Raw genomic sequence first — 57,671 nt, forward strand, 5'->3', positions numbered from 1 at the left:
ATTGTCGAAGGGCAAAAAATGATGCTAGAAGCCAATGACTTTGTACTGACACCGAATGGGACATGGCATGAACACGGTGTTGCGGAGGATGGCTTACCCTGTATCTGGCAAGATGGGTTAGATATCCCCTTAGTCAATGCCATGGAAGCTGGGTTTTATAAAGTGCATCCTGACTTGCATCAAGTGCAAACACGACCTATCGACTATCCAGTTGGCATGTGGGGTGGAACCGCATTACGCCCTCACGATATTGGCTGGGATAAACCTTATTCACCGTTATTTAAATACCAATGGGGGCCAACCTACGAGGCATTATGCCGTGCGGCGAAAGCAGCGGATGGCTCAGTATTTGATGACATTTTAATGCACTACACCAACCCACTAACTGGCGGACCTGTGATGCCAACTATTGGGGCAAGCATGCAATTACTGCGTCCGGGATTTGTAGGTAAGGCTCATCGCCATACGGGGAGTTTTATTTATCAAGTGGCGAAAGGGCAAGGGTACTCCGTGATTAATGGACAACGTTTTGATTGGCAAGAGCGTGATATTTTCTGCGTGCCATCGTGGATGTTCCATGAACATGTGAATACCTCACAAACCGAAGATGCATGCCTGTTTTGCTTTAATGACTTACCCGTAATGCACTCTTTGGGGCTCTACTATGAAGAAGCTCTAGTCGAAAATGAGGGGCACCAGAAAGTCGTTACCTAGGTGAATGTCATGTTTCTTATTGATTAATTTAATTATTTTACTATTCCAATTTACGTGAAGAAGTGAGTGAGGCAACCACCTCATTCAAGGAGAAAGAGAATGCGCTTAATAACTTATCGTTCTGATGTGACCGCGGCAGCTCGTTTAGGAGCAATTGTTAACCATCAAGTAGTTGATTTAGCTCTTCTTGCTCAAGAGCAAGGGTTGTACTTGCCTGACAACATGTTGGATTTTATCGATTTAGGTCCACAAGGTGTGCGTGTTGGTACAGAACTTCTAAATACATATCAAGGGCAATTCCCCGCAGGGACTGCGTGGCCGGTACAAAATGTGAAAATCTTGGCACCGATCCCCCGTCCACGTAAAAATATTTTTGGTATTGGCTTGAACTATGTTGAACACGTGGCGGAGTCCAGCCGCACACTAGACACTTCAAAAGAGCTTCCAAAACAACCCGTTATTTTTTCTAAACCACCAACCACAGTGATTGGACCGGGAGATGCTATTGAACATAATGCCAAAATTACCCAACAATTAGACTGGGAAGTCGAGTTGGCAGTGATTATCGGCACGCGTGCGAAAAGTGTCGCGGCAAAAGATGCGCTTAATTATGTGTTTGGCTACAGCTTGATGATTGATATGAGTGCGCGTGATTGCCGCCGTGCAGGACAGTGGATTTACTCAAAAGGGCAAGATACCTATGCGCCATTTGGGCCTTGCATTGTGACTGCTGATGAGATCCCAGATCCTCACACCTTAGAGCTAAGCTTGAAGGTGAATGGTGTAACCAAACAATCCTCAAATACACGCCATATGCTATTTAATGTGAATACATTGATTGAAGATATTAGCCAAGGGATCACATTAGAACCCGGTGACATTATTGCCACAGGTACCCCTGAAGGGGTCGGCGCGGGGAGAACGCCACAAGAATGGGTATGGCCAGGCGATGTGATTGAAGCATATGTTGAGAATATTGGTGAATTGCGCCATCCAGTTGTCGCCGTTTAAGGGGGAAGCATGCTTAATTTGCAGACATTTAAAGCCGCTGCAGTACAAGCTGCTCCGGTGTTTCTTGATACCAATGCGACGGTAGATAAAGTTTGCCATTTAATTGAAGAGGCGGCTGATAACGGAGCAAAATTGGTGGCATTTCCAGAGGTTTTTATTTCTGGTTACCCTTATTGGAGTTGGGTGATGAACCCGATAGATGGCAGCCCATGGTTTGAAAAACTGTGCAAATCTGCCATTGAAGTCCCAGGGCCTGAAATACAAAAAATTGCTCAAGCTGCCGCACGCCATCACATCAATGTTGTGATTGGTGTGAATGAGCGAAATCCTAATGGCATTGCTACGTTATATAATACATTAGTGACAATTTCTGATGAAGGAAGAATTCTGGGACGTCATCGTAAATTAGTCCCAACATGGGCAGAAAAATTGACGTGGGCAAATGGAGATGCCTCTTCACTAAAAGTTCACCAAACCAGTATTGGGCCACTTGGGGCGTTGGCGTGTGGGGAAAATACCAATACATTGGCCCGCTTTGCCTTATTGGCGCAAGGCGAGTTAGTCCATATTGCGAGCTATATCGCCTTACCCGTTGCACCAAAAGATTATGACATGGCCGAGGCGATCCGTTTACGTGCTTCAGCCCACTGTTTTGAAGGCAAAGTCTTTACGGTTGTTTCGTGTTCGACAGTGTCAGAAGAAATTATTGATGCAATGTCTGCAACTCATCCAGAAGCACGTGAGTTACTGGCTCGACCAAACAGTGCTTTCTCAGGGATCATCGGTCCTGATGGGCGGGTTGTAGGCCAACCTTTGATTGACAAAGAAGGGATTGTTTACGGTGAAATTGATTTGAACCGCTGTATTCAGCCACGACAAATGCATGATATTACAGGGCATTATAACCGTTTTGATATCTTTGATTTACAAGTAAACCGCCGACCATTAACGGCAGCACGTTTTCACGGTAATGGGCAAGAAAGTGAAGCTTTAAACACATTTCCAGAATCAAGTGAGTCATTTGGGGAGAACGAGATATGAGTTTAGCACGTACATATCGTATCGGGCAGATTGTCCCGTCATCAAATACCACGATGGAAACAGAAATTCCGGCTATATTACGGGCAAGAGAAGTGCTGTTTGCGGAGCGCTTTACCTTTCATTCAAGCCGTATGCGTATGCAAAAAGTTACCAAAGAGGAGTTGGCAAAAATGGACTCCGATAGTGACCGCTGCGCTATTGAATTGTCAGATGCTGCAGTTGATGTTCTGGGATATGCCTGTTTAGTTGCGATTATGAGCATGGGGAAAGGTTACCATCGCATTTCAGAAAAACGTTTATTTCAACGTACGGTAGATAACGGCCATCCAGCACCTGTAGTGACGAGTGCAGGGGCATTAGTTGATGGCCTACATGCGATAGGGGCTAAAAAAGTGTCTATTTTAACGCCGTATATGAAGCCATTGACGCAATTAGTGATTGATTATATTGAAAGCGAAGGCATTGAAGTGGTAGATAGTATTTCATTGGAAATTCCAGATAATTTAGACGTGGGGCGGCAAAACCCATTAGCACCAGTGGAAATTACGAAAAAACTCAACACCCAAGTAGATGCAATTGTGGCTTCTGCATGTGTACAAATGCCTTCGCTACCCTCAATACAATTAATTGAAGACCGAGTTGGTTTACCAGTACTGTCTTCTTCGGTGGCAACTACTTATATGATGCTAAAAAAGCTGGGTTTAGAAACTCGTGTTGATGGGTTTGGTTCCTTGTTGAGTGGAAAGTTTTAGCTGAATTATCGCCGACTTCTGCTACTCTTGAGCGGTTGTAATCAAATGCAATAATTCAAGAGTTTATCAAGGGGAGCGAATGGCAAACTCAAAGGTTTTTGTTGATAATTACTTGCCTGCCCTGTTGGGGCAGGCTTGGATGTTAGTTTCATCGGAATTTCATGCCATTGTTGAAAAAAAAGGGTTGTCAGTCTTAGAGTGGCGAGTGCTATCCACACTAGCAGGCAATGGCTCGATGGGGATCACTGAGCTGTCACAAAAAACGGTCAGCAAACAACCGACAATTACTCGCGTACTGCAACGGTTAGAGCAGCAGGGACACGTGGTTCGCCACAGTAACCATAATGGAAGTGATAAGCGCATAACACTTGTTAGTGTGACATCAAGTGGAATGTCACTGGTCGATGGCTTACTTGTTGCGGCTCAGCAACACGAAGAAGCCGTTTTAGCCCCTTTGGGGTTGCGTAAAAGTAAGCTCCTTAAGCAAGTACTACAAGAACTTGTTGAGCGGCACAGTATAGAAAACACCAATACAGCTGATAAAAGTACTTCGGATAAAAATAATGCAAAAATGGTAAAAAGGAAAAAATCAGGCAGTCAAAATTTATCCAAAGAAACAACAAAGTAGTCGATTAATGATGGTTTAGTCCTATTTTTGATGGCAATACACAGCTTATTATTGATATTGCGTTTAACTATCTATTTATCAAATAGATAAATAAGTTTTTTATGGGTATTTAAGTCAGTGATGATTTTTCGCAACCTGATGATAGATAGGCTATTTCTTAATTTTATTATTTTTGTATCGATTGATTAATTGCCACTTTACATTGATTCAATTTATCTATTTACTTCATAACTGATAATTAATGATTAGCTAAACATGGAGCAATCAATGTCAGTAGTGACACTTGTACTCGTTTTTTTATTAGCCGTTGTTGTGAGCGTTTTTGTTTCACGACTGCTCAAAGATATTATTCCATTACCCTTGATCCAGATAGCACTAGGGGCTGGCTTGTCTTTATACGGTTTTACAGTTGAATTTGAACCTCATCTATTTCTGTTTTTATTTATTCCCCCTTTATTGTTTCTTGATGGCTGGCGTATTCCTAAAGAAGCCTTATTTCAAGAAATTAAGCCGATCATGTCGTTAGCTATTGGTCTAGTGGTAGTAACGGTTATTGGTATGGGCTTTTTTATACATTGGTTAATTCCAGCTATTTCTTTGGCCGTCGCTTTTGCGTTGGCAGCTATTTTGTCGCCTACAGACCCAGTTTCCGTGTCTGCCATGACGGTCAATTCCCCATTGCCATCGCGAATGGCGCATATCCTAGAGGGGGAGTCATTGCTGAATGATGCAACGGGTTTGGTGTGTTTCAGTTTTGCGGTAGTTGCTGCATTAACTGGCACATTTTCTCTTGCTTCAGCGGCTGGGCAATTTGTATTCGTGGCGTTTGGCGGAATTTTAATTGGTTTGCTAGTGGCTTGGGCAATTGGTTGGTTAAACCAATTATTGGTTAAGCGTACAGGGGAAGAACCTGCTATTCAGATAATGATCAGCTTATTGATGCCATTTACGGCTTACTTGTTAGCTGAACATTTACATGTTTCTGGTATTTTAGCGGCAGTGGTTGCCGGTATTGCCATGCACTATGAAAAAATCGCAGGGCGTATGCAAGCCGCCACTCGTATGCAAAGTAAAGCGGTGTGGGATACGGTACAAACCGCGTTGAACGGGATGATTTTCATCTTGTTAGGCGAACAGTTACCGGGTATGTGGACAAATATGCCTGCTGTAGCAGAGGCCGCGGGTGCGAGCTATCCTTGGATGCTATTTGTTTATGTGGCAATTATTACCGTGGCATTGGCCGTTTTACGCTTTAGCTGGGTGTGGATCTCGATGACTTTAACCGTCTTCCATAAGCGCCGTCGCGGTAAAGAAGCGGATGTTATGCATATTCGCATGATGGCGGTGATGGCGACAGCGGGTGTGCGTGGAGCGATTACATTAGCGGGTATTCTCACGTTACCTTTATTGATGCCTGATGGTTCATTATTTCCGAATCGTGACGTGGCTATTTTCTTAGCGATGGGGGTGATTTTATGTTCACTACTGATTGCCAGTATTGCACTGCCTATTTTAACGAAAGGGTTGGTACAAGACTTACCTTATGATAATGACGAAATTCGAGCGCGCTTGGCCTTAAATGAAGCTGCAATGGCACATTTACGTGACCTGATGAATCACCCATCGGATGATATGGATGAAATTGCCATGCGTACTGAGGTTGGGGCTCAATTATTAGAAATTTATGGTAGACGACTCGATAATTCAGATGAAACTGAATCAGATGTCTATGATTTACACAAAATGATTGATATGGAACGTGAGATGTCCAAATCAGCGTTAAAAGCGAAACGGGACGCGTTATACCAAATGCGTAAAAGCAAAAATATCAATGAAAGGGTATATCACCGTTTACGTGATGAACTTGATTTAAAAGAAGAAACGCTTAATCACCATAAAAATGGTAAACATTAGTTAGAGAAAAATGACCTGAATTTATTCAGGTCATTTTTTTATGAATGTCATTCAAGTAGGTTTGACGGTTTGTATAGATTGCTGATAAGTTAGTAATAATTCTATTTAGGAAATTTATATGTTACAAGGCACTGTTAGCTTAAGCATTATTATTACCATCACATAGTGGTGGGGATAAGCTACATCCTAAACCCGCCAGATAAGGCGGGTTTTTTGTCCTTATCTGGTTAATTCTTCAGTAAGGAGCTATTTATGAATTTAACAGAAGCCTCACCATCATTAAAAAAACCGCCTCGTTTGCATTTTCTTTGTGGCAAAATTGCTTCAGGGAAATCGACATTAGCAAAACAACTGGCTAACGCCCCCCGTACTATTTTGCTCTGTGAAGATGAATGGCTTGCCGCCCTTTATCCTAATGAAATCACTGAACTGGCTCACTATGTTGAAAAAAGTACCCTAGTGAAGCAAGTATTAGAAGGCCATATTGAGCAATTGATACAGGCTGGGAATAATATTGTGATGGATTTTCCTGCGAATACACCGATGCAGCGGCAATGGTTAACGTCATTGGCACAGGCATCTGATGTCCCTTATGTATTTCATGTATTACAGGTAAGTAATGACGAGTGTAAAGCAAGACTTGCAGCGCGGAATTTAGCAGGGGAAAACCCATTTCAAACATCTGAAACGCAGTTTGATTTAATTACGGCACATTTCTCTTATCCAAAAAGTAGCGAGCAGCTAATCTGCAAATTTTACCCATAGAAATAACAGGTCTGAGTAATAAACCTCTGGAGGATACTTATTACTCAGATTTATAGTCATTTAGGGCGATACATTTTTAAATTTTGCTGTTGTTCTATCCAATAATAATCGGCGGGTCCTCCTGCACGCAATAGTGGCTTCTGGCCAGCACAGTCATATAATCCATCATTCAATGCGGACTCATCAATATGCACCATGACAACCTCTCCCATCACCATCCAAGTATCCAATAACTGGCCATCAGCACGTTTCAGTTGTTGGTATTGTGTGACAACACATTCCATTGAAACGGGTGTTTGAGCGATGCGAGGGGGTGAAACTAATGTTGAAGGGAGAGTGGATAGCCCCGTTAATGCAAATTCGCTTTCACCATGTGCCAATGTAGCACTACTCATATTTACCTTTTCGCCAAGTGCAAGAGTTGCGAGGTTATACACAAACTCCCCTGTTTCGATGGCATTAGTTACTGAATCTTTTTTACCAACACTCGAAAAGGCCAATATAGGTGGTGAATAATTGAAAATATTGAAAAAACTATAAGGAGCTAGATTGGCTCTACCTTTACTATCACAGGTTGATATCCAACCAATAGGCCTAGGGCCAATGAGTGATGGGATAGGATCATGGGGGAGCCCGTGACCCCGCAGTGGTTGGTAGCTATAGAATTTTTCTATCATTTTGGAGTCCTTTTTAACTTTACTTTAACGGATATTTGAACAAGGTGTTAGGTGTTTAAATAAAAAATGCGATTAATGCATAAATAATGCAGTAAGTGGATATTCTATTTTTAATTTTGCTTATATTAACGCTTGAGGATATAACTCAATATAACAATAATAAATTAAATAGTAATTGATGATTATCTTTATTTTATTTATGAGTTTTAGCATTGACTTCATTGTTTAACTCTATTTTTGTGTAAATCTAGTGGGTTTATTCGTTTTAATTGGTAGCGTTGCTTTATTCTTTTTATTTTATTTTGTCCGGTACGTTAATATTTTAAATTTAATTTATTTATTTTGCTATTATTTTATCTGCAATGTTGTTTAATTTGTTGTTTTTTTTGTTTATTTTTGCAGTTTTATAAAATATATAATAGGTGTTATATAATTTAATAGGAAATAACTATCAAATTATATATGTTCGATCGATACAAACGTATTTACAGGCTTAATTAATAAACCTATATTTAAAATTAATTGTTTCTATCTGTGTTTGGATATATCCACTTTTTCACATGAAAATAATCTGTCTTTTAATTAAGGTTGGCTAATTAAATTTTTTATATGGGAGTGTTTTTTGTTGGAATTAATATGATAAAAACGGATGCATTATTACGTCGAGATGTTGGGTTATTTTTAAGGCAAGCAAGAATTGATAAATCATTAACAGGATACCAATTAGCGAAAATATTAAAAATAAGTCAACAGCAGATTTCTCGTTATGAAAGAGGAGAAACTGGTATTAATATTGAAACGTTAAATATTTTTTTGAACGTATTAGAAAAAAATTGGTTAGAGTTCTTTTTTAAAGTATTAGTGAACCATTCAAGTGAAATTGCAGATATAAGAACACAAGATGAAATTTTTTATCTCATCGAAAGAACATTTTTCTACTATTATGGAAAACTAAAAACCAGATGATTTTCAATGGATTTTTTATTGAGATAGTAATTTACATATATTGTAGTTCTTAGTTTTTGTGTCCTCTTTAATTGGATTAAATATGGAAATTAGACTTACGCTATTAAATTTTTAATGGTGTATTTGTTGTAGTTTAATTTTTTAATTGAAAGGAAAAATATATGCGATTAACCAAATTAAATATTGCCCCCAAATTATCAAAATCATCTCGGTTATTTATTTTTACTGCATTGATGACGGTTTTTTTGTCAGCAAATTCTGCGGCAGACAATACCGGTACAGTTGATTTCGAAGGTGTCGTTGTGAGCACGCCTTGTAATATAGCTCAATCATCACTAAAGCAACTTATTGATTTTGGACAGTTATCTCGCAGAGCATTGGAAAATGGTCGCGTAGCTGAAGTGAAATTTAATATTGAATTTACGGGATGCGATTTCGCTGATTTTGATACTGATGCAGCCGGAAAACCCATTGCTGTTAAATCAATGGAATTAGTGTTTACAGGCCAAAGTTATGCGGATGCAACAAATACTTTGCTTTCTACTTCTGCGGGTAATACCAACAATGTGGGAATTGGCATTGATGGATTTGAATTTGGAAAAGCAAAAGATGTGTTCTCACGCATTATCAATAAAAAGGGAGATAACGTGCTGTCTTTCAAAGCGTTAGCAAAGGCTGTTGATACGACGAAAAGTGTATCGGAAGGTAGGTTCAGTGCGGTAACAAACTTTCGTATTACCTATCAATAACTAAATTATTTAACCGCCAGCATTGGCTGGTGGTTAAATGAGAGCCAGTAGAAGAGGTGTCGTGGTGAGCTATCAAAGGGCTATGGATATAACAGTGCTGTTGGTAATGCTTATTTTTAGTATTCATTCATATGCAGACATCAAAAGCGTTAAACCCCACAGCGTCAGTGCAATAACATTACTCAGGGGTAGCGTCATTGATGCACCGTGCTCAATAACATTGCAAAATCGCTATCAAACTATTGATTTTTCTTCTTTGGCTCTCGCTTTGTTGTCAAATAGCTTGCAAAGAGAAATGCATGATCAGCCTTTTATTATCGAGTTACAAGATTGCGGCAGTGTCTATTCAACCGTTGATCTAAAAACATGGAAGATACGCTTTGTTGGCCAAAATACACAATATATTGATGCTTTTATACTACAAGGTGCTTCCGAAGGGGTGGGTATTTCGGTATTAGATAATTCAAAAAGACGATTACAGCCTAATAAGGATTATTCATTATCTGACAATGTGTTGTATCAAGATAAATCAGGTTACAGCCTTTTCCTTCGTTATTTCTTACGTCTGGAATTAACCGGACAACCGATCCAAGCAGGTCGTTATTACGGACTGCTCCGCTTTTTCATCGATTACCAATAACACGCACGAAGAATACGTTTCTATGAGCTTCATTTTGAAGATGCACTCTTATTGCATTTAATCTGGTATAGCGAGGATGGTATAGAGCATGGTGTTCAAAATTAACGCGAAATTGAAGCTGGTTTGGCGCATTGCTTTTCTGTTATCGGGTCTTATGGGATGCAAAGTATTTGCCTCTGAATTTAATACAGATGTTTTAGATGCGGATGATATTCAGAATATTGATATGAGCCAGTTTTCAGTAGTTGGGTATACGCTACCAGGAAATTATGTTTTTACTCTCTTTGTTAATGGACAACGCTTAGGGGCACCCCGTGATATCTCCGTTTATGAAAATAAGCCAATCGCCGGAGAATCAACCCAAGTCACACAAACCATCTGTATTCCTCCAGATGTTCTTGAATTAATTGGTTTAAAGCGTTCGGCGATGGAGAAAGTAACACTTACCCATAATGGGAAATGTCTCGACTTTTCTGCGTTAACAGGGGTTCAAACAGCCATCGAGCTCAGTACATTGTCGTTGAAAATGACGGTTCCACAAATATGGATGGAATACCGCGACCCTTACTGGGTACCCGCTAATTTATGGGAAGAGGGGATCGGTGGTGTATTTATTGATTACAACGCGAATATTTCAGCAACCAAAGAAACGGATAATCATCGGCAAGTTTATTTATCGAGTAATGGGATCACCGGGGTGAATTGGGGGGCTTGGCGCTTACGTGGCGATTACAGTACATCTTACCAAAAACAACGGGGTGATTATCCGCAGGAAAAACACAACTTTGATTTTACTCGTCTTTATGCATTTACCTCATTGAAAGATAGTGCCTCAACCTTTACGTTGGGAGAAAATTATTTCTATTCGGATATTTTTGAATCTTGGCAATATACCGGTTTTTCTTTAGAAAGTGATGACCGCATGCTGCCGCCTAAATTAGTGGGGTATGCACCTGAAATTATTGGTGTTGCAAATACGAATGCAATTGTGATTGTTCGCAGCCAAGAACGCATTATCTCTGAAACGGCAGTTCCTCCCGGCCCATTTCGTATTCAAACACTTGATAGCGGCATTCGTGGTGTATTAGATGTGACCGTCCGCGAAGAAAATGGGGAAGAGAGTAAGTTTAGTATCAGTACGGCCTCGTTGCCTTATTTAACACGTCCCGGGCGCGTCATTTATAAGGTTGCTATGGGAAAGACGCGTTATGACAATCGGCATTTGACAGGGGAGCCTGTTGTAAGTGGTGAATTATCATATGGTGTTTCAAATGCATGGTCCTTATATGGAGGCACTCAGCTTAATGGTTATTACCAAAGTGCAGCGTTAGGAATAGGGCGAGATCTTTTTTCAATAGGTGCGGTTTCTTTTGATATCACACAATCTTTTGCCGATTTTTCAGATAAAAGACGCCAAGGACGCTCTTATCGCGTTAATTATGCAAAATCTTTCGATGAGCTACGTACAGATATTACCTTTGCGGGCTACCGTTTTGCTGACAAAGAATACCGAACACTCACGCAATTTATGGATGAGGAGAGAATAGGTTATGGTACTCAGGCAGCAAAAGAAAATTATCAATTATATTTAAATAAATATTTCGATGATTTTAATATTTCTCTTAATTATCAATATAGTACTTATTGGCAGCATGACTCACAAACACAATACGGTTTATACGTTAATGCGCCTTTAAATTTCCCTCTTCTGTCCCAAAATGCGGCAAATTTATCATTATCAGCGAGCCGTACAGAGCGAGACAATGGTAATGAAGATGATGCCATTAATCTGTATCTCACTGTACCGCTATTTCGTGGACATAGTGTCACATTCTCTGAGCTCTACTCACGCTCAGCGGGAAATAACCAATTTAATCATCAGGTTGGATATAGTGGCTATGGAGAGCAGGATAATTTCAATATCAATGTTGGTTATAACCATGGGCAACATATTGATAATCAAGTCAGTTTGAGTGGCTTCTATTCACGAGATATCTCTCAAGCAAGTACATCTATAAATGCAAGCTATGTACCAGATCAGTACCACAGTATTGGTGGGTCAATCAATGGTGGGCTCACATTAACCTCTAAAGGGGCAGCATTGCACCGCTCAGCGCATGGTGATACACGACTTATGATTGAAACACCGGAGGTGAGCGGTGTTCCTCTCGAAAATGGTGTAACTAAAACTAATGCATTTGGATTGGCCGTTATTCCCAATGTGAATAGTTATCGAAAATCTACTGCTTCAATCAATACCAGCCAGTTACCCGATGATATAGAAAGCCTCGATCCCTCAACGGATATTACGTTAACCAAAGGTGCCATCGGTTATCGCAGCTTATCGGTGATGAAAGGCGAAAAGTTATTTGCTGTTTTTGCTTTGTTAGATGGAAAACACCCACCTTTTGGTGCCAGTGTACGTAATAAAAATAACCAAGAATTGGGGCTCGTGGGTGAAGGCGGTGTGACGTGGCTAGTGGGGGTATCACCTCAAGAAAAGTTGTCGTTGTATTGGAATAACCAGCTGCAGTGCGAGTTATCCCTACCTGAAAAATTAAATGAGCTTACTGATTTGTTATTGCTGCCATGCTCTTCAGTCAAAGCGGTCCGTTCAGTTGATTCATCATCAAGTAAATGATTGTGAGGCTAATTATGTGGAAATTAGATATCTGTTATCAATGGGTTGTGAGGGTGCTGTTTGTTATATCAATATTATCATTTAATACTCATGCAGCAGTGACCTTGGATCGAACTCGGATCATTTTCCCTGGGGATGTGAAATCGATCAATATCAAGATAGCCAATGATAACCCAGAAGAGGCGTATCTCGCGCAAAGTTGGATTGAAGACCCGCAAGGTAACAAGTTAATAAAAGGAGCGTTATTAGCCACGCCTCCTCTACAGCGTGTCGAGCCGAATAGCCAAAGCTTAGTTCGTTTGAGTCTGACGCCTTTATTTAGTCAGTTACCGCAAGATAGGGAATCCGTATTTTATTTTAATTTACGAGAAGTCCCGCCTAAATCTCATGATGCGAATACCTTACAAATTGCTTTGCAATCGCGGGTGAAGCTTTTTTATCGGCCCTCGTCCATTTTAGCTGAGTCAGAAACAAACTGGGCACATAAGGTCACACTAATGAAGACCAATAAAGGGTATCAACTCAATAATTCAACACCTTTTAATTTGACGGTTATTGGCTTGGGTAATAACCAAAAACAGTCTGAACAAAGTCAATTCGAGGTGGTGATGGTACCACCGAAATCCACCCAAGAATTTGTTTCCCAGCCGCTGACAAAGCCACATTTAACCTATATCAACGACTATGGCGGAAAACCGACTTTGGCTTTTCGTTGCCAGCAAGAGGTTTGCACTGTGGTTGATGAACGTTAGTTAAGTTAGGAAATATGCCTAGCATTAATAATAGAAGGAGTAATGCATTGATAAAATATATGCTTATCGGCTTATTTTTCATCAGTAGCATGGTCATCAGTGGCGTGATAGGCGGGATGGCTTCGGCTAGCGAGTTTTTAAATCATACTGCAGTGAATGAATCGCATTATGAAGATTCAAATAGTGGATGGTTAGAAGTCAGCGCTCAATTATTCAATTCACCTTGTCACTTAAAAATATCAACCTCAGCGGTGATGCTGACTCAATGTGGCGCAGGCGATGCCTTTTCTGCCAACAAAATGCAAACAACGCCCGCACAAATACGTTTTTATGATGTGCAAAATGGGAATGTTACGGCTATAGAGAAAATGAATCTATTAAATGGCAATAATCTCATTTATCCCCCTGTTTCAATGCACAAATCGAATTTATTACGGCTGGAGGTGGTTTATGAGTAAGACTATTTTACTTTTAAGCCTTGGATTCCCTATTTTTGCTTGGAGTATGGACAGCTTAGATGTGGAGTTTAGTGGTATTTTAGTCAATAAAACCTGTCAGTTAGCGGCTGATTCTATCAATAAGCGGGTAACAATTGAAAATATACGTTTGAAGTCGATTAATGACAATATTCCTAGTGATATCACCCCCTTTTTTATCACGATTGAAAAATGTAGCCAAGCCGACCTGAATAAGATGATTAAGATTACCTGGAAAAGCCCAAAACAGGTCGCTGTAGAGGGTGATAATTACCTTGGAACGGATGGAAATAGTGGTGTACTGCTCGGTGTAGTTGATAAGCAAAGAGTACTTGTTACTTGGGATAAGTCGATTGAGGTCACACCGGTTACGGTTACGGATGGGACTCAACAATTGGAATTTGGTGTGTTTGTTCGTAAAAATCCGCTGAATGAAGCAAAAAAAGGTTTTTTTTCAAGCTCAGCGACTTTTTCATTGGAGTATGAGTAATGAATACAATCAATTGGTTATCTAAATTTGTTTTGTGTTTTTTATTTCTCCCATTTATATCTAAGTCGGATGTCTTAATCGATGTGAGTGCGACGTTAGTCGACCCAGCCTGCCACCTGCGTAGTGAAGATAACAGTACCCCGTTAAAAATCAATTTTGGGGTGATTAATATACCGCATAATTCTGATGATATTTCCCAATCCCATACATTTCCTTTGTATTTAACTGGCTGTAATTGGAATAAATCACTCGGTATTATGATTAACCCCAAAAATAGTAACACTATGGTTTATCAAGGAAAAAGTATTTTATCCACCAGTACTGATGGCCTTGGCATTAATATCAATAATATAACTGGAGGTGTGGCTCATCCACTTGAAGTTAATCAAATTCAGCAAATATTCCCAGAACAAATAGATGCCACTTTGCAGCGAATTATTTTACAAGCTGATCTCGTTAGTACCCTACCAGCGAGCCAACTCCGTGCTGGAAAATTTAGTGCTATTGCCATGATTTCGGTCACTTACTATTAAGGCGGTAATATCGGTTATGTCTAATTTTCAAATCCTATTTCAGGCGGTTTCTTGCTTTATGGTGAAAATACCATTTCCCTTATTTTTGAGGAGAGAATTCTTTAAACAACCATCTGGCTTATCAATGTATTTTCTGGTGGCTATTCTTAGTTTGTATGGAATAAATGCTCATGCAGACTATGCACCTCGAATACAAAATTCCAATTCAGGTTATTCAATTCGGATCGATAGTAATAGTGTTATTGAACCCGTTTCACGGGTTGGCTCTGATGGCAAAAATTATTATCGTGTAGGAAACCCTATTGTTATTGACGGTAATAGTGCTCAAGTGAGCGTGTCTGGCTTGGTTGATTGTGTTGGTAGACGATGGGGAAGTAGCAATACAAGAATTCATTCATCACAGGCATTTCATCGTTTGTTTATGTATGTGGCTTCTGCGGGAGTCACGATTGATGGAAAAACGGCCTACCGGATCAATAACAATTTAGTGATGACGGTGGAAACTCCGATAATGAATTGGATAAATATTGATGCAGGAATGTGCTCATATGCTTATGTGGGGCTTGTTAGGTCAGCTCAAGAGTTTACCAGTCAATTTCCGGTTACTATTACATTTTTTATTAATGAGCAAATTATTGATGGAAAACTGGTTATTCCTGCAATGGATTTAGCGGGCTATGTTCGCGCTTTTACTGAACCTAAAACAGCGCCTCCCTTTGACAGCTGGCCTTTATCTGAATCAACAGTGCCAATGCGTCTTGCAGCTTCTCAGTTAAATGTGAAAGCAATGTGCTCCACGCAAACGAGCTCTGGGCAGGCTAGCACAGTCAATTTGCGACACGGCCAATTAAGTAGTATTCATTACGATAGTTTGGTGACGGAAAGCATCAGATACACGTGTAAATTTGCGGCCTTAACGAAGGTAAGGTTACGGTTAGACTATGTGACAGATGGTGACCCGCAAAAGCGTTTACCGATGAAAGATGCTTCAAATAGAACGATTTACAGTAAGTTAGACATTGTGGATGAACAAACAGGGGCGACGGGGACAGATATTCGTGTAGGAATTCATTCAAATCGCACGATCCATATACGTAGTCGTATTCAAGGAAATAATGCAGACGCAGGAAGTTATCAAGGGTCTGCATGGTTAATTGCCACATTTGATTAAATTTAATTTTTGAATGGTTAGGTGTTATCCACTAATTCTCTGAATAAAACTGGATGGACTTTGCCCTAACCATTTTTTAAACATGGTCGAAAAAGACCCAACGCTGCTGTAGCCTAAATCGAATGCGACCTCGGTAATGGATTTACCCGCAGAAATGTGGGTAATCGCACTTAATAAACAAGCTTGCTGCCGCCAGTCAGAGAAAGATAACCCCGTTTGAGCACCAAAAAAACGGCTAAATGAGCGCTCACTTTTATGTAATTTTGCCGCCCACTCCTGTGGTAATGAGGTGATTTGTGGGGCTTTTAGGAATTCCCGGCACAACTGGGCTAAATGTTCATCCCGTGGAATTGGGGCATAGAAAGGCAGGGGCTCTGCCTGCGCAATTTCATGCAAAATCAATTGGTACATCACACCATCACGGCCATTTAAATCATATTCAATTGCGGTATCAACCGCTTCAAGCAATAGCTGACGAAGTAAGGGCGAAACCCTGAGCACTTCACATTTGTTTCCCCTACGTGGAGCGGCTTTGGGCTCAATGTATAAGCTACGCGTACTGACATTCAACATGCGTGTTTCATGAGGCGTATTACAGGGGATCCAAACACCACTATCAGGTGGTATGACCCATTCGCCATCTGCTGTACTCACTTCAATCAAGCCTGTCGCACCATATAGAAACTGGGCGCGGCGGTGAACGTGAGAATCAAGCAGCACGTTTGGTAGGTAATCAGTGCCGATAGCTAAAACATCACGCGGAGTTGCATCGACCGTTTTTAGAGGAATATTTCGCATAGTAATTTTCTTGGCTGATATTCAAAAGTTATCATCTATTTTCTGAATATAGGCAATTTTTATTGATATAACCACATGTTTTTCATGGTTGGCTGAAATTCCAATGTGTTTGGCGGTTTTTCGAAAGTTGGCAGGCAGGGAAATGATTACTCTAGCGCGGCAACCTAATGTATGCCAGAGGTAGAGTTATCATGGAAAATTATCACGATCAGGCGGATAGCAAGAGTTTGATTGACCCCATAACCCGTCGTCGGTTTATTCAAGGCAGCTCTGCACTCATGGCTGTCCCATTTATTGCCACAAACACAGTCGCATCGACACCAGAAAACCCGAATATCATCCCAACCACAACGCTGGAAAATAACGGTGAGCGAGTGGTCTCGACCTGCAGTAGTTTTGACTGCGGTGGCAAGTGTGATATTCGAGCACATGTTAAAGAAGGTGTGGTGACACGAATTAGTACCCGTCCAGATGCCGATTTAGACGAAGAGATGCCAATCATGCGTGCTTGCGTGCGCGGCCGCAGCTATCGAAAATTTGTTTATCACCCAAATCGCCTGAAATACCCAATGAAGCGCGTGGGAAAACGTGGCGAAGGGCGCTTTGAGCGCATTAGTTGGGAAGAAGTGACAACATTGATTGCTGACAACATGCAGCGTATCAACGCCCAATATGGCCCTGCATCACGCTTTGTGAGCCTCAGTACCGGGGTGACAGGGGGGATTTTCTCAGGTGCGAATATGTTGCGTCGGCTATTCAATATCACCGGGGGGTTTCTGGAAAATTACCATTCAGTAAGTAATGGCAACACCATGGCGGTCACGCCTTATACCTATGGCACGTCAGCCAGTGGTAGCACGCTAGACACACTCGAAGATACGCCATTGGTGATCTTGTGGGGACATAACCCGAACGAAACCATTTTTGGCCATACTAATCATTATTTCCAAAAAATGAAAAAAAATGGCACCAAATTCATTGTGGTTGACCCACGCTATTCGGATACCGCATCGTCATTAGCCGACCAGTGGATCCCCATTTTGCCGACCACAGACAACGCGATGATGGATGCCATGATGTATGTGATCATCAGCGAAGGTCTTCATGATCAGGCCTTTATTGATAAATACACCTTGGGGTTTGATGAGCACCAAATGCCTGAAGGCATCCCTGAAAATGAGTCATTAATGGCTTATTTAATGGGAAAAAAAGATGGTGTGGTGAAAACCCCAGAGTGGGCGGAACCCATCACGAAAGTCCCCGCCGATACCATTCGTCAACTGGCTCGCGAATATGCCAATACAAAACCAGCGGCCTTAATGCAAGGTTGGGGCCCCCAGCGCCATATCTGTGGTGAACGCTCTGCAAGAGGTGCCACGCTATTAGCCACCATCACCGGAAATGTAGGCGTGAAAGGGGGTTGGGCTGCGGGCTATGGTATGGCAGTCACCCCTGACTTACGTAAAACGTTAGCGGGGCCGAGCTTATTTGAAAACCCAGTCAAAGCAAAAATCAATATCACCAATTGGGTACAAGCTTGTGAGAACAAAGACCTTGTGACGCCAAATAATGGTTTAAAAAACGCAGAAAAACTCGATACGGAAATCAAAATGATTTTTTCGTTGGCGGGTAACTATATGACTAACCAGAACCCCGACATTTTGCATGCGGCTAACGTTCTGGAAGATGAAAGTAAAGTTGAGTTTATTGTTTACAGTGACTTATACATGACACCTAGCGCCAAGTATGCCGATGTTTTACTGCCTGAAACCAGCTTCTTAGAACGTTGGAATGTGGGGGGGACATGGGGAACGGGTAACTACATTATTTTGTCCGAGAAAGTGATTGAGCCTGAATTTGAGCGCCGTAGTGACTATGAATGGTTACGTGACGTAGCTGAAAAACTTGGGGTTGGTGAGAAATTCAGTGAAGGGCGCACAGAAAAAGAGTGGATTGAACATTTAGTCAATGACGCTCATCAGAAGCGCCCAGAAGACGGCATTCCAACGTTTGATGAGTTGCTAATTAAACGTCGCCATCTCTTAAAACATAAACCCCATACTGGCCATGTCGCCTTTGAGAAAAATATTAATGATATCGATAATAACCCGTTTGAAACGCCATCTGGAAAAATTGAAATTTTTTCTCAGCGTCTTTATGAACGTCATGATGTGGAGATCCCTGCATTATCTCATTACGTACCTGCCATTGAAGGGCCAGAAGACGAGCTAATTTCACGTTATCCATTGCAATTAATTACTTGGAAAGGCCGTAATCGTGCCAATTCAACGCAATTTGCGAACCCGTGGCTACAAGAAGTGCAGCGCCAAGAGTTGTGGATCAACCCCATTGATGCCAAAAAACGAAATATTACGGATGGAGAGCGCGTCAAAGTGAATAACGACCGCGGTATCACTATGGTGCCCGTCAAAATCACCCAGCGGATTATGCCCGGAGTGGTGGCTTTACAAGCAGGAGCATGGTGGCAACCTGATGAAAATGGCGTTGACCAAGGCGGTTGCGCTAACGTTTTAACATCAGCCCGTAGCACCGCAATGGCACATGGAAATGCCCATCAAACCTTATTGGTGGAGGTAAGCAAAGCATGAGTAAATTTCACGTTTATCCCGCGATAAGCAGCAAACAGCTTGGTTTTTATATCGACTCTGCACGCTGCTCAGGTTGTAAAGCCTGCCAAGTCGCGTGCAAAGATAAAAATAACCTTGATGTCGGGCGCAAATATCGTCGCGTATATGAAATCGCTGGCGGTGAGTTTATTGAAAATGGCTCTGGGGGATTGGTGAATAACGTCTTTGCTTATACGTTATCCATTTCATGCAACCACTGCGCCGACCCAATGTGTGTGAAAAACTGCCCGACAACGGCAATGCACAAACGTGAAGGGGACGGTATCGTGATGGTCAACACAGATAAATGTGTGGGTTGTGGAACTTGTGCGTGGTCTTGCCCCTATGGCGCACCGCAAATGAACCCGGAAACCAAGCAAATGTCGAAATGTGATTTTTGTATCGACTTACAACTAAAAGGGGAGCAACCCGTCTGCGTCGCCACGTGTCCATTAGGGGCAATTCAGTTTGGCCCGATAGATGAATTAAGACAACGTTATGGCGAGCTGGCGGATGTTCGTGGGCTACCGGACTCATCGATTACGCATCCAAATTTAGTGATCCACCCGCACCAAGGGGCTGGCCGTACTCAAAACTCTCAAGGAGAAGCCAAATGAATGAATGGCCACTATTGTTATTCACATTTTTGATGCAAACATCCATTGGGTTGAGTGTGATGTTAGCGCTTTTCGCAAAAAAATTATCAGCGGCGTTGGGCCGTAAAGTTAATGCACAATTTTTGTTGTGGTATGTGTTTGTCGCCTGTGTCTTCGCGGGTATTGGTTTGTTGTCTTCAATTACCCACTTAGGGGTTCCTTTGAATGCGCCTAATTCATTGTTGAATATTTTTTCATCATGGTTAAGCCGTGAAGTGGTGTTCACTGCCACCTATTTTGCTTTTCTTGGGCTGACCTTTCTATGGCTCTGGTTCAAAAAGGAGCTGTCATATCTGTTACTTGGTTTAGCGATTATCGCTGGGCTGTGTGATGTATATGCCATGGCTTCAATTTATCGTTATACATCAATGTTAACGTGGATGAATGATAATACCTATTTGATGTTCTACGGCACGATGTTAACTGCGGGAGCTGCTGGGTATTATTTATTAATCAATTTGTTATTGCGTTTTCATGCAGGATCGCCAGCGGCGCAAGTTTCAACTCGCGGGTTATGGATACTGTGGGCAGTGATTGGCATTAGCTTGTTAGTCCGTTTAGCTTATCAACCTACCTATGAAAGTTACTTAGTTAGCACGAGCTATAATAATGAATCTATTACATTTCCTATCGACTCTATTCACGCCTATCAAGGGATTTGGTCGCTGCGTATTACAAGCTGGGTTGTTGGAATATTGTCGGTGATTGTATTGGGGTATGGGTTATTTCGCCATATGCGACAGACTGCGAGTGGGGTTATGTCTTCGAGCAGCAAAGGGTATTTAGTGGTGGGTTGTGCGGCTGCCATGATTGCTGAATTTATGCTGCGCTACTGTTTTTACACTATTCATTGATAAATAACGGCATATTGCTTAGGAAATTATCTTTTTCATGATCCATTTTTCACACTACGCAGCTGCGTTTAATATCTTAGGCACGTGCTATTTATTTTCACCAAATGACGATGCAAGCCGTTATGCGATAAGCTTTTTCAAGTTAAATGACTTTGCATCTCAATGGCCTTGTAAGATCAGTGCTCAGCTTAGTGAACGTATCTCGGCATCACTAAACATCGAAGCTGCGGTACTCCACACTCAATGGACAGATTTATTTATTGGTCCCGAAGCATTACCGGCCCCACCATGGGGCTCGGTATATCTCGACCCTGAAGGGGTATTGCAAGGATCCTCCACGGTGACATTAAGTGAATTTTTAAAACGCGAACGCTTGAAAATACAAACTCACTATCCAGAACCTTCGGATCATGTTGGTTTAATGTTATTTCAAGCGGCAGTGTTGGCTTCACAGGTCAGGGAGACAGCATTAAAAGAATTGTTGAATAACCATTTGGCTAATTGGTTACCTCAATTTCACCAGCAATTAAATCGAACAACATGTAGCCCATTTTATAACGCATTAACGGAATTAACACTGGTTACTGTAAGGTCATGTTTATAATATTATTCAGTATATTTGACTGTTTAATGGTTAATTAAACGTAATATTTGAATGGGTGAAAAGTTAACAAAATTTAATCAAATGAAAATTGATTTAGTTATAAGAAATGCAAATTAAAATGATTCTTACTTTAGCTTTCTAAGCCATAATACATTTTTAAGCCATACTACTTAATGATGTTTTTGGATATCCATAGGGGGTATAAAGTGGTCAATTTATTAAATCGTTTGTTGTCCCATGAAGATGCAGGCAGGTTGTTATTGCGCCTTGCTGTGGGTGGGCTCATGTTGTTTCATGGCATGAGCAAATTAATGACAGGAGCGAGTGGTATTAAAGCGCTGCTGGCTTCTTATGGGTTACCTGAATTTATCGCTTATGGAACCATTTTAGGTGAAGTTGTTGCCCCTATTTTCATTATTTTAGGGATTTTAACTCGGCCATCTGCATTATTAGTCGCCTTCACTATGGTGGTTGCATGGCTGATGATTGGGCTAGATAAAACATTCTTGCTCGATAAAACAGGTGCATGGGCGATTGAAAGTATTGTGTATTTCTTCTTGAGTGGTATTGCGTTGGCATTTTTAGGTGCGGGTAAATATTCCATTATCAAAAACCCGAACTGGCGATAAATTAGTTTTTCTTTCGTGTTTGACATTGCCTTTGAAAAAAGACCATCAAAATTTTTCTGATGGTCTATTTTTTTGAAAAAATATTAGTTAATTATTTTCTAACGCAGTTTTACGAAAAAAGTCATCTAATAATCGGCTGTCACGACAAGCAGGATCTGGAAATTGCATACGCTCTGCATTGGCGATAACTTCCAGAACGAGCTTATCAATAGCTGTTCGCCTCGTGCCATAATCGCTTTCAACCGCTTGGTGCTTAATAACGAGTAGTTCATCTATCTCTGCGAGTACCTTGGTATCCGTGACTGTGGCCGCGACTAATTCAGAAAATGCCATTGGTGGCATACTCTTGCTTGCTTCTATCCAACGTAAAGCTAATACCGCCCGTAATAAATAAAGATATTTTTTTAATTTAACGCGCTCACCTTTAAAATCAGTATGTAAATTGCGCTTACTTATTGATAAATAGTGATAACGTGATTTTAATGGCGAATAAAATTGTGCCGCCAGTTGCTCCAGTTGAGCAAAAAATACCTCATCTTTAGAATATACAATAGGTGAGTGTAGCCACTCGATTAATGCAGGGTTAGAGTTACGCATTAATTTCAATGCTTTAGATAGCTCCCAACCCGATACATCCAGCTCATCATCAATTGGCTTTTCTATCACATCGCGTTTTTTATCTAATGTTAGGTACCAATCGAGTTTGTGAACATAGATAAATCGAACATCATAGTCGCTGTCGCGGGAGGCAAAGCCCCAACCGCGACTGCCTGATTCACACGCAAACAGTATTTTAACGTGATGAGTTTCTTCTATTTCTTTGAGTGTTTTTCCTATCCGTTCTCTCATTAGCACGGATACACTTTCATGGTCAGTTTCCATGCTTTCTCCTGTTACTTTTTATATTTACCCCTTCACACACACCACTTGGCGTAGGGTATGAACAATTTCTACTAATGATGATTGAGCTGCCATAACTGCGTCGATGTCTTTGTACGCCATCGGTATTTCGTCAATCACGTCACTGTCTTTTCGGCATTCCACATGGGCGGTAGCCATTTTTTGGTCGCTGACTGAGAAACGTTTTTTCGCCTCTGTTCGGCTCATTACGCGTCCTGCACCGTGGCTACAGGAACAAAAGCTTTCTTCATCACCTAAACCGCGCACGATAAAACTTTTTGCTCCCATAGATCCTGGTATGATCCCCATTTGGCCTTTTCGCGCTGACACCGCGCCTTTTCGGGTTACCAGTACTTCTTCACCAAAGTGCTGCTCTTTTTGCACATAATTATGGTGACAATTTACGGCCTCTTGTTGGGTCGTAAATGGTTTTGGAATTTCACGCGATAGCGCTTCCAATACGCGGTGCATCATCACTTCACGGTTATGGCGAGCAAAGTCCTGCGCCCAACCTACCGCTTCCATATAGTCATTAAAGTGCACGCTACCTTCTTCAAAATAAGCGAGATCTCTATCCGGCAAATTAGCGATATGCTGTTGCATATCTTTTTGCGCCAACGTGATAAACAAGTTACCAATCGCGTTTCCCACACCTCGCGACCCGCTATGTAACATTACCCATACACGGTCTTGTTCATCCAAACACAGCTCAATAAAGTGATTTCCCGTTCCCAATGTTCCTAAGTGGTTGTAATGGTTCGTCTGACGCAGTTTTGGGTATTTATCACAGATACGTTTGAACTCTTCATCCAAATGCGCCCAGTGGCTATCAACAATATCTGGTGTACGATGCCAAGCCCCCTTATCACGTCCATGTCGATGCGTGGTTCGACCGTGCGGTACTGCAGCTTCGATAGCAAAACGGATATTTTGCAAGCTATCAGGTAAATCAGATGCCGTTAAAGACGTTCGCACGGCAATCATTCCACAACCAATATCCACCCCCACTGCCGCAGGGATAATCGCGCCTTTGGTTGGAATCACGCTCCCAATGGTTGAACCTTTCCCGACATGCACATCAGGCATTACGGCTAGGTGCTTAAAAATAAACGGCATTTTTGCGGTGTTTTGTAGTTGTGTTACCGCTTTAGGATCAACGGGTACACCGTTGGTCCACATTTTTACAGGCACGCCATTTTCTTGAATTAATTCGTTGAATTTATTATTTATCATTATTTATTCCTTAATTTTTACTAATCCGTTTAATACTTGGTCTAGACCGCCGTAAACAGAAATTTGGTCGATCCGATGTGCGATACTTTCTAAGGTCTCAAGCTCTTTTAAACGCAGTGCAACGGGGTTGTTTTCCATCACTTTTGCAGTATTTAACAGTGAGCGCGTCGCGGCAGTTTCTTCGCGGCGGCGGATCACGTTCGCTTGTGCCGATTTTTCGGCTTCTACCACTTGGGATAAAATTGTTCTCATATCCCCTGGTAAAATGATGTCTTTTACACCGATGCTATCAATTTCTAGGCCAAACTCAGCCACACACTGCACTACTTGAGTTAGCATCAATTCATCAACTAACTGCTTGTTTTCTAACAATTCATCTAAGGTTCGAGTACCAACGATTTCCCTTAATGAAAACTGTAATTCACGGTATAAATGCTCTACAGGCTGACTCAATTTTGAGAATGCCAATAAAATATCGTGATAACGCCAGTTAGCACACAGATTGATCCGCAGTGTGACTTTGTCTTTGGTTAAAATCTCTTGCCCGCTGACTTCTAATGACTGTAAACGGGTATCAATCACCTCAACTTCGGGTGTGTGTTCGATACGCCAGTAGCCATAAGTACCCGGTTCAAGCAAGTTTTCGACTTCACCATCAATTTTCAGCACGCCCATATGCCATGCAGGTACTTGAGCGACTAAACATAGCTCATGACCTTTAATACGCTTTTTGCCACTTAAACGTTGTATCAAGGTTTCTGATAACACGATTTCACCGACCTTCTGTTTCTCAACCTTCAAGCTATCACCGACTTTCCAGTACAAACGTCGAGTCGCTGGGGATAAAATTTCAACCAAATTATGGTGTGAATATAAAAAGCCAACTTCATCATCCGATAAATCAATATCGACCCCGTGGGATGCTATCCAATCTGGGTGATATTGGCGAATTTGTTCCGCTAATACGTAATCGACTGGTTTATCAATAGATTGCGAGCAAACATCAATGACCTGTATTTCTGGTTTTTGCTTGATATTCCAATATCCATAAGTTCCAGTTTCTAATAAACTTTTTATCTCACCATCAACTTTAAATAAGCCAAGTTTCCCTGCGGGAATTTGCGTGATCAGGCACAGTTCACGGCCTTTAATGTCTTTTTTGTGCACTAACGCGGCGGTTAATTCGTTGGACATTTTAAAGTCAGCGATACTTTGCTTCTCAACCCGTAATGTATTGGTCATTTTCCAATATAAACGGCGCGTTTGTGGCGCAATGACCTCAATTAAACGATCATGCAAATATAAAAATGCGACTTCATCATCGGATAAATTGATATCAATGCAATAGTCGACAACCCACTGCTGATGATATTGGCGCAAATGCTCTGCCAGCTTATGTTCAATTGGTTCGTCATTTAATGGATACATGGTGACTGTTAATTTGTTAAACCAATCATTCACTTTGTGCTCACCAGCCAATAATAGGTGCTGAAAATCGCCATTTTTTTCAGTTAATGCGATAAGTCCTTGAGCTACATTTATTTTTTTCATTATTTTTCCTTTTTTATATTTATCCGCTACTGAAGAAAAAAGCGAAGTAGTGAGGGAAAAAGTAGAGCGCCAAAACTGGCTGTCTAAATTTTTGCTCATCACTCAGCGTGGCTCCCGAGTAGCGGCTTTAAGCTTAACTTCAGCTCGTTGTTTTACGTTTTGGAGACGTTAGTTTCAGGAGTCGAACCTGATAGCTTTGCTATTACCAAAAGGTATCTTACCGACGGCGGTATACAGACCATGCAGTGACTAAGTCACCATGTCTGCACCGGTTGAACGCGAAGTTCAGACAATTTCCGGCAGTGGATGAATAGAGTATTGCCAGAAGCATGCCAACTTTTTAAAAAATGGGATAAAAATTTTTATCAAATTGAAATATAAGTAAAAAATAATTTTAAGATAAAAGTGGGTAACATTGGCGTGGTAAATGGATTATGCTATTTATTATCTTTTTATATCGTAATTTATAAATTTATATAAATACTATGAGTGAAAAACGTAAGGTTGTTATTGGGGTATTGGGTACCGTACTAGACAGGCGAGGCAAAAAAGCCAACCGCTGGACAAAATGGCGGCCAACGGTTGGCCTTTGCCAACAGCCTGATTTGGATGTTGGTCGTTTTGAATTACTTCATCAGGTGAATGACTATAGCATGGCACACCGGGTGAAAGAGGATATTGAGCAAGCCTCTCCCAATACAGAAGTGGTGCTGCATGAGGTGGATATTGCTGACCCGTGGGATTTCGAAGAGGTGTATACCTCATTACTGGATTTTTCTTCGCATTATCAATTTGATACTGATAATGAAGAATATCTGGTACACATCACGACGGGTACCCATGTGGTACAAATTTGTTGGTTTTTATTAACGGAAGCTCACTATTTACCTGCCAAATTAATTCAAACGTCACCGAGCCAAAAAGGGCGAGAAAAAGACCCTATCGGTATTCATACCGTGATTGACCTTGACTTAAGCCGTTATACCCATATCACCAGCCGTTTCCAAACAGAGCAGCAACAGCAGGTTTCGTTTTTAAAATCGGGTATTGCCACCCGCAACGCGGCATTTAATACCATGATTGAGCAAATCGAACGTGTCGCGCTGCGTTCTAAAGCCCCGATTTTACTCAATGGGCCAACGGGGGCGGGGAGGTCTTTCTTAGCTAGGCGAATTTATCAACTGCGTGAAAGCCGCCACCAAGTTAAAGGGCGTTTTGTGGAAGTAAACTGTGCCACCTTACGTGGTGATAACGCCATGTCGACGCTGTTTGGTCATGTGAAAGGGGCATTCACAGGGGCAATCAACCCAAGGCGTGGGTTACTGAAAGAAGCGGATGGCGGCATTTTATTTCTTGATGAAATTGCGGAGCTAGGCCTTGATGAGCAAGCAATGCTACTGAAAGCCATCGAAGAAAAAAGCTTTTTCCCTTATGGTTCAGATGAAGAAATTCACAGTGATTTTCAATTAATTGCGGGGACTCACCGTAATTTGGCGCAGCAAGTGGAGGAGGGCAAATTTCGTGAAGACCTATTTGCCCGTATCAATATGTGGACGTTTGTGTTACCGGGCTTGCGTGACCGCCGTGAAGACATCGAGCCAAATGTGGATTATGAATTAGCTAAGTTTTGCCAAGACCAGCAAAGTCACATTCGTTTTGATAGTGAAGCTCGTAATGTGTATGTGAAGTTTGCCTGTTCCCCTCAGGCCCTGTGGCGTGGCAATTTCCGTGAGTTGGGGGCATCCATTAGCCGGATGGCCACTTTTGCCGAACGCGGGCGCATTACCAAAGCGGTGGCCGAAGAGGAAATTAGCCGCTTGCAAGCCCAATGGCAAACAAAATCAACCAATACATTACCCAAGCAAATTGGTGAGATTGATTTATTCGACCAACCACAGTTGGCAATGGTGCTTGAAGTTTGCCGCCGTTCATCTTCCTTGTCAGAGGCGGGGCGTGAGCTGTTTGCCGTTTCGCGGCAACACAAAAAACAGCCCAATGACGCGGACAGGCTGCGAAAGTATCTCGCTAAATTTGGGTTGGATTGGAATGGGGTGAAGGGTAGGTAAAGGGAATTGATAATAAAAAGCCCCCGTGAGGGGGCTGATGAGATATAAATAACAATAAGTTAAAGTTAATTACAATTAATACTCTTTAACACACACAACTCCATACTTACCAGCAGTTTGTTTGTTTCCTAGGGGCTGATGCGATGGTAGATGGTATATGGTTATATGATTCTGGTTCATTATCCAAATCCAGTCTTGTACTGCTATTTGGTCTAGTTTTATGTTGTCGTTAATGGTTTTCTCTGGCCACTGGGTGAATAGTGAGATATGACTATTTTTTAGATCTTCTGGTGTGGCCATTCTTTGAGAATTAGTACAATATTTCATTACATTATGAAAATCCAATTGCACCCCTGTGCTAAACCACTTATTCATGTTAAAGGTATATACCATATTCTTGCTATTAGTCGTTTTAGGTCTTCCTGTGATGGTGACTTTTGCAGTGTTGCGACCTTCCGGGTGTTTATTCAGTGTCACAACACCTTTGCTATCAATAGATAACCAATTTTGGTCAACCTCCCAGTTATAGTTAGATGCGGTACCTAGTGAAGGGTTGATGGCAAATTGTGCTCCAGTAAATCCGGTAGAAGGGAATTGCTTATCAACCGCATAGGTTTCCTTAGTACCTAACGGTGTAATTGATATTTTGTCGTAATTGACAATTTGAATAGATTGGTAATTACCCGTATAACCAACTGAACTATTGAGTAATTTGATGTTAGCAATTTCTGAATCTGAATTGTTTTTGTACTCAACAGTGTATACTCCTGCCGAGTTTTCTATCATATCCTTTGATATCTGCCCATACATTATGTTTGATGTGATTTCTATTTTTGGCTTTTTCCCTGTAATCAAATGACCATTATCATCTTTAAGCGTTAGCTGTATCGTGGTAGGTTTGATATCAGTTGTGCTTGTTTCATAGGTACTCGCAGTGAGTGAGCTTTTCCCTGGGGCAAATACAGGTGCGCCAGCTTCAATAGTAACCACTTCAGGTTTACTATGTGCATTGCCTGCACCTGCTGAAATTATATACTCTCCAGGTTTTGTAAAACTGAGCGTTCCTTTATATTGGCGAGTGAAAGTGTCACTTGTTATATCCCACTTCTCTTGAATAGCTGATGATTTTTGATTTTTATTATGTATTGCAATATCGCTGTCATTAATAAATACATCATTACCGTATTTATCCTTGATTTTTAACTCAACATTATATGTTTTACCCATATTGGTATTAGTTTTATCAAGTTTTAATTCAACGGTTGCAATGTAACTGGTGTCTCTGAATGGGGTCACCATTATCTGTGCAGTATCCGAAACAGTATTCACTTTTGCTGTCAGCTTGTGTTGGGCTGTTTGAGTCAGTGATACAGTGGCATTGTATTCACCTTTCTTCAGTGTATTTTCTTGCCATGCCGTTATTAGCACTGAACTTGGTTTTTGAGTATCAGTTAAGTTGATATCGGTTTCTTTTAATCCAGTGACGCCATTGTAATATTGGTCAGTTAATGTGAATGTTAACTTGAACTCTTGCCCTGGCAGGGTAGTTAATTTCCCTGAACTATCAGCGGTTATTGAAGACTTCATACTGATCTTGGCCACATGTTTAACACCTTTTGGGCTTTCAACACTGATAGTGGCATTTGAAGAGTGTCCATTAACCTTGGCTGTTAGTGGATGTGCTTTGGCTTCAGTTAGCGCTACGCTGGATGTGTACTTACCCTCATTGCCTTCAATCCAAGCTATTGGTATTAATGTATTTAAATGTTCCAGTGTGATATCAGAAATATTAACCGCGACAACACCATTACCGAATTTATCTTTTAGGCTGAGTTGAAGCTCAACGTCAGCATTAATTGCTACTGTTTTTGGTGCATTTAACTCAACTTTCGCGACATTTTTGGCACCTTCTTGCGGTTTTACATCAATTTCGATATTTTTTACCTGTTTATTTACCTCAACCGATAATGTGTGTTTTTTAACTTTCTCTAGCGTGACCTGAGCCGTATAGACACTACCGTGTGAAGATGCTTTCACCCACGCTGCTTTAGTGTTAATCGTGCTGTCGGTATTTTTGAACATAATATCTTTCGATGTGATATCTGCCACTTCATTACCATAGTTATCGAGCATGGTGAGGATTAATGAGGTGCTTTCCCCTGCATTGACTGAAGTTGCCACCGTGGTTAATTTGATCTCCTTAACATTGCTAGCCCCTTTCAACGCTTTCACCGTGACTTCCTTGGTATTGGCATCTTGTTTATTCACCGTCGCGGTTAATGTGTGTTTACCCACTTTGGTTAATGGTAAAGTGGCTTTATACACGCCCACCGATTCCATTTTCCAAGCAATATTGCTGCTATCAATAGTTTCTCCTGTATGACTATCAGTTAAAGCAATATCAGCCCCAATGACGCCAGTAACCAAATTGCCATATTGGTCTTTTAGTTCTAACGTTAAGTCAACCTTTTTACCTGCATCAAACGTATTTGCGTTTGTGGTCATTTTTGCGGATTTCACCACATCTTTTCCACTTGGATAGGTTGCTTCCACGGTTTGGATACGGCTTGAGCGGTTATTTACGGTGGCTTTAAACTGATAATTACCAACAGTGCTTAACTGCTGCTTGGTGGTATACACGCCATCTTGTGGATTAGCCCATGTAACGTTGGCTAGTTTTCCATTATTGGTGAGCTGAATAGCCCCTGTATCGATATCAATAACACCGTTATCAACGCTATCCGTTAAGGCTAATGTTAATTGCACTTCTTTACCTGCCTCAATAGTACCCTCATCGGTTTCAAGAGTGGTTTTATGCACCTTATTTACCCCTTTGGCAGGAGCAACGGTTAGCTCAAGCTTATCGCTGAGTAGTTTATCTACTACGACTTGAATAGACTGCTTATGTAGCTTATTCATGGTGAGTTCTTGAGTATATAGCCCGCCGCGGAGTTCTCTCCATGTTGAGGCTGAATGTAAGTTAGTTAATAATTTTAATGAGTTTGCCGCACCAGTCAGTTTGTTATCGAACTTATCTTTTAGTCCGACAGTTAAGGTCACTTTATCGCCTGAGTTGGCACTGTTAGTGGGGGTATTACTGGTGATAGAAATAGTCTCTAGCGAGCCTCGTAAACGGTCTTTATCATAAGAAGTGATTGGGATTTCTATCGGCGGATTGACGAGCCATTCGGCAGTTTCTGACTGGCCGTTGACTTCCACTGCTATTTTATAGCGGCTAGCTTTAGCGGCGGGAAGTTGGGCGATATATTTATTTAACACATTTTTTTCCATAAAGAGGATGTCTTGTTTTTGCCCATTAATGGTCACAGTAATATCGCTACTGGAGACATTTTTAACCGGGTTGCCATATGCATCAGTTAAATCAATAGATAGCGGTGATGATTGTCCTGCATCACTGTTGGCTATTGGTGAAATGGCGATGGTCTTCACTGCATCTTTACCTGTTGGTGAATTGACCGTGATAGTTGCTGTATCTGTAAATTGATCAATACCAGCCATCAGAGTATGCGTCTTAACGTCACTGAGCATGATGCGAGTTGTGTAGATCCCTAATCCATGGTTATCTTCATTCCAGATCACGTTAACTGGCTTCTTGTTATCAGTCAGTGTGATTGTATTATTGTTGATATGAATAACCGGGTTGTTATCCATATCAGTTGCTTTCAAGGACAAAGAGACTTCATCACCCGCAGTGATCATATTTGATGTCGCTGATAGCGTTATATTGCGAACTCGGTTTGAGTCAGTGGAAGGCTTCGCTTCAATTAATATATTTTTACTATGTTGTAAATTAACTTTAGCTCTCAGTGAATGAATACCTGCCATTGATAGGGTAATGGGGGCGGTATAGACCCCGTTACCTTTTGAAACCCAAACTAAGCCTGCAAGATCTTTCTTAGTATGCGCATCATTTATGGTGATATCTTTAGCGGCGATCCCTTCAACGCCATTATCCCATTGGTCTGCTAATATCAGTGTCAACTCTGTTTTACTGCCTACAGTCAGTTGGTTTGTATTGGCCTTGAGCTCAACCGTTTTTACCTGTGTTGGGTCTGTTAGTGCGCTGACATCAATCGTCAGTGGGGCGTTGGTTTGGTGATTAACTCGGCTTACAAAGGTGTTTTTCCCTTGTTTATGCAGAGGGAGTGTCGTTGTGTAAATACCTGCGCCTTTCTCTAACCAGGCCAACTTAGGAACAAGCGTATGATTATGCTCTAATTGAATGTCGTTGGTTTGTACCTTTTCAACACCATTGCCATGGCTATCAGCCAATGTCAGTTGTAATTCGACGGTGTCACCTACCTTAAACGTCCGGTTGGTCGCCTTTAATGCCACATTGCTCACGGCAGGTTTACCCTGTGGCGCTTCAACATCGATAACCTGTGATTGGCTAATACCATTAGCTGTGACTTTTAAGGTGTCAGTGCCTAGCTTGCTTAATAATAAGTCAGCGGTATAAGTACCATCCGCATTGTCTTTCCATATGACAGAGCCTGATTGTTGGTGAGTGATAGCGAGACTGTTGACACCCGTTAGCGAATTACCAAAGCTATCTTCTAACATTACAGTTAATGCTAGCAAGGTACCGGCTGGTTGGGTGCCAGACGGTGCGGTATTAAATTGCACTTTAGCAATAACCCCGCGTTGGCCCTTAATTCCATTTCCTTGATGGTTAGTGGCAACGATGGTGCTTGGAACCGCCACCTTCAATGTTTTAGCAACTGAATTGATATTATTAGCTGTAACAATAATGTCATAGGAGCCACTTTGTTCCGCAGGTAGTGTGAGAATGTAGTTGCCATTATCGAGTGGTGCTACAGCAATCGTCGATGAGTGTTTATTATCGACTTTAACGGTGACCTCTTTGATACCTGTGACGGAGTGATTATTTATATCTGTCAGTGCAACAATTAATGTGCTGTCCATTCCTGCGATTTGTGTAGGAAGAGATAAGATATCAACATTCTTGACTGTATTGACCTCGTCACTCTTTATTACTTCAATATCGACAGCTTGGCTGCTAATTCCATTAACGGTGGAACGTAATGCGTCTTTGCCCAGTGTTTTTAAGGTTAAATCAGTGGTATAGGTGCCATTATGGTGATCAACCCAAGTCACTTTACCGATTTGGTTATGTGCTAATATGATGTTTTTAACATCAATACCGCTAAGCGCATTATCAAACGCATCTTTTAAGGTTAGTGTGAGTTTTACTGTCTCACCGGATTTAAAGTTTGGTGCGTTTGTCGCAGCGAGCGCAACGGTATTCACTACACCGGCTTGGCCTTGAACACCTGAACCATCGGTTTTTGTTGTTTGAATCGTTTTGGCGGCAGTAACTTGCCAAGTTTGTTGAGTTTCCTGTTTATTGGCCGTCACTTTAACCAGATAATTTCCTGTTTTTTGTGCAGGTAAAGTGGCGATATAAGTGCCTTTATCCGTTTTCGATTCAACAAATGTTAAGTTAAGTGGCTTATCATTGAGCGTAATTTTAATGTCATCCGCAATGTGTGTCACACCATGACGATTGCCATCAACCGCTTGTACGCTAATGGTTTGCTCTGAGCCGGTTGCCGATGGGGCGATAGCGGCAATAACCAGTTGATTAACTTGCTTGATATCGGTGGAATTTGTCACGGTGATGTTTGCTGGTGAACTATCGATGCCGTTAACGGTGGCGACTAATGCATCATTTCCCAATACCTTTAATGGCAGGGTCGCGGTGTATTGGCCATTGTTATGGTCAGTCCAAACGACATGACCTGCCTGCTTGTGCTTCAGCGCAATGTGGTTGCTGGAGACGCCTTTTAATGGGTTATTAAAGCCATCTTTTAGCTCGACAGTGAGCTGTAAATGATCACCAGATACTGAACTTGTTGATGCGGTTTTCAGTTCAACATGGCTAACGACGCCGCGCTGGTCTTTTTTGCCACTTCCATTTGAGGTCGCAGCGACTGTATCAGGTTCTGTCACTGTGAGTGTTTTTGCCGTGGATGGTTTATTATTGGCAGTGATAACGACACTATAAACCCCACTTTGTTGTCCCGGTAATTTCCCTGTATAGGTGCCATCTGTTTGTTGAGTGACGGCAATATTTAGTGGTTGTTGTTTCGCAATATTCACAGTGACCTCAGTGATCCCCATGACTGTGAGGCTGTTTATATCGGTCAAGGATACTGCAAAGTGGCTTTCGGCACCGGCTTGCGGACTGGCGATATTAACAATATCAACCTGATGGGTGCGGTTGCTTCCAATTGCATTTTCAACGTTGATGTCAACTGGCGTACTTTTTATCTGGTTAACCATCGCCACTAAGTTCTCTTTTCCCAGTGTCTTTAACGGTAAATCAGCGGTGTAGGTGCCATTATGGTGATCAACCCAAGTCACTTTACCGGTTTGGTTATGCGCTAATGTGATGTTTTTGACATCAATGTCGCTAAGCGCATTATCAAACGCATCTTTTAAGGTTAGCGTGAGTTTTACGGTATCACCGGATTTAAAGTTTGGTGCGTTTGTCGCAGCGAGCGCAACGGTATTCACCACACCGGCTTGGCCTTGAACACCTGAGCCATCAGTTTTTGTTGCTTGAATCGTTTTGGTGGCAGTAACCTGCCAAGTTTGTTGCGTTTCCTTCTTATTGGCACTGGCCTTGACGGTATAGTTACCGGTTTTTTGGGCTGGTAGGGTTGCAATGTAAGTGCCCTTAATGGTTTTCGATTCAACAAATGTTAAATTAAGTGGCTTGTCATTGAGGGTAACGTTGATGTTATTCTCAATTTGAGTCACACCATGGTTATTGGCATCAACGGCTTGTACGGTGATTTGCTGTTCTGTTCCCGCTGCAGATGGTGCAATCGTCGCGACGATTAGCTTACTCACCTGTTTAATATCAGCAGTATTTTCCACGGTAATATTTGCTACCGAACTATTGATACCGTTAACGGTGGCGGTTAATACATCGCTTCCCAGTACCTTTAATGGCAAGGTCGCGGTGTATTGGCCGTTGTTATGGTCGGTCCAAACCACATGACTTGCTTGCTTGTGCGTTAGTGCAATGTGGTTGCTGGAGACGCCTTTTAATGGGTTATTAAAGCTATCTTTTAGCTCGACAGTTAACTGTAAATGATGGCCAGATACCGAACTTACTGATGCGCTTTTCAGTTCAACATGGCTAACGACGCCACGCTGGTCTTTTTTGCCACTTCCATTTGAGGTCGCAGTGACTGTATCAGGTTTTGTCACGGCGAATGTTTTTTTAGCCGAATTTTGTTGATTGGCGCTAATAACCACGTCATAAGAGCCACTTTGTTGCCCAGATAATTTCCCTATGTAGCGGCCATCTGCTTGTTGAGTGACATTAATGCTTTCTGGTTTTTGCTTACCGATGGTGACCTCAACACTTTGGACACCGTCGATTAAGTTACCTTGAGCATCGGCCAGTACCACCGTGAAGGTGCTTTCTGCACCAGCGGCTGCGTTGGTAATATCATTAATATCGATTTTATGAATCGCGTTATTGCCTAACTGTGGTTTGACATCAATAACAATGGTTGGGCTTTGTATGTTATTTACGGTGATAAATAAGTGATCTTGTCCTAATTGCGTTAAAACTAAGTTAGCCGTATAGCTTCCATCTTTTTGTGCTATCCAAGTGGCTTTACCCGCTTGTTTATGGGTGAGTGATTGCGCTAAATCAACGCCAGTTAATGGGTTACCAAAGGCATCTTCTAATATCGCGGTTAGCTTTAACGCACCGCCAGATTTTAGGTTATTATTTGGGGAAATGGCGAGTGTTGCACGGTTAACGACACCGCGATAATGTGGTTTACCACCATGATTGATAGCAATGGGGGAAGGAGCGCTAACGGTTAAGGTTGATTCTGTGGATTTAACACCACCAACAGTGGCAATAATTTTATGAACGCCTGATTTTTGGCCAGAAAGCGTGCCAGTATAGGTTCCTTTGCTATTGGTTGTTTCCGTGATTTTAAACAATTCTTCAGTGCCATCAATAGAGATGACTGCGTTACTATCTATCCCTGTAATGGGTTGGTCATTGGTATCAGTGATTGATAGTGTGATGGAACTCGTTTCACCTGCAGCGGGTTTAGCGATATCTTTGATTTTAACTTGCTTGATTTGCGAGGTCCCAATAGCACTTCCCACGTTAATATTCAGTGGGGAAGTGGTTATTTTGTTCACTTTCACGGTTAAAGTATCTTGGCCAATTTTGGTGAGAGGCAAAAGAGCCGTGTAGTCGCCGTTGCGGAGGTCTATCCAAGTCACAGAGCGATTGCTAGGTTGTCGATGATTTAACTGAATACTCGCGCCACTGAGCCCTTCAAGGGGGTTACTAAATGCATCTTTAAGTGTCACGGTTAATTGTAATGACTGCCCTGATTTTAGGTCGTTAACCGCTGATGAAGCCAATGTAACGGTTTTAATGACGCCACGCTGATTTCCTATACCACTTCCATTGTTGTCTTTCACGGCTATGGTTGCAGGGGTTTTAACTGTCCAAATTTTTGATGCAGTTTTATTATTCGCCGTCACTTTAACGGTATATTTACCCGTATTTTGTACAGGTAACGTTCCTGTATAAATACCTGCTTGAGTGAGTGACTCTGTTAAAACAATCGATGTTGACTGGCCGTCGATATTTGCCGTTATCATGCTGCTAATCATGGTGACGGGGTGCTGATATTTATCAGTGACTTTTACGGTGATAATTTGGTTTTCACCTGCATCACTCGGGATGATTGTTTCAAGTTCGACGTTAGCAACTCGATTGATATCCGTCGTATTACTCACTGTAATAGGGAATTGTTGTGATTTATGACCATTAATAGATGCCGCGATATTATTGGAGCCAGTTTGTGTTAACAGCAACGAAGTCGTGTAAGCGCCATTACCTTTATCTAACCATTTCAGCGAGCTTGCCTTGTATCCATCCAAAATGATATTACTGGTGTCGAGAGCCGTTAACGGATTATTAAATGCATCGAAGATGGTGACAGTGATATCCAGTTTGTCACCTGATTGCAGACGTGAGATATCACCTGTTGTCATGGTTAGGTTATTGATAACGCCTCGTTCACCATGAGCACCTGTTCCGCTTGAGTTTTTCGCGCTAATTGGGGTTGGTTTTTTCACCGCTAAAGTATCTTTAACTGAGCTTTGGCCATTTACCGTGGCTATAATGTTATGATCACCTGCTTGCTGTGCGGGTAGCGTGACCTCATAAATGCCCGGTTTCCCTTCCTTTGCTGGCAAGGTGTGTGGGGTGCCATCAATCTCAATAACCATTTCCTGTTCACCGACCACTGGATTGCCATTTTTATCGGTTAATTGAACAGTTAGAGTGCCATTTGAACCTGCATCTGCTTTTTCTATTTTGGTGATTTCAACTTTACTGACGTTATTTTGACCCGACGCGTGACTAACTTGGAGCGGTGTTACAGCGGTTTTATGATTGCAGATAGAAGCAATTAAGTTTTTATCGCCAACTTCAGTCAGTGTGAGAGTCGCCGTATAAGAGCCATCGCCATTATCCGTCCAGACTGGCTTGCCGTTAAATCCGTCAAGGGTAATTGTATTTAGCTCAATTAAACCGTTATTAAAAGCGTCGGTGATGGTCACGGTGATTTCAAGTTGATCGCCAGACTGTAAGTTACTGGTATTGCCTGTCGTCATAGCAATACTATTGACCACGCCTTTTTCTCCCGGTTTACCATTGCTATTTGGTTTAATTGGAGTTGGTTTTGCGACCACTAAGGTTGTGTCAGTTGAGTGTTGGGCATTCACACTCGCGCTAATGTTGTGATTGCCCGCTTGCAGTGCGGGTAGGCTAACCTCATAAATCCCGGGTTTACCTTCTTTTGCAGGACGTTTATAGGCTTGTCCATCAATATGAATGGTAATTTCTTTTTCACCGACAACCGAGTTGCCATATTTATCGGTTAACTCGATAGTTACAATACTATTTGTACCAGCCGCCGGTTTTTCTGTTTTGGTGATTTTTACCTTATCGACATGGGAAGCGCCTATGGCATGATTGACCTGAACTTCTGTATGTGGGCTATGGGCACCATTGACGGAGGCAGTTAAATTATTGCTACCAACGTCGGTTAAGGTCAAGGTAGTGGTATAAGAGCCATCACCATTATCTACCCAGCTTAAGGTATTTCCTTTGTGTTTACCGATATCGATGTTATCAGTATTTAAGCCAGCTAAGCCGTTACCAAAGGCATCAGTTACCGCAACCGTGATTTCAAGAGGATTACCGGATTCAAAACGGTGAGTGTGATCAAGTGTGATTGCGACTTTGTCGATAACGCCTTTCTCACCTTGTTGGCCTGTACCATTCGAATTATTCGGGCTAATTGGGGTCGGTTTTTGCACTTCTAAAGTATCTTTAGGGGAGCTTTGGCCATTTATCACGGCAGTAATTTGATGATTACCTGCTTGCAGTGCTGGCAGCGTGACCTCATAGATACCGGGTTTCCCTTCTTTCGCGGGGAGAGTATGTGGTTTGCCATCAATATTCACGGTCATTTCAGTTTCACCGACTACTGAGTTACCGTTGTTATCGGTTAATTGAACGGTTAGTGTGCTGGTTGAACCTGCGGCGGGTTTTTCTGTTTGAATAATTTCAACTTTACTGACTTTGTCTTTTCCTTTGGCATTGCTAACTTGGACTTGTTTTTGCGGGCTCTTAGTACCATTGATGGAAACGGTAAGGTCATTATTGCCGATGTCGGTTAGTGGCAAGGTGGTGGTGTAAGAGCCATCACCGTTATCAGCCCATACCAATGTATCGCCTTTGTGTTTACCAACATTGATATTATTGGTGTCTAAGCCTGACAAGCCGTTGTTAAATGCATCAGTAATGGAAACGACGACCTCAAGTTTATCGCCAGATTGCAGATGGCTAGTATCGCCTGTCGTGATAACGATATTATCGATAACACCTAGTTCGCCTTTTTGCCCTGCACCGCTTGGGTCTTTAGGTTTAACAGGCCGTGATTTATCAACAATAAGCGGCTCTTTTGGTGATTCTTCTCCATTAACGATAACAGAAACAATGTGGTTGCCTGCGAGTTGACCCTGAATAATGACGTCATAAATACCTGGAGATGTTTCTGTCACTGGCAAAGTATGTGCTTGGCCATCAATATTGACAGTCACTTCTGTTTCACCAACAACGGGGTTGCTATGTTTATCGGTTAACTCGAGGGTTATAGTGCTATCTACACCTGCTGCTGGTTTTTCTACTTTAATGATTTTGACTTTATCAACATGAATAGTCCCAGTGGCATTAGCGACCTGAATATCAGTTTTCAAGCTAGTGGTGCCATTAATAGAAGCGGTTAAATCATTGGTTCCGATCTCCGTTAATGGCAAAGTGGTGGTGTAAGACCCGTCGCCATTATCCGTCCATATCAGCGTATCGCCTTTATGTTGACCTATATCGATGTCATTGGTGTTTAAACCCGTAAGTCCATTATTAAATCCATCAGTAATGGTTACAGTGACGTCAAGAGTATCTCCCGATTGTAAACCGTGGGTTCGGTTTGGAGTGACGGCGATATTTTCAATAACGCCTTTTTCCCCTTTTTGGCCTGTGCCGCTTGAGTTGTTTGGGGAGATTGGTTTTGGCTGCTCAACAATTAACGTTTCTGGAGAGGAGGTTTGCCCATCAATGGTGACGGTGATACTTGGCGTACCAGTATGTTGTCCCGGTAATTTTCCGGTGTAGATACCACTACCAGGACGGTTTTCCGTGATAGTAATTGGTGTTGGTTTGCCATCGATGTTCACGATGACAGAACCATCAGCGCCAGAAATAGGGTTGTTGTTTGTATCAGTCAGTGAAATGGTAATCGTGCTGTCTGTGCCAGCAGCGGCTTGCGCAAGGTCGACAATCGTGACATGGGCTAATTGGCCAAATACAAAATGGGTTTCTACCGTGACGCTTTGTTCATTCAGTGTTGCCGTTATTTTGGCAGGCCCTGCGACTTGGCTTTTTACCTCGACTTCAGTGTTACCCTGTTCATCGGTTGGGCTTAGCTGCTTGGCTGTGGCATTTCTTGCCTCAAGTTGCAGTACAGCGTCTTTAATGGGGTGTGCATTATCATCAGTAACATGGAATTGAATTTTGTTATTGGATGTCCCATCGGCAATCGCATTATCATTGAGGATATTAAAATGCTTAATATGCGCTTGATGCGTATCGGCAATAAAGAAAAAGGTGGTTTCAATGGGAACGCCGCCATTTGGCACTACCTGAATTCGGTGTTCACCCGTAGTCAAAGTGGTGAATTGAATCGAAGCTTCCCCTTTGATATTGGTGGCAATTTTATATTTTTGTTTATCAGTTGATTTTGCCGCCTGCATTTTTTTGAATAAATTGCTAAACGCCATTCTTGAAGAGGTGGCTTTTTGTGTGACGAATTTAAGTCCTGCAGGGAGAATAAATGTCACTGTTGAGTCTGGCGCGATATTATTTAAACTATCTCTGGCCGTAATCGTTAATTTATTAATATCTTGGCCGTTAGCAACCGCATTTCCTTGCTTGATAACCTCATTTGGGTTAATTGATAATACGCCGGAGTTTGTAACTTCAACCAAAGTTGTGGCCTGTGGTGAAATATTTCCTTTGCTGTCAGAGGCTGTTACCGTGAATCGGTAAAGGTTGATTTTCTTCCTTTCTTGTTCGGTCATTGCCAATTTATAAGACGGCAATTTGACTCTTGTAGACGCTCCGTCGAGGATTATTTCGCCCCCAGAGGCTAAAAATTCAGGTGCTTGTACGGCTAATTGATCTAACGGATATTTGGTATTGAGGGTATTAATTAAAGGTAATAATTCCCCTGTCTTCCCTTGGATTATTGAGGGTAATGATAGGGTTATCAGGGTGTTCTTTTGGTATTCTAGTACGATATTGTTATTACGATTCACAAAATCATAGCGACTGCCCATTAAACGACGAGCATCACCCACTTTACTTGGGTCAAGCTGTTCTGCGAGGCTCTTACCCAGTGCCCAAGTGAACTGGACTTTGGCATTAGTTTCACTTAATCCCCCACTGATTTTTTGTTCTGCGCTTAAAGTTACCAGTGAGAATGGAGTCCAGTTTATACCAACCGTTGTGGCAAGAGGGTCTTTCTGGCGCTTATCTTTGCCAAATAGGGCGACATCGTCGCCAAAATACTGCTCAAATTTAAGGCTTCCGCCAATATTTGGGTAAGAAGGCAACCAGCCCTCAGCGTGTAAATCCCATCCATTAGCCGGGCGGGCATTGTAGTCATTCTTTAATTCAGGAGCGCTACGCCATGCTGATGTACGTAAATAGGTATTGGCACTCAGTTTTAAGAAATCTTGAGCGTACTCTGCCCCGAAACCTAGGCGAGAGTGGTAGCGAGATAAGTCATGATCAAAAAAGGCATTGACGCCCATCATACTCTCTGGGGTAAAGCGACGAACCCCAATACCATTATTGGTTTGTAATCGGCCATCAGTACGGTGAATGTTATGTTGGGTAAACAATAATAAATCTGTACTGTCATACCAAGGAATTAACCAATCTAATTGGGTATTTTTAATGGTTAATTTTTTATCTACGTCAACACTGAATTTGGCATTACCGGTTTTGGATAACCAACGATTTATCTCATCTGTTGCCGCATTTGTGGCTTTACTGCGAGCGAAGTCTTGTGCCATATCAGCAAGATCTGCCGCTTTTTTCTTACCAGAGATAAAACGCGCAGCACTTTGGCTATATTCAGCAACCAGCTTCTCTGTTTTATCATCATCGGTTAGAACGGGGTCACTTTCCAGAGTAGGTAGGTCATCAGGTGTGAGCATTTTTGCATAGCTTGGTATAACCGGCATGATGGCCGAAGACCATATTGCAGTAAAGAGCACAAAACCATTTGAGATTTTATGTCTCATGGTTGGCTTTGTGGTTGACGTAGCGGGGTTCATTCAATTTATTCCTAGTTTCAATATTAACTGGGTTATTGTTGAATGCTTATATAGGTAAGAGCTTGTGAATTAGTTTGACTTAAACAGAAGCGGAATTTACAAGGTGGAATAACACGGAATGGGCAGCTTTTATTAATAATGCTAAAAAATAGTCTCTTCGCCTATATTAAAGTATTTTTATCAATTGGGAATAAACCTTACTTGAATGAAAACAAGCTACTAGCTTATGAAACATGCGATATTGGATTGGTAAGGAGAGCAAATTTAGTCGCGATTCAATAAAGTCATAAGCTAGGTTAGTTGAATTTAAAAAGCCCCATCAGGGGCAATTTTGATACTGAAAAAACAACTAAATTAAGTCTATTTTACAGCGAACAGCATTATCCCATTTTTTGAAATAGCTGCCTTAGCAAACCTAACGGTGTGCGTGGATGGCTGCTTTGTTCATTTACTGGCGATTTGAAAAGAGTTCCTGTGCTTGGCTGAATATTTATCCCAGATGCATTCCTTAGAAAATTAACTTGTATTGTTCGGCTATCGCCATTTAAGTTAGCAATGATATCCATGGAGCCTTCGGCTAAACTGCTGATTTCTAATTCTGTATTTCCATATTCATCAGTCAATTTAGTTGGTGAGATAACGCCATTTGGTGCTTCAAAATGAACCCGTGCCCCAGCGATGCTTTGTCGGCTATTATTCACAATATGCAGTTTAATTTTGTTTTTACTGATCCCATCAGCGACTGCATTGTCTTGAATGATATCAATGCTACCAATGAATGACTGGCTAATATCGGGTTTAAAGTTAAACATTTCATTTATTTCTATGCCATGTTCCGTATTCGCTTTTATGGCATAACTTCCTGATATAAAAGAGGTGAATTGAATAGAGGCTTCACCTTTACTATTGGCAACGATGCTATAGGGTTGTTCAGAAACTGATTTTGTCGCTTGGGCTTTCCACATAAAATGATTAAGTAATGAATAATACCCCATATTTTTTTGGCCAATAGATTTAAGGCTTGCAGGCAGTGTGAAGCTGACTTTTGCATTGGGGACTGGGTGGCCAAGAGCATCTTTAATTACTACGGCGAATGTATTTGCGTCTTTACCGTTAGCGACGGCATTATTTCTTTTTACGGTATTTTTATGGGTGATGGTGAGAGCACCGGTATTGGTAACTTCAATTAACGTTTCCGCTTGTGGAGAAACATTTCCATTGGTGTCATAAGCCGTTACGGTTAAACGATAAAGGTTGAGTTGTTGGTTTTTAAAAGCATTGCTGGCAATTTTATAAGATGGCAGTTTTACTGAGCTTTCTATGCCATTAAGGTGAATTTCTCCCCCAGCGGCTATCAATTCAGGGGCTTCTATCACTATTTTTTCTAGCGGGTATTTCGTGGTTAAATTGCGGATAATAGAGAGTTCTTCTCCTGTCATACCCTGAATAACTTTCGGTAATGAGAGTGAAATTAACGTTTTCTTTCGGTACTCCAACACAATATTGTTATTACGGTTAACAAAATCATAGCGGTTACTGGAAATATGACGAGTAGCTTCTATCGCGGAAGCATCAAGATGTTGTGCTAAGCTTCTTCCTAACAACCAATTGAAGGCAATTTTTGCACTTGTTTCATTTGTTCCTCTATTACCTATTTTATGTTCTGTATTTAGCGCAAGGAGAGGGAATGGGGACCAATTGATGCCTACAGTAGCCGCTATTGGGTTTTTCTGACGCTCATCTTTACCAAATAAAGCCACGTCATCACCATAATATTGTTCCAGTTTTAGGTTCGCACCTAAATTGGCATACGTAGGGAGCCAACCTTCAACTTGAATATCCCAACCGTTAGCAGGTCGTGCGTTATAATCATAGGCTAATTCGGACGCACTACGCCAAGCCGATAGCCCTAAATAGCTATTCGCACTCATTCGAACGTAATCTTGAGCATACTCGACTCCAAGCCCTAAGCGCGAATGGTAATGGGATAAATCATGATCAAAGAAAGCATTCACCCCGATCATGCTATTTTGTTGGAAATGACGTAAACCAATACCGTTATTGGTCTGTAACCGGCCATCAGTACGGTGAATACTGTGCTGAGAAAATAACAACAAATCGTGTTGATCATACCAAGGTACTAGCCAATCTAATTGAGAAGCCTTAATTGACAATTTTTTATCGAGATTAATATTGAGCCTGGCATTACCGGCTTTGGATAACCAATGTGTTATTTCATCTGTAGCGATGTTAGCCGCTTTATGGCGAGCGTAATCTTGTGCCATATCGGCAAGATTTTGGGTGTTTTTTTCTTCAGAAGCAAAGTTTGCGGCATTTTGCCCATATTCCGCTAAAAAACGTTCAGTACTATCTTCAAGTTGGGCTTCAGATTGGGGTCCTTCAAATTGAATAGCATTACTACCGAGTGTAGGTAAATCGTCTAAATGGGCGATTTGGGCATAGCTTGGCACCATTGGCACAATAGCCGTAGACCAAATTGCCGTTGAGAATAGCAAGCAGTTCGGTAATTTAGGTTTCAATTTTGACGAAGGGGGATTCATCGAGCATATTCCTGATATCAATATTAACATGGCTATTTTCAGGCTAGACAGTGCTCAGTGCTTGTGAATTGATTGGATGAATACGGAAACACGATTTGTATATTGGAAATATTTGGAATAACTGGCTTTGGTTGATAATCAAAAAATACAGAATATTATACAGATTAAAATAAATGATTTTTTATTGGAAAAAATCTTACCATAATAAAAACAACAAATTAGATGAGGAAGTTATGGAGTTAACATTTTTAGGAACCAGTGCTGGGGTGCCGACAAAAGAGCGCAATGTCACCAGTATGATATTAAATTTGGTCGGTATTCGTAAAAGCTATTGGTTATTTGATTGTGGCGAAGGGACACAGCATCGCATTTTAAATAGCCCATTTAAAACGCCAAAAATTGAGAAAATATTTATTACCCATTTACATGGCGACCATATTTTTGGTCTACCCGGCTTGTTATGTAGCCGTTCAATGGGGGGAGCGACAGACCCGCTGACGGTTTATGGTCCAAAAGAGTTAAAGCAATATATTGAAACGGTATTAGCGGTGAGTATGTCTTATATGACATACCCGTTGGAAATCGTTGAAATTGAAGCTGGGCAGTTATTTGATGATGGGGAGTTAATTGTAACGGCTTATGCCCTTGACCACCGTGTTGAGTGCTATGGCTATCGTATTGAGGAGTACCCGAAGAGTGGTGCATTAGATGCAGTCAAATTAGCCAATGACAATATTCCTCGAGGCCCTTGGATGCAAGCGCTTAAAGCGGGAGAAACGATAATTCTTGATGACGGGCGAGTCGTTAATGGCGCTGATTACCTCGGTGAGCCCGTACCCGGTAAAGTCGTTGCGATTTTTGGAGACACTCAACCGACAGAGCAAGCGCTGGCGCTCGCGAAAAATGCCGATGTAATGATCCATGAAACGACACTAGAGGCTGAATTCGCCGAAAAAGCCAATGAGCGTGGGCACTCGACGACAGTACAAGCGGCGGAGCTAGCACGTGAAGCGGGAGTAAAACGTTTTATTGCCACTCATTTGAGTGGCCGCTATACGAGTGAGGATATTCCAAGGTTATTGGCACAGTGCCAGTCAGTATTCCCTCAAACGGAAATCGCAGAAGATTATTTGACGGTGAAGATCTAATGTTGGCGGGCAATAGGTTGCCCGCTAAATCTATTGATGGTTTTAATAAATCACTTTCACAAAGCCATTACGGCAATATGTTTCATATTCATCAGAAAGTTGCCGGTTTGTGACAATCACATCAAATTGTGATAATTCCCCCATATTGGCGGTAGCGACTTCATCAAACAGGTTATAGGGCGCTAATAAAATCTTACGGATGGATTTCTCCATAGCTTTTTTCTTCATGGGTAAATCATCGAGATTATAGCAAGTTACACCAAAATTCCCATGTACACCGGCCGCTGAAATAAAGGCTTTTTTGGGGTTGATTGAATCCAGTAATGAAGGGAGAGATGGGTTGTAAAAAGAGTCACTTTTAGGACGATATTCCCCACCACACAGTAGCGCGGTGGCATTTTTTTTCTGACTAAGGGCGAGAAAAACGTTATGTGAGTAACAAATACCAGTGAAATTAATCTCTTCGGGGATGAGTGAAATTAAGGTTGCCATTTCAATGCCATTATCAAAGAAGATCACGTCATCTTCAGTCACCATGCTCGCTGCAAGGTTAGGAATATATAATTCTTCAGTTTGATCTGGGGTAAAAACATCCGCTTGTGGCTCATTTGACACTAAATTGACAGGTTGGGTAACAGAAACAATATAGCCGCCGAGGAGCGACATAGGGATAGGGCCTTCGGTATCAGCGCTGAGGTCTCGTCGAATAGTCATTTCTGAGACTTCGAGTATTCTAGCGGCTTCTTTTAAATGAATGCGCCCTGAGCGTTTTAAACATTCACTTAAACGGCGAAGGCGTTCTTTTTGTTTAGTTTCTATCACCCTACAATCCTTTTATGATATACAAAATTGGCGCGGTTAAACCGCGCCCCATCACTTAGTAGTCACTTGGCTTGGTTGCCGTTCCTGTGACAATTGCAACACTCGCACTTGCACCTACACGGTTTGCGCCGGCTTCAATCATTTTAATTGCAGTTTCACGGTCACGCACACCACCGGAGGCTTTGACACCGACTTCATCGCCAACGACTTTACGCATCAGAGCGACATGGTGTTCTGTTGCACCCATTGTACTGAAACCTGTTGAAGTTTTCACAAAACCGACTTTAATTGTGCGGCAAATTTCACAAACTTGGGTAATTTCTTCATCAGTTAACAGGCAATTTTCTAAAATAACTTTTAATGTTGCTTTACCGCAGGCGGCAAATACGGCTTCGATATCACGACGAACAAAGTCTAAGTCGCCACTTTTGAGCATGCCAATGTTGATAACCATATCGACTTCATCAGCACCACGGCGCACAGCTTCTGCGGCTTCAAATGCTTTGGTTTCAGTTAAGCCTGCACCGAGTGGAAAGCCTACCACACAGCAAACCTTAACGTCGCTGTTTTTTAAAAGTTCGCTGGCTAAAGGAACATAACCTGTGTTCACACAGACAGATGCAAAATGGTGCTCTGCAGCTTCTGTACACAGTTTAGTAATATCGCTGACAGTCGCATTCGCAGCAAGTAAAGTGTGATCAATATATTTTGCTAAGTCTTGCATTTTCAACTTTCCTATATAAATGTGGGATAGACAACAAAGAATGAGGAAATGTGGTAGATATAACACTTGATCATTCGTTATTCGAGATCCTAATCACAAATGATATTTTTGCAACATGATAATGTTACTATCATATCATTATGTGATTTATTTAACACGAGGGACATTATGGATATAGCAGTTATTGGTTCAAACATGGTTGATTTGATCACTTACATCGATCAAATGCCAAAAGAAGGCGAAACGTTAGAAGCGCCAGCTTTCAAAATTGGTTGCGGTGGTAAAGGTGCGAACCAAGCGGTTGCTGCTGCTAAGTTAAATTCAAAAGTGATCATGCTAACCAAAGTCGGTGATGATATTTTTGCAGATAATACGATCCGCAATCTAGAGTCTTATGGCATTAACACCCGTTATGTGGAAAAAGTACCTTGTACCTCCAGTGGTGTTGCGCCAATTTTTGTTAATCAAAATTCATCGAATAGTATTTTGATCGTCAAAGGGGCGAATAAGTTTTTATCCCCAGAAGATATCGATCGCGCAGCGGAAGATCTGAAAAAATGTAAATTGATCGTTCTGCAATTAGAAGTCCAACTTGAAACAGTTTATCACGCGATTTCATTCGGTAATAAACATGGGATCCCTGTGTTGCTTAACCCAGCGCCTGCACAACGTACGCTCGATCTGGATTTTGCCTGCCGATGTGATTTCTTTGTCCCTAATGAAACTGAACTCGAAATTTTAACCAATATGCCAGTCGACACGATGGATAACATTCGTCGCGCTGCGCAGTCTTTACTGGATAAAGGGTTAAAAAACGTCATCGTGACATTAGGGGAAAAAGGGGCGTTATGGATGACCCGCGACAGCGAGTTACATATACCCGCAATTAAAGTGAATGCGATTGACACCAGTGGTGCAGGGGATGCCTTTATCGGCTGTTTCTCTCATTACTATGTCCATACGGGGAATATTGAAGAAGCACTGAAAAAAGCAGTGATGTTTTCGGCTTTCAGTGTGACAGGGAAAGGAACTCAATCTTCTTATCCAAGTGTTGAGCAATTTAATGAATTTGTACAAATCAACACAGCTAATGAATAGCTAAATAATAATAGTCCAACGTAGCTATATACCCTTTGAATAATTAAGTGGTCATCAGAGCCACATAGCCACTCATCGGGTATAAATTATAAAAATATAAGGGTTACTATGAACATTAAGAACATCACTCAGTTACCGGATGGCTACCTGAGTAAGACTCCTCTATTCCAATTTATCCTACTATCGTGCCTGTTCCCATTGTGGGGATGCGCAGCAGCATTAAATGATATTTTAATCACACAGTTTAAAAGTGTCTTTGAACTCAGTAACTTCGCCTCTGCTTTAGTACAAAGCGCATTCTATGGTGGTTATTTCTTAATCGCTATTCCAGCGTCGTTAGTGATCAAAAAAACCAGTTATAAATATGCCATTATGGTAGGGCTGATCCTATACATCGCGGGCTGCAGCATGTTCTTCCCTGCGTCTCATATGGCGACTTACACCATGTTCTTGGCCGCGATTTTCGCCATTGCGATTGGTTTAAGCTTCCTTGAAACCGCAGCGAATACATACAGCTCAATGATAGGACCTAAACAATACGCTACATTGCGTTTAAATATTAGCCAAACTTTCTACCCAATTGGCGCTGCTGGTGGGATCTTACTGGGTAAATATCTGGTATTTTCCGAAGGAGAGAGTTTACAAAACCAAATGGCGGGAATGAATGCGGAACAAATCCATGAATTCCGGTTAGCCATGTTGGAGAATACCCTCGAACCTTACCGTTACATGATTATGGTATTGGTTGTGGTAATGATTTTATTCCTTATTACCAAGTTTCCTAAATGTAAAGTGGCAGAAACGCAAGATCATAAGCGTCCTACTGCATTAGAAACCTTAAGATATTTAGCGAAAAATAGCCGCTTTAGAAAAGGAATTATTGCCCAGTTCTTATATGTCGGAATGCAAGTGGCAGTGTGGTCATTTACTATTCGCCTAGCGCTAGAAATGGGGGATATTAACGAACGTGATGCCTCAAACTTTATGGTGTATAGCTTTGCCTGTTTCTTTATTGGTAAGTTTATCGCCAATATTTTAATGACTCGCTTTAATGCAGAGAAAGTCCTAATTATCTACTCGGTGATTGGTGCGCTGTTCCTGATTTATGTTGCATTTATTCCGAGTTTCACTGCAGTGTATGCAGCGGTCATGGTGAGTATTCTATTTGGACCTTGCTGGGCAACAATCTACGCAGGTACTTTGGATACTGTTGATAATGAGCATACCGAAATGGCCGGAGCGGTCATTGTAATGGCGATTGTCGGTGCTGCGGTTGTTCCTGCAGTTCAAGGCTATGTCGCAGATATGCTGCACTCATTACAGCTTTCATTCCTCGTTTCTATGCTGTGCTTCGTGTATGTCGGTTTTTACTTCGTTGGTGAACGCCGCTTTAAAGCCAAACAAGCTGCAAAATAGTGCTCAAATTGGGTAGTGTGAGCTACCCATTTCCATTTATCTCATTAAACCGTGAGTATGAAAATGAATACATTGATACCTCTTCACAAAAGCTTATTTACGGAAAACCCGACGCTTATTCTAAAAAATAACCAGTTTACGGCCACTGCATTTCGTTACCAAACTGGCGTGGAAGGGCTACGAATTGAAAATCAGCAAGGGTATTTAACGATTTTACCTTTTTTAGGACAAATGATTTGGGATGCACAATTTTGTGGCCAAAATCTGAAAATGGAAAATATATTTTCAGCGCCAAAACGTGTTCCAACGGTCGTTGAAACCTACGGTTGCTTTGCATTCCATTCAGGTTTAATCAGCAATGGTTGCCCTTCACCAGAAGATTCACATCCATTACATGGGGAAATGCCTTGTGCAGCAATGGATAGCGCTTGGCTTGAACTGACTGGCGAAAATTTAAAAGTTGTTGGCGAATATGAGTATGTGATGGGTTTTGGTCATCATTATCGTGCGACACCGTCAGTGCAATTAAACTCAGACAGTGCATTATTTGATATTCATATGTCAGTCACCAATTTAGCATCGGTTCCTATGCCTCTCCAATATATGTGCCATATGAATTATGCTTACGTGGAGAATGCAACACTGACGCAAAATATCCCTGAAAATGCGATTAAATTGCGTGAATCAATACCGGGACATGTTCAGCCAACTGAAAAATGGCTCGAATTTAATGAAGCGCTGAAATCCGGTAAAGTCACATTAAATCAGCTTAATCAGCCACAAATGTGTGACCCTGAAATTGTATTTTTTATGGATGACCTTAGCCAATATACCGCAACGCCTGAGTTTAGGATGACTTCGTCTACAGGAGATACGTTTGTCACTCGTTTCAAATCTAATGAGCTAAATTATGCGACCCGTTGGATTTTGTATAATGGTGACCAAAAAGTTGGCGCATTTGTTCTCCCCGCAACGTGTCGTCCAGAAGGTTTCCTTGCGGCAAAAAATAGCCAAACACTGATTTGGTTGGAGGCGGGGCAAACCCGTGAATTTACTGTCACTACCGGTGTTGAAAAGTAGTTTTATCTCAAAAAGGCAGCGTTGCTGCCTTTTACTTATATTGCTGACATTCTTCTTCCAAATCAGCAAGAAGCGCCGCAGCATCATAAATCAGTGTTTTTTTCCCATCAGATTGCATCATCAAAGCAACCTTAATATTTGCTTCATGCATATCAGGCAAAATTTCTGTCATCAGGTGTTCAAGGGTAAATAGCATTGGCGTAAAATTTGCCCATTTATCCGTTAAACACAACTCAACATACGCTTTGGCAGGCCATAGGGGTAGAAAAAGACATTTTTCATCATTCCATGCGGTAACAATATTTTGCCCATCTCCAAGGCCCCATACCTGCTCCCAATCAGCGATTTTACCGACAAAATAGGTATACTGCTGGTATGGCCTAAGCGCATGGACATTTTTTATTTCTTTGTCATTTGGGGAAAACTGGTTGTTATTCATTATTGGATATTTTAAAAAGTAACTGATAATTATTAGGAAAATTATCTTTATAATTGTTATCTTAATGGCAAAGTAACGAAAAACAATACACAGTAAAACAAATAAAAATAAGATCTATCAGGTAAATTTTAGGGCGGTTAGAAATGATAGAAGCATTACTTGAGAAATATGCCATTGGCATGACCTTAATTGCGACTTTTCTCGCAATCTATTTAGTTTTTGAGATTGTACATAAACGGCGTAAGCATAAACATAAGCGCAAAAGTATTTTGATCCATGTGGTTCAAACCCTAGTGCTGTGTGGCGTAGTTATCGTTATTGCTCAGTATGTCGATATGGCTGCCTCTGATTTTGATTTAACTTTTATTTCAACCTCTTTAGTTAATTTTATCACTATTACATTGATTGCATTGATTTTAATGCGAAAACTGTTTCAATTAGCGAACCGACTAGAAAAAGCTCAGATTAAAAAAGGCAGTGACCCCACTTCGGCTCGTATTATCGCCCGTGTATTTAAAACCGCAATATTTGTCATTATGGTGCTGCTGTTTGGTGAGCATTTTGGGATGAGCCTGTCTGGTTTGATGGCGTTTGGTGGAATTGGCGGTATTGCTATCGGTATGGCAGGTAAAGACATCCTAAGTAACTTTTTCTCTGGGATAATGCTCTATTTTGACCGCCCCTTTAATATTGGCGATTGGGTCAGTTCACCGGATAGAAATATCGAAGGCACGGTGGTTGAAATTGGTTGGCGGATCACCAAAATTATTACGTTTGACCACCGCCCGCTATACATTCCTAACTCGGTTTTTTCTTCTATTAGTGTGGAAAACCCAGGGCGCATGACTAACCGACGCATCAAAACTGAAATTGGTTTACGTTACGAAGATTCAGATAAAATTGGAGCGATTGTCGACGATATCCGTACGATGTTACAGCAAGATGCCAATATCGATACCAGCCAAACTCTATTAGTGTATTTCGATGCTTTTGCTGACTCTTCGTTAAATATTATGGTGTATTGCTTTACCAAAACAACAGTTTGGGCTGAATGGTTAGCCGCGCAGCAAGCGGTGTATTTGAAGATCATTGAGATAGTTAAACGCCACGATGCGGACTTCGCATTCCCATCACAAACGTTGTATGTGGAAAAAAACAACTAACGTCCCATTACAGATAAATTGGCCGATTAATTGGTGGTGATCACCGGGTTAATTGGTTAATTTATCTTTTTATTATCTTTATGATGGCCTGAAGTGTGGGGAAGTAGGTTGTGATGAGATAGAATTTTTATGCTATTAACCAGTGGCTTATAAAATATATTCGACTTTCCAAATCTTGCCCTCTTTTCTTACCATGCTAATCATTTCAATTCCCTGATCTATCAAGTATATTGTCCGCCTCTTTTCCTCAGCTAACTAAGAGCCAGACTGCTATGAACAAAATCAATGTGGCATGTAGCCAGGGGGTCGCAATCTATTTCACTAATCAATTTCAGTGGGTAGATATTCGCGATGCACAGTTAAACAATATTGCCGCTGTCGTGCTATCTGAACAAGATGCCAACCAAGGGCTGTGGGAAAGAGTCGTTGAGAGCCAGCTGAGTATTCCGCTGTTTATCATCGGTGATAAACAGCTGCCAACCGATGGAAACTTACCACCTTATTTAACGGCGTTATTACCGCCAGCTCCAGCTGCCCGTGAAGAAAATAGCCGTCAATTGCTCGATGCGGCGGATCAGTACCTTGAGCAGTTATTACCGCCATTTTTTGCTCGAATGATGGATTATGCTGCGGGCCATAATGTGACTTTCGCCTGTCCGGGGCACCAGGGCGGCCAATTTTTCCGTCGCCACCCTACAGGGGAACAATTTTATCAGTTTTATGGTGAAAACCTGTTTCGTACCGATTTATGCAATGCCGATGTGGCAATGGGCGATTTATTGATCCACGAAGGTGCTGCGAAAGAGGCACAAAAATTCGCCGCGAAAGTGTTCAATGCGGACAAAACTTATTTTGTGTTAAATGGTACCTCATCATCCAATAAAGTGGTGCTAAATGCGCTATTAACACCGGGTGATTTAGTTTTATTCGATCGCAACAATCATAAATCAAACCACCATGGGGCGTTAATACAGGCGGGAGCAACACCAGTCTATCTAGAGACGGCACGTAATCCTTTTGGTTTTATTGGTGGTATTGATGCGCACTGCTTTGGCGAAAGTTATTTACGTGAACTTATTCAAGAAGTGATGCCTGAAAAAGCTCAAGCTAAACGACCATTTCGCTTAGCCGTGATCCAACTTGGAACTTATGACGGTACGGTGTATAACGCAAGGCAAGTCGTTGATAAAATAGGTCATTTATGTGACTACATTTTATTTGATTCTGCGTGGGTGGGGTATGAACAATTTATTCCAATGATGCGTCAGTGCTCGCCATTGCTACTTGAATTAAATGAAAACGACCCAGGTATTATGGTCACTCAGTCAGTTCATAAACAGCTGGCCGGGTTTTCTCAAGCGTCACAAATTCATAAAAAAGATAATCATATCAAGGGACAAGGGCGTTTTGTATCACACAAAAAACTCAACAATGCTTTTATGATGCACGCCTCTACTAGCCCATTTTATCCCTTGTTTGCCTCTTTGGATGTGAATGCACGTATTCACCAAGGTGATGCAGGTAAAATGATGTGGATGGACTGCGTGAAAGTGGGGATTGAGGTAAGAAAATCGATATTTCAGCACTGCCGTTATTTTAAACCCTTTGTTCCTGAAGTGGTAGATGGCAAGGCATGGCATGAATACCCAACGGAGCAAATCGCTGCGCAGCAGCGCTTCTTTAATTTCATACCACAAGAACGTTGGCATGCGTTTGATGGCTATGCACAGGACCAATACTTCGTTGACCCCTGCAAATTGATGCTAACGACCCCGGGTATTGATGTCGAAAGTGGCGAATATGAAACTTTTGGCGTTCCTGCGACGATTTTGGCGCATTTTTTACGTGAACACGGAGTGATCCCTGAAAAGTGTGACTTAAATTCAATTTTGTTTTTGTTAACTCCCGCAGAAACCCGTGAAAAACTGGAGCTGTTAGTCTCTCATTTAGTCCGTTTCGAACAGTTACTGGATGAAGACGCACTATTGGAAGAGGTTTTGCCATCGGTTTATCAGCGTTATCAAGCACATTACCAAGGCTACACATTGCGTCGCCTGTGCCAAGAAATGCATCAGCTCAGCGTTAATGACAACATTAAACAGCTGCAAAAAGAGATGTTCCGTAAAAATCACTTCCCTGAAGTAAAAATGGCGCCTCAGCAAGCACACTTAGAATTTATTCGTGGTAATTGTGAATTATTGCCGTTAGATGAATTAGAAGGGCGTATTGCGGTTGAAGGTGCGCTACCGTACCCACCGGGTGTGCTGTGTGTGGTGCCAGGGGAAGTGTGGTCTGGCCCAGTATTGCGCTATTTCAAAGCACTAGAAACAGGGATTAATGCATTACCGGGCTTTGCACCTGAGCTACAAGGTGTTTATATTTCGAAAAATGAAGGTGAGAAAAAACGTGTCTATGCGCATGTTTTGAAATAAATTTCCAAGTATTCAGATATTAAGCATAGATTTTGCCTTGCTAGCTCGTTAAATTGGGGTCAGTGCCATTTCTGACTCCAATTTTAAGAAGGTAAGGTATGAGCAAAAAAATAATCCTCGATTGTGATCCCGGCCATGACGATGCTATCGCGTTATTACTGGCCTATGGTAACCCTGACATTGAATTATTGGCGGTAACAACCGTTGCCGGCAATCAAACCCTTGAAAAAGTCACTCATAATGCATTGGCTATCGCTGAAATGGCGAAGATCACCGGTGTTCCATTTGCCGCGGGTTCGGTTCGCCCCTTAGTTCGGGAAATTGAAGTCGCACCTGATATTCATGGGGAATCAGGTCTCGATGGGCCTGTATTACCAACGCCCACATTGACGCTTGATGAACGGCATGCGGTTTCGCTGATTATCGAAACGATTATGTCTCATCCTCCTAAAACAGTGACTTTAGTTCCTACTGGTGCATTAACCAATATTGCGCTTGCGGCTCGTCTTGAACCGCGCATTGTCGAGCGAGTTAAAGAGGTGGTGCTGATGGGCGGGGGCTACCATGTTGGGAATTGGAGTGCGGTAGCTGAGTTTAATATTAAAATTGACCCAGAAGCGGCTCATATTGTTTTCAATGAAAAGTGGCCACTAACCATGGTGGGGTTAGATCTTACCCATCAAGCGCTAGCAACCCCTGATGTTGTGAAAGAAATTGCTGCGATTGGCAGTGATTGTTCGCAATTTGTCATCGAATTATTGGATTTCTTTGGGAAAATGTACAAGCAAGCTCAAGGCTTTGATGCTCCGCCAGTGCACGACCCTTGTGCGGTTGCCTATGTCATTGATCCGACAGTAATGACTACGCAAAAAGTGCCTGTGAATATTGAGCTGACAGGAACGCACACGCTAGGCATGACAGTGGCTGATTTCCGTCATCCAGCGCCTGAAAATTGCCATACTCAAGTCGCGGTTAAGTTAGACCATCATAAATTTTGGCAGTTGATTATCAATGCATTAAAAAATATTGGGTAATAAATGGATAATGAAATAGAACAGATGCCTTATGAGGCATTAATTGAACGCAGTATGAATGCGTTACAGGCCAAAAACCAATTTCATTGTGATACATGGAAATTAGATGAAGCCGATTGGTCCGTGAACCAAGACGAAGGAACCATTATTTTTCATGCGCCTGACAATATAATGGCAACAGCGCCAGTTCAAATTGTTGGTACTTATGACCAAAGCCAAGGCAGTTGGATGTGGAGCTGGGCAAACAGTTCTATCGACAGCGCTTTAACCCAAGATGCAATTGCGGTGAAAGCTTATGGCGAGCGGAAAGACAACGCATTATTAACCGCCCGAATTAGTCACATTGAAGAATATGACGCATGGCAATTAACGGCATTGGCTTGCGAACTCAATAGCCAGCAAGGGGTATATCGTGGGATTGCGGGGCATACTTTGATATTTATGACATTTGGTGAGGTGTCTCTCCAACAAATTTAGGTTGTATTGGTGCTTTATCTATGGTCGATAAGGCATTTTAGTGCCTTTATTCTATAACCTGCCCGTTATACTCAGTTTTTTCAATGAGGAGTTTGCTATCAGCCGCGACGCCAGAATTAGCTGAGCAAATTATTGAACTGATGAATAGTTGAAGATGAGAGCGTGAAGATAAGCCTCTTCACGCGATTTAGTTGGTATAAATTAGCTAAAATCAAAATGCAAACGTAGTTTTTTGCAATGTAAACAACGAAATAAATAACCTTGAGCAGCGCTATCTTGATGGAGAATATTCGCGAGCTCTGAAATTGAAAAACCATAATCAGCGATATCATTTTCAAGGGAAACAAATTCATCGAGTTTATCTTTGATGTCATCCCAGTAAACATAGCCTATGAATTCACAAGGCTCTTGGCAGTGTGCGAGCCAAATTTCTTGTTGCCACCCTTGATAGCCCGGTGTTCGTTTAATTAGTTCATCAAACATTTCAGTGGGATAGGGGGTTATGGTATGTGAAAACTCGCCGTCCTCGTCATATTCGCAATCAATACCTTCAACACTGGCAGGGTCTTGAAACTCACCATCAAATTTTGCACTGGCAGAACCATCGGCAATACACCAAGGACACAAAGCATCAATGTCCTCAATAGAATAAAACGGGCTTTCATAATAAATATCAGTAGGTTGCTTACAACAATCACAGGTTACTGTTTTATCCGTCAGAAAAGCTTCAGTTTCAATAGGATCCGGGTGGTACCTAAATGTAGGGAGTGTTCGGTTATTGAGTGGCATATACAGTTCCTATTAAAGGTTGCGCGAGAAGTAAACCAACTTTGGGAAAGCATACCACAAGGCTGCTTGATTATATCTTTCGGTTTTATTCCATGGTGAGTTTCAGATAAAGTAAGTTGTTCAGTTAATTTGAATGAATTGAGCGATATTATTAGCTTTAACATAAATAACATTGTCGATATGATACCTTCATCGCAGACAACAAGGGTTGTCTTATCGAATAAAAAGTGAAGGAATTGGATTATGAACATGTTAAAAACTTTGATGGCAGCTTCTGTATTATCTTTCGTCGCATTTGGTGCATCAGCAGCAACAATCACTGCAACAGGTGATACGCTGGCTTCAACAGAAGCAAAAATTGCAGCTAAAGCTAAAGCCGCCGGTGCGGATAGCTATACAATTACCAGTGCTCGTATGGGAAATTTTGTCACAATGAGCGCAGAAACTAAATAACGAATTGTGTGAATTCATCTTGTTGAAATATTTTTGATGAAAAGTGGTTTTTTAGGTGCGATAAGCAGACTAAATACCACTTTTGTTTTATCTGAACCCACATAGAGTACTTTTCTAACTATTGAGGAGTCGTTGATATGAGTTTCAAATATAACCGCCTAGATAAAGATAATGCCGCTGTATTACTTGT

Annotated in this window: 43 protein-coding genes (2 of these 43 cut by a window edge); 32 read left to right on the top strand and 11 right to left on the bottom strand. The window is 41.6% G+C overall.

Annotation, left to right across the window (positions count from 1 at the left end; translation table 11 throughout):
- From CYG50_RS21915 to CYG50_RS21945, 7 genes are all read left to right on the top strand, one after another.
- Positions 1–714: the 3' portion of a cupin domain-containing protein gene (locus CYG50_RS21915; protein WP_102139148.1), read on the top strand. Its footprint begins 414 nt before the window's first position; the window shows 714 of its 1,128 coding nt (coding positions 415–1,128); the start codon falls outside the window, past its left edge; the stop codon is at positions 712–714.
- A 99-nt stretch (positions 715–813) separates the two neighbouring features.
- Positions 814–1,725 (top strand): fumarylacetoacetate hydrolase family protein, encoded by a 912-nt coding sequence (locus CYG50_RS21920; protein ID WP_102139147.1) that lies wholly within the window; start codon positions 814–816, stop codon positions 1,723–1,725.
- 9 nt (positions 1,726–1,734) lie between these two features.
- On the top strand, positions 1,735–2,766 hold the full coding sequence (locus CYG50_RS21925; RefSeq protein ID WP_102139146.1) for a carbon-nitrogen hydrolase family protein: 1,032 nt from the start codon (positions 1,735–1,737) through the stop codon (positions 2,764–2,766).
- Entirely contained in the window at positions 2,763–3,518 is a 756-nt protein-coding gene (locus CYG50_RS21930; protein WP_102139145.1) for a maleate cis-trans isomerase family protein, read from the top strand. Before CYG50_RS21925 ends, CYG50_RS21930 begins: the two co-directional genes overlap by 4 nt.
- Before the next feature lie 79 nt (positions 3,519–3,597).
- Positions 3,598–4,146, top strand: a complete 549-nt coding sequence (locus tag CYG50_RS21935) for a MarR family winged helix-turn-helix transcriptional regulator (RefSeq protein ID WP_102139144.1) — start codon at positions 3,598–3,600, stop codon at positions 4,144–4,146.
- Between the two features lie 267 nt (positions 4,147–4,413).
- Positions 4,414–6,060, top strand: a complete 1,647-nt coding sequence (locus CYG50_RS21940; RefSeq protein WP_102139143.1) for a Na+/H+ antiporter — start codon at positions 4,414–4,416, stop codon at positions 6,058–6,060.
- Between the two features lie 252 nt (positions 6,061–6,312).
- Complete coding sequence (locus CYG50_RS21945; RefSeq protein WP_102139142.1) at positions 6,313–6,825, top strand: P-loop nucleotide/nucleoside kinase family protein; 513 nt, start codon at positions 6,313–6,315, stop codon at positions 6,823–6,825.
- 56 nt (positions 6,826–6,881) lie between these two features.
- Here CYG50_RS21945 and CYG50_RS21950 read toward each other — a convergent pair whose 3' ends face one another.
- The gene (locus CYG50_RS21950; RefSeq protein WP_102139141.1) at positions 6,882–7,502 is read right to left on the bottom strand and encodes a flavin reductase family protein; all 621 of its coding nucleotides are present in this window, start codon (positions 7,500–7,502) and stop codon (positions 6,882–6,884) included.
- A 636-nt stretch (positions 7,503–8,138) separates the two neighbouring features.
- On the opposite strand from CYG50_RS21950, the gene CYG50_RS21955 reads away from it, so the two are divergent.
- The 9 genes from CYG50_RS21955 to CYG50_RS21995 all read left to right on the top strand — a co-directional run bounded on the left by CYG50_RS21955 (position 8,139) and on the right by CYG50_RS21995 (position 15,920).
- On the top strand, positions 8,139–8,468 hold the full coding sequence (locus CYG50_RS21955) for a helix-turn-helix domain-containing protein (RefSeq protein WP_166267257.1): 330 nt from the start codon (positions 8,139–8,141) through the stop codon (positions 8,466–8,468).
- Positions 8,469–8,701: 233 nt separating this feature from the next.
- Positions 8,702–9,217, top strand: coding sequence for a fimbrial protein (locus CYG50_RS21960; RefSeq protein WP_102139192.1), 516 nt, complete (start codon positions 8,702–8,704; stop codon positions 9,215–9,217).
- Between the two features lie 61 nt (positions 9,218–9,278).
- A complete protein-coding gene (locus CYG50_RS21965; protein WP_102139191.1) occupies positions 9,279–9,857 on the top strand; it encodes a fimbrial protein in 579 nt (192 codons plus the stop codon).
- Positions 9,858–9,945: 88 nt separating this feature from the next.
- On the top strand, positions 9,946–12,498 hold the full coding sequence (locus CYG50_RS21970; RefSeq protein ID WP_102139139.1) for a fimbria/pilus outer membrane usher protein: 2,553 nt from the start codon (positions 9,946–9,948) through the stop codon (positions 12,496–12,498).
- A gap of 14 nt (positions 12,499–12,512) precedes the next feature.
- A complete protein-coding gene (locus CYG50_RS21975; RefSeq protein WP_232368225.1) occupies positions 12,513–13,250 on the top strand; it encodes a fimbrial biogenesis chaperone in 738 nt (245 codons plus the stop codon).
- A 47-nt stretch (positions 13,251–13,297) separates the two neighbouring features.
- On the top strand, positions 13,298–13,708 hold the full coding sequence (locus CYG50_RS21980; protein ID WP_148241609.1) for a hypothetical protein: 411 nt from the start codon (positions 13,298–13,300) through the stop codon (positions 13,706–13,708).
- Positions 13,701–14,216, top strand: a complete 516-nt coding sequence (locus CYG50_RS21985) for a fimbrial protein (protein ID WP_168222877.1) — start codon at positions 13,701–13,703, stop codon at positions 14,214–14,216. The genes CYG50_RS21980 and CYG50_RS21985 overlap by 8 nt, the downstream gene beginning before the upstream one ends.
- The gene (locus tag CYG50_RS21990; protein ID WP_102139135.1) at positions 14,216–14,749 is read left to right on the top strand and encodes a fimbrial protein; all 534 of its coding nucleotides are present in this window, start codon (positions 14,216–14,218) and stop codon (positions 14,747–14,749) included. The genes CYG50_RS21985 and CYG50_RS21990 overlap by 1 nt, the downstream gene beginning before the upstream one ends.
- A 124-nt stretch (positions 14,750–14,873) precedes the next feature.
- Positions 14,874–15,920 (top strand): MrpH family fimbial adhesin, encoded by a 1,047-nt coding sequence (locus CYG50_RS21995; RefSeq protein ID WP_231068834.1) that lies wholly within the window; start codon positions 14,874–14,876, stop codon positions 15,918–15,920.
- Between the two features lie 24 nt (positions 15,921–15,944).
- Here CYG50_RS21995 and CYG50_RS22000 read toward each other — a convergent pair whose 3' ends face one another.
- Positions 15,945–16,718: an AraC family transcriptional regulator gene (locus CYG50_RS22000; RefSeq protein WP_102139133.1), complete on the bottom strand. Its 774-nt coding sequence runs from the start codon at positions 16,716–16,718 to the stop codon at positions 15,945–15,947.
- 191 nt (positions 16,719–16,909) lie between these two features.
- Here CYG50_RS22000 and CYG50_RS22005 point away from each other — a divergent pair, with 191 nt between their 5' ends.
- The 5 genes from CYG50_RS22005 (at position 16,910) to CYG50_RS22025 (ending at position 22,088) form a co-directional block, all read left to right on the top strand.
- A complete protein-coding gene (locus CYG50_RS22005; protein ID WP_102139132.1) occupies positions 16,910–19,327 on the top strand; it encodes a DMSO/selenate family reductase complex A subunit in 2,418 nt (805 codons plus the stop codon).
- Positions 19,324–19,962 carry a DMSO/selenate family reductase complex B subunit gene (locus CYG50_RS22010; protein WP_102139131.1) on the top strand — a complete coding sequence of 213 codons (639 nt, stop codon included), beginning with the start codon at positions 19,324–19,326 and terminating at the stop codon, positions 19,960–19,962. Before CYG50_RS22005 ends, CYG50_RS22010 begins: the two co-directional genes overlap by 4 nt.
- Positions 19,959–20,855: a dimethyl sulfoxide reductase anchor subunit family protein gene (locus CYG50_RS22015; RefSeq protein ID WP_102139130.1), complete on the top strand. Its 897-nt coding sequence runs from the start codon at positions 19,959–19,961 to the stop codon at positions 20,853–20,855. The genes CYG50_RS22010 and CYG50_RS22015 overlap by 4 nt, the downstream gene beginning before the upstream one ends.
- 37 nt (positions 20,856–20,892) lie before the next feature.
- The gene (locus CYG50_RS22020; RefSeq protein ID WP_102139129.1) at positions 20,893–21,459 is read left to right on the top strand and encodes a molecular chaperone TorD family protein; all 567 of its coding nucleotides are present in this window, start codon (positions 20,893–20,895) and stop codon (positions 21,457–21,459) included.
- Between the two features lie 173 nt (positions 21,460–21,632).
- Positions 21,633–22,088, top strand: a complete 456-nt coding sequence (locus CYG50_RS22025) for a DoxX family protein (RefSeq protein ID WP_244974779.1) — start codon at positions 21,633–21,635, stop codon at positions 22,086–22,088.
- An 87-nt stretch (positions 22,089–22,175) separates the two neighbouring features.
- Here the strand turns inward: CYG50_RS22025 and CYG50_RS22030 are convergent, their stop codons facing one another.
- The 3 genes from CYG50_RS22030 to CYG50_RS22040 are packed head-to-tail and all read right to left on the bottom strand — an operon-like array spanning position 22,176 to position 25,298.
- Positions 22,176–22,970, bottom strand: a complete 795-nt coding sequence (locus tag CYG50_RS22030) for a nucleotidyltransferase domain-containing protein (protein WP_102139127.1) — start codon at positions 22,968–22,970, stop codon at positions 22,176–22,178.
- Positions 22,971–22,994: 24 nt separating this feature from the next.
- Positions 22,995–24,221 carry an RtcB family protein gene (locus CYG50_RS22035; RefSeq protein WP_102139126.1) on the bottom strand — a complete coding sequence of 409 codons (1,227 nt, stop codon included), beginning with the start codon at positions 24,219–24,221 and terminating at the stop codon, positions 22,995–22,997.
- Positions 24,222–24,224: 3 nt separating this feature from the next.
- The gene (locus tag CYG50_RS22040; protein ID WP_432508980.1) at positions 24,225–25,298 is read right to left on the bottom strand and encodes a slipin family protein; all 1,074 of its coding nucleotides are present in this window, start codon (positions 25,296–25,298) and stop codon (positions 24,225–24,227) included.
- A gap of 959 nt (positions 25,299–26,257) precedes the next feature.
- Here CYG50_RS22040 and rtcR point away from each other — a divergent pair.
- On the top strand, positions 26,258–27,838 hold the full coding sequence (gene rtcR, locus CYG50_RS22045) for an RNA repair transcriptional activator RtcR (RefSeq protein ID WP_102139125.1): 1,581 nt from the start codon (positions 26,258–26,260) through the stop codon (positions 27,836–27,838).
- A gap of 75 nt (positions 27,839–27,913) precedes the next feature.
- Here rtcR and CYG50_RS22050 read toward each other — a convergent pair whose 3' ends face one another.
- Both CYG50_RS22050 and CYG50_RS22055 read right to left on the bottom strand, forming a co-directional pair.
- Positions 27,914–41,845: an invasin domain 3-containing protein gene (locus CYG50_RS22050; protein WP_102139124.1), complete on the bottom strand. Its 13,932-nt coding sequence runs from the start codon at positions 41,843–41,845 to the stop codon at positions 27,914–27,916.
- Between the two features lie 380 nt (positions 41,846–42,225).
- Positions 42,226–44,406 carry an inverse autotransporter beta domain-containing protein gene (locus tag CYG50_RS22055; RefSeq protein ID WP_168222878.1) on the bottom strand — a complete coding sequence of 727 codons (2,181 nt, stop codon included), beginning with the start codon at positions 44,404–44,406 and terminating at the stop codon, positions 42,226–42,228.
- A gap of 233 nt (positions 44,407–44,639) precedes the next feature.
- Between CYG50_RS22055 and rnz the strand changes: the two genes are divergently transcribed.
- The gene (gene rnz / locus CYG50_RS22060; RefSeq protein ID WP_102139189.1) at positions 44,640–45,554 is read left to right on the top strand and encodes a ribonuclease Z; all 915 of its coding nucleotides are present in this window, start codon (positions 44,640–44,642) and stop codon (positions 45,552–45,554) included.
- A 42-nt stretch (positions 45,555–45,596) separates the two neighbouring features.
- Here rnz and deoR read toward each other — a convergent pair whose 3' ends face one another.
- Together deoR and deoC are read right to left on the bottom strand one after the other, a co-directional pair.
- The gene (gene deoR, locus CYG50_RS22065; RefSeq protein ID WP_102139122.1) at positions 45,597–46,376 is read right to left on the bottom strand and encodes a DNA-binding transcriptional repressor DeoR; all 780 of its coding nucleotides are present in this window, start codon (positions 46,374–46,376) and stop codon (positions 45,597–45,599) included.
- Positions 46,377–46,431: 55 nt separating this feature from the next.
- Positions 46,432–47,100, bottom strand: coding sequence for a deoxyribose-phosphate aldolase (gene deoC / locus CYG50_RS22070; protein WP_102139121.1), 669 nt, complete (start codon positions 47,098–47,100; stop codon positions 46,432–46,434).
- A 168-nt stretch (positions 47,101–47,268) separates the two neighbouring features.
- Between deoC and rbsK the strand changes: the two genes are divergently transcribed.
- From rbsK to CYG50_RS22085, 3 genes are all read left to right on the top strand, one after another.
- Positions 47,269–48,198 (top strand): ribokinase, encoded by a 930-nt coding sequence (gene rbsK, locus CYG50_RS22075; protein WP_102139120.1) that lies wholly within the window; start codon positions 47,269–47,271, stop codon positions 48,196–48,198.
- 108 nt (positions 48,199–48,306) lie between these two features.
- Positions 48,307–49,614 (top strand): L-fucose:H+ symporter permease, encoded by a 1,308-nt coding sequence (fucP, locus tag CYG50_RS22080; protein WP_102139119.1) that lies wholly within the window; start codon positions 48,307–48,309, stop codon positions 49,612–49,614.
- Between the two features lie 63 nt (positions 49,615–49,677).
- The gene (locus CYG50_RS22085; protein WP_168222879.1) at positions 49,678–50,694 is read left to right on the top strand and encodes an aldose 1-epimerase family protein; all 1,017 of its coding nucleotides are present in this window, start codon (positions 49,678–49,680) and stop codon (positions 50,692–50,694) included.
- A 31-nt stretch (positions 50,695–50,725) separates the two neighbouring features.
- Here CYG50_RS22085 and CYG50_RS22090 read toward each other — a convergent pair whose 3' ends face one another.
- The gene (locus tag CYG50_RS22090) at positions 50,726–51,133 is read right to left on the bottom strand and encodes a DUF2750 domain-containing protein (protein WP_102139117.1); all 408 of its coding nucleotides are present in this window, start codon (positions 51,131–51,133) and stop codon (positions 50,726–50,728) included.
- Between the two features lie 143 nt (positions 51,134–51,276).
- Here CYG50_RS22090 and CYG50_RS22095 point away from each other — a divergent pair, with 143 nt between their 5' ends.
- From CYG50_RS22095 to CYG50_RS22110, 4 genes are all read left to right on the top strand, one after another.
- A complete protein-coding gene (locus CYG50_RS22095) occupies positions 51,277–52,296 on the top strand; it encodes a mechanosensitive ion channel family protein (protein ID WP_102139116.1) in 1,020 nt (339 codons plus the stop codon).
- 272 nt (positions 52,297–52,568) lie between these two features.
- Positions 52,569–54,728 carry an ornithine decarboxylase gene (locus tag CYG50_RS22100; protein ID WP_102139115.1) on the top strand — a complete coding sequence of 720 codons (2,160 nt, stop codon included), beginning with the start codon at positions 52,569–52,571 and terminating at the stop codon, positions 54,726–54,728.
- Between the two features lie 98 nt (positions 54,729–54,826).
- Positions 54,827–55,762 (top strand): uridine-preferring nucleoside hydrolase UriH, encoded by a 936-nt coding sequence (gene uriH, locus CYG50_RS22105; RefSeq protein ID WP_102139114.1) that lies wholly within the window; start codon positions 54,827–54,829, stop codon positions 55,760–55,762.
- A gap of 3 nt (positions 55,763–55,765) precedes the next feature.
- A complete protein-coding gene (locus CYG50_RS22110) occupies positions 55,766–56,239 on the top strand; it encodes a DUF6882 domain-containing protein (protein ID WP_102139113.1) in 474 nt (157 codons plus the stop codon).
- 201 nt (positions 56,240–56,440) lie between these two features.
- Here CYG50_RS22110 and cbrC read toward each other — a convergent pair whose 3' ends face one another.
- Positions 56,441–57,028 carry a PF03691 family colicin E2 tolerance protein CbrC gene (gene cbrC / locus CYG50_RS22115; protein WP_102139112.1) on the bottom strand — a complete coding sequence of 196 codons (588 nt, stop codon included), beginning with the start codon at positions 57,026–57,028 and terminating at the stop codon, positions 56,441–56,443.
- A 243-nt stretch (positions 57,029–57,271) separates the two neighbouring features.
- Between cbrC and CYG50_RS22120 the strand changes: the two genes are divergently transcribed.
- Positions 57,272–57,481 (top strand): YdgH/BhsA/McbA-like domain containing protein, encoded by a 210-nt coding sequence (locus CYG50_RS22120; RefSeq protein ID WP_004260921.1) that lies wholly within the window; start codon positions 57,272–57,274, stop codon positions 57,479–57,481.
- A gap of 137 nt (positions 57,482–57,618) precedes the next feature.
- Positions 57,619–57,671: the 5' end (the start) of an isochorismate family cysteine hydrolase YcaC gene (ycaC, locus tag CYG50_RS22125; RefSeq protein WP_004260919.1), read on the top strand. It continues 574 nt past the right edge of the window; 53 of the gene's 627 nt are visible here — the first part of the coding sequence; its start codon is at positions 57,619–57,621; its stop codon lies off the right edge, out of view.

Source organism: Providencia huaxiensis, assembly GCF_002843235.3.
In the GTDB taxonomy this organism is placed as follows: domain Bacteria; phylum Pseudomonadota; class Gammaproteobacteria; order Enterobacterales; family Enterobacteriaceae; genus Providencia; species Providencia huaxiensis.

Bases quoted from the DNA above. Each gene is read 5' to 3' on its own strand.
- CYG50_RS22005 (WP_102139132.1), top strand. From the start codon at position 16,910: ATGGAAAATTATCACGATCAGGCGGATAGCAAGAGTTTGATTGACCCC.
- CYG50_RS22035 (WP_102139126.1), bottom strand. From the start codon at position 24,221: ATGATAAATAATAAATTCAACGAATTAATTCAAGAAAATGGCGTGCCT.
- CYG50_RS21955 (WP_166267257.1), top strand. From the start codon at position 8,139: ATGATAAAAACGGATGCATTATTACGTCGAGATGTTGGGTTATTTTTA.
- rtcR (WP_102139125.1), top strand. From the start codon at position 26,258: ATGAGTGAAAAACGTAAGGTTGTTATTGGGGTATTGGGTACCGTACTA.
- CYG50_RS21975 (WP_232368225.1), top strand. From the start codon at position 12,513: ATGTGGAAATTAGATATCTGTTATCAATGGGTTGTGAGGGTGCTGTTT.
- CYG50_RS22025 (WP_244974779.1), top strand. From the start codon at position 21,633: ATGATGTTTTTGGATATCCATAGGGGGTATAAAGTGGTCAATTTATTA.
- CYG50_RS21950 (WP_102139141.1), bottom strand. From the start codon at position 7,502: ATGATAGAAAAATTCTATAGCTACCAACCACTGCGGGGTCACGGGCTC.
- CYG50_RS21920 (WP_102139147.1), top strand. From the start codon at position 814: ATGCGCTTAATAACTTATCGTTCTGATGTGACCGCGGCAGCTCGTTTA.
- CYG50_RS21940 (WP_102139143.1), top strand. From the start codon at position 4,414: ATGTCAGTAGTGACACTTGTACTCGTTTTTTTATTAGCCGTTGTTGTG.
- CYG50_RS22095 (WP_102139116.1), top strand. From the start codon at position 51,277: ATGATAGAAGCATTACTTGAGAAATATGCCATTGGCATGACCTTAATT.
- CYG50_RS22120 (WP_004260921.1), top strand. From the start codon at position 57,272: ATGAACATGTTAAAAACTTTGATGGCAGCTTCTGTATTATCTTTCGTC.
- rbsK (WP_102139120.1), top strand. From the start codon at position 47,269: ATGGATATAGCAGTTATTGGTTCAAACATGGTTGATTTGATCACTTAC.
- CYG50_RS22030 (WP_102139127.1), bottom strand. From the start codon at position 22,970: ATGGAAACTGACCATGAAAGTGTATCCGTGCTAATGAGAGAACGGATA.
- CYG50_RS21970 (WP_102139139.1), top strand. From the start codon at position 9,946: ATGGTGTTCAAAATTAACGCGAAATTGAAGCTGGTTTGGCGCATTGCT.
- CYG50_RS21960 (WP_102139192.1), top strand. From the start codon at position 8,702: ATGACGGTTTTTTTGTCAGCAAATTCTGCGGCAGACAATACCGGTACA.
- cbrC (WP_102139112.1), bottom strand. From the start codon at position 57,028: ATGCCACTCAATAACCGAACACTCCCTACATTTAGGTACCACCCGGAT.
- CYG50_RS22110 (WP_102139113.1), top strand. From the start codon at position 55,766: ATGGATAATGAAATAGAACAGATGCCTTATGAGGCATTAATTGAACGC.
- CYG50_RS22000 (WP_102139133.1), bottom strand. From the start codon at position 16,718: ATGCGAAATATTCCTCTAAAAACGGTCGATGCAACTCCGCGTGATGTT.
- CYG50_RS22100 (WP_102139115.1), top strand. From the start codon at position 52,569: ATGAACAAAATCAATGTGGCATGTAGCCAGGGGGTCGCAATCTATTTC.
- CYG50_RS21990 (WP_102139135.1), top strand. From the start codon at position 14,216: ATGAATACAATCAATTGGTTATCTAAATTTGTTTTGTGTTTTTTATTT.
- rnz (WP_102139189.1), top strand. From the start codon at position 44,640: ATGGAGTTAACATTTTTAGGAACCAGTGCTGGGGTGCCGACAAAAGAG.
- CYG50_RS22055 (WP_168222878.1), bottom strand. From the start codon at position 44,406: ATGAATCCCCCTTCGTCAAAATTGAAACCTAAATTACCGAACTGCTTG.
- CYG50_RS22020 (WP_102139129.1), top strand. From the start codon at position 20,893: ATGATCCATTTTTCACACTACGCAGCTGCGTTTAATATCTTAGGCACG.
- deoC (WP_102139121.1), bottom strand. From the start codon at position 47,100: ATGCAAGACTTAGCAAAATATATTGATCACACTTTACTTGCTGCGAAT.
- CYG50_RS22015 (WP_102139130.1), top strand. From the start codon at position 19,959: ATGAATGAATGGCCACTATTGTTATTCACATTTTTGATGCAAACATCC.
- CYG50_RS22085 (WP_168222879.1), top strand. From the start codon at position 49,678: ATGAATACATTGATACCTCTTCACAAAAGCTTATTTACGGAAAACCCG.
- CYG50_RS21945 (WP_102139142.1), top strand. From the start codon at position 6,313: ATGAATTTAACAGAAGCCTCACCATCATTAAAAAAACCGCCTCGTTTG.
- CYG50_RS22050 (WP_102139124.1), bottom strand. From the start codon at position 41,845: ATGAACCCCGCTACGTCAACCACAAAGCCAACCATGAGACATAAAATC.
- fucP (WP_102139119.1), top strand. From the start codon at position 48,307: ATGAACATTAAGAACATCACTCAGTTACCGGATGGCTACCTGAGTAAG.
- CYG50_RS21935 (WP_102139144.1), top strand. From the start codon at position 3,598: ATGGCAAACTCAAAGGTTTTTGTTGATAATTACTTGCCTGCCCTGTTG.
- CYG50_RS21925 (WP_102139146.1), top strand. From the start codon at position 1,735: ATGCTTAATTTGCAGACATTTAAAGCCGCTGCAGTACAAGCTGCTCCG.
- CYG50_RS21985 (WP_168222877.1), top strand. From the start codon at position 13,701: ATGAGTAAGACTATTTTACTTTTAAGCCTTGGATTCCCTATTTTTGCT.
- CYG50_RS21930 (WP_102139145.1), top strand. From the start codon at position 2,763: ATGAGTTTAGCACGTACATATCGTATCGGGCAGATTGTCCCGTCATCA.
- uriH (WP_102139114.1), top strand. From the start codon at position 54,827: ATGAGCAAAAAAATAATCCTCGATTGTGATCCCGGCCATGACGATGCT.
- CYG50_RS21995 (WP_231068834.1), top strand. From the start codon at position 14,874: ATGTATTTTCTGGTGGCTATTCTTAGTTTGTATGGAATAAATGCTCAT.
- CYG50_RS22090 (WP_102139117.1), bottom strand. From the start codon at position 51,133: ATGAATAACAACCAGTTTTCCCCAAATGACAAAGAAATAAAAAATGTC.
- CYG50_RS22010 (WP_102139131.1), top strand. From the start codon at position 19,324: ATGAGTAAATTTCACGTTTATCCCGCGATAAGCAGCAAACAGCTTGGT.